The 56851-nt window shown below is 42.5% G+C and carries 57 protein-coding genes and 11 pseudogenes; 22 read left to right on the top strand and 46 right to left on the bottom strand.

Going from position 1 to position 56851, the window contains the following annotated elements:
• Positions 1–551: 551 nt before the first annotated feature.
• From V7K36_RS00110 to V7K36_RS00130, 5 genes are all read right to left on the bottom strand, one after another.
• On the bottom strand, positions 552–1430 hold the full coding sequence (locus V7K36_RS00110; protein WP_335112159.1) for an FHA domain-containing protein: 879 nt from the start codon (positions 1428–1430) through the stop codon (positions 552–554).
• A 154-nt stretch (positions 1431–1584) separates the two neighbouring features.
• Complete coding sequence (locus V7K36_RS00115) at positions 1585–1716, bottom strand: hypothetical protein (RefSeq protein WP_335112161.1); 132 nt, start codon at positions 1714–1716, stop codon at positions 1585–1587.
• Positions 1713–2435 (bottom strand): 6-phosphogluconolactonase, encoded by a 723-nt coding sequence (pgl, locus tag V7K36_RS00120; RefSeq protein WP_335112163.1) that lies wholly within the window; start codon positions 2433–2435, stop codon positions 1713–1715. The genes V7K36_RS00115 and pgl overlap by 4 nt, the downstream gene beginning before the upstream one ends.
• A gap of 270 nt (positions 2436–2705) precedes the next feature.
• Positions 2706–3449, bottom strand: coding sequence for a ribonuclease PH (gene rph, locus V7K36_RS00125; RefSeq protein WP_335112165.1), 744 nt, complete (start codon positions 3447–3449; stop codon positions 2706–2708).
• A gap of 158 nt (positions 3450–3607) precedes the next feature.
• Positions 3608–4231 (bottom strand): adenylate kinase family protein, encoded by a 624-nt coding sequence (locus V7K36_RS00130; protein ID WP_335112167.1) that lies wholly within the window; start codon positions 4229–4231, stop codon positions 3608–3610.
• 331 nt (positions 4232–4562) lie between these two features.
• Between V7K36_RS00130 and V7K36_RS00135 the strand changes: the two genes are divergently transcribed.
• The gene (locus V7K36_RS00135; protein WP_335112169.1) at positions 4563–5099 is read left to right on the top strand and encodes a P-loop NTPase family protein; all 537 of its coding nucleotides are present in this window, start codon (positions 4563–4565) and stop codon (positions 5097–5099) included.
• Positions 5100–5191: 92 nt separating this feature from the next.
• Entirely contained in the window at positions 5192–5761 is a 570-nt protein-coding gene (gene dcd / locus V7K36_RS00140) for a dCTP deaminase (RefSeq protein WP_335112262.1), read from the top strand.
• Positions 5762–5784: 23 nt separating this feature from the next.
• Here dcd and V7K36_RS00145 read toward each other — a convergent pair whose 3' ends face one another.
• The 8 genes and pseudogenes from V7K36_RS00145 to V7K36_RS00180 all read right to left on the bottom strand — a co-directional run.
• Complete coding sequence (locus V7K36_RS00145) at positions 5785–6279, bottom strand: hypothetical protein (RefSeq protein WP_335112171.1); 495 nt, start codon at positions 6277–6279, stop codon at positions 5785–5787.
• Between the two features lie 62 nt (positions 6280–6341).
• A complete protein-coding gene (locus tag V7K36_RS00150; protein ID WP_335112173.1) occupies positions 6342–6677 on the bottom strand; it encodes a XisI protein in 336 nt (111 codons plus the stop codon).
• Positions 6665–7081, bottom strand: coding sequence for a XisH family protein (locus V7K36_RS00155; protein WP_335112175.1), 417 nt, complete (start codon positions 7079–7081; stop codon positions 6665–6667). The genes V7K36_RS00150 and V7K36_RS00155 overlap by 13 nt, the downstream gene beginning before the upstream one ends.
• Before the next feature lie 289 nt (positions 7082–7370).
• Positions 7371–7703, bottom strand: a complete 333-nt coding sequence (locus V7K36_RS00160) for a XisI protein (RefSeq protein ID WP_334824976.1) — start codon at positions 7701–7703, stop codon at positions 7371–7373.
• Positions 7694–8101, bottom strand: a complete 408-nt coding sequence (locus V7K36_RS00165; protein WP_334945566.1) for a XisH family protein — start codon at positions 8099–8101, stop codon at positions 7694–7696. Before V7K36_RS00165 ends, V7K36_RS00160 begins: the two co-directional genes overlap by 10 nt.
• A 55-nt stretch (positions 8102–8156) precedes the next feature.
• Positions 8157–8591: pseudogene (gene thyX / locus V7K36_RS00170) on the bottom strand (FAD-dependent thymidylate synthase); the annotation flags it as partial.
• 3 nt (positions 8592–8594) lie between these two features.
• Positions 8595–9386, bottom strand: a pseudogene (locus tag V7K36_RS00175) (FAD-dependent thymidylate synthase); the annotation flags it as partial.
• A pseudogene (locus tag V7K36_RS00180) lies at positions 9363–9650 on the bottom strand (FAD-dependent thymidylate synthase); the annotation flags it as partial. The pseudogenes V7K36_RS00175 and V7K36_RS00180, both read right to left, overlap by 24 nt.
• 194 nt (positions 9651–9844) lie before the next feature.
• Between V7K36_RS00180 and V7K36_RS00185 the strand changes: the two are divergent.
• From V7K36_RS00185 to V7K36_RS00195, 3 genes are all read left to right on the top strand, one after another.
• A complete protein-coding gene (locus V7K36_RS00185; RefSeq protein ID WP_335112177.1) occupies positions 9845–10060 on the top strand; it encodes a high light inducible protein in 216 nt (71 codons plus the stop codon).
• Positions 10061–10204: 144 nt separating this feature from the next.
• Complete coding sequence (locus V7K36_RS00190; RefSeq protein ID WP_335112179.1) at positions 10205–10786, top strand: thioredoxin family protein; 582 nt, start codon at positions 10205–10207, stop codon at positions 10784–10786.
• Positions 10779–11009 (top strand): hypothetical protein, encoded by a 231-nt coding sequence (locus V7K36_RS00195; protein WP_335112181.1) that lies wholly within the window; start codon positions 10779–10781, stop codon positions 11007–11009. Before V7K36_RS00190 ends, V7K36_RS00195 begins: the two co-directional genes overlap by 8 nt.
• On the opposite strand, the gene V7K36_RS00200 is transcribed toward V7K36_RS00195, so the two are convergent.
• Positions 10999–11511, bottom strand: coding sequence for a hypothetical protein (locus tag V7K36_RS00200; RefSeq protein WP_334824965.1), 513 nt, complete (start codon positions 11509–11511; stop codon positions 10999–11001). The genes V7K36_RS00195 and V7K36_RS00200 overlap by 11 nt on opposite strands.
• A 415-nt stretch (positions 11512–11926) precedes the next feature.
• Between V7K36_RS00200 and V7K36_RS33890 the strand changes: the two are divergent.
• Positions 11927–12193 (top strand): annotated as a pseudogene (locus V7K36_RS33890) (3-phosphoshikimate 1-carboxyvinyltransferase); the annotation flags it as partial.
• A gap of 499 nt (positions 12194–12692) precedes the next feature.
• On the opposite strand, the gene gatC reads toward V7K36_RS33890, so the two are convergent.
• The 3 genes from gatC to V7K36_RS00215 all read right to left on the bottom strand — a co-directional run bounded on the left by gatC (position 12693) and on the right by V7K36_RS00215 (position 14455).
• Complete coding sequence (gene gatC, locus V7K36_RS00205) at positions 12693–12983, bottom strand: Asp-tRNA(Asn)/Glu-tRNA(Gln) amidotransferase subunit GatC (RefSeq protein WP_334824961.1); 291 nt, start codon at positions 12981–12983, stop codon at positions 12693–12695.
• A gap of 76 nt (positions 12984–13059) precedes the next feature.
• On the bottom strand, positions 13060–13581 hold the full coding sequence (locus V7K36_RS00210) for a photosystem I assembly protein Ycf3 (RefSeq protein WP_335112183.1): 522 nt from the start codon (positions 13579–13581) through the stop codon (positions 13060–13062).
• Between the two features lie 148 nt (positions 13582–13729).
• The gene (locus V7K36_RS00215) at positions 13730–14455 is read right to left on the bottom strand and encodes an SOS response-associated peptidase (protein ID WP_335112185.1); all 726 of its coding nucleotides are present in this window, start codon (positions 14453–14455) and stop codon (positions 13730–13732) included.
• A 201-nt stretch (positions 14456–14656) separates the two neighbouring features.
• On the opposite strand from V7K36_RS00215, the gene V7K36_RS00220 reads away from it, so the two are divergent.
• Positions 14657–15268 (top strand): glutathione S-transferase family protein, encoded by a 612-nt coding sequence (locus tag V7K36_RS00220; protein WP_335112187.1) that lies wholly within the window; start codon positions 14657–14659, stop codon positions 15266–15268.
• Positions 15269–15356: 88 nt separating this feature from the next.
• Here V7K36_RS00220 and V7K36_RS00225 read toward each other — a convergent pair whose 3' ends face one another.
• The 5 genes from V7K36_RS00225 to V7K36_RS00245 all read right to left on the bottom strand — a co-directional run bounded on the left by V7K36_RS00225 (position 15357) and on the right by V7K36_RS00245 (position 18362).
• Entirely contained in the window at positions 15357–15584 is a 228-nt protein-coding gene (locus V7K36_RS00225) for a DUF167 domain-containing protein (protein ID WP_335112189.1), read from the bottom strand.
• Entirely contained in the window at positions 15562–15978 is a 417-nt protein-coding gene (locus V7K36_RS00230) for a ribosomal maturation YjgA family protein (RefSeq protein ID WP_335112191.1), read from the bottom strand. Before V7K36_RS00230 ends, V7K36_RS00225 begins: the two co-directional genes overlap by 23 nt.
• 101 nt (positions 15979–16079) lie before the next feature.
• Entirely contained in the window at positions 16080–16631 is a 552-nt protein-coding gene (locus V7K36_RS00235) for a DUF2231 domain-containing protein (protein ID WP_335112193.1), read from the bottom strand.
• 33 nt (positions 16632–16664) lie between these two features.
• Complete coding sequence (locus tag V7K36_RS00240) at positions 16665–17405, bottom strand: LmeA family phospholipid-binding protein (protein WP_335112195.1); 741 nt, start codon at positions 17403–17405, stop codon at positions 16665–16667.
• Positions 17406–17930: 525 nt separating this feature from the next.
• Entirely contained in the window at positions 17931–18362 is a 432-nt protein-coding gene (locus tag V7K36_RS00245; protein WP_335112197.1) for a Uma2 family endonuclease, read from the bottom strand.
• 144 nt (positions 18363–18506) lie between these two features.
• Here V7K36_RS00245 and V7K36_RS00250 point away from each other — a divergent pair, with 144 nt between their 5' ends.
• The 4 genes from V7K36_RS00250 (at position 18507) to V7K36_RS00265 (ending at position 22203) form a co-directional block, all read left to right on the top strand.
• Positions 18507–19097 carry an HD domain-containing protein gene (locus V7K36_RS00250; RefSeq protein WP_335112199.1) on the top strand — a complete coding sequence of 197 codons (591 nt, stop codon included), beginning with the start codon at positions 18507–18509 and terminating at the stop codon, positions 19095–19097.
• A 161-nt stretch (positions 19098–19258) separates the two neighbouring features.
• Entirely contained in the window at positions 19259–19804 is a 546-nt protein-coding gene (locus V7K36_RS00255; protein ID WP_335112201.1) for a hypothetical protein, read from the top strand.
• Positions 19805–20351: 547 nt separating this feature from the next.
• Complete coding sequence (locus tag V7K36_RS00260) at positions 20352–21188, top strand: CheR family methyltransferase (protein ID WP_335112203.1); 837 nt, start codon at positions 20352–20354, stop codon at positions 21186–21188.
• 235 nt (positions 21189–21423) lie between these two features.
• Positions 21424–22203 carry a hypothetical protein gene (locus V7K36_RS00265; protein ID WP_335112205.1) on the top strand — a complete coding sequence of 260 codons (780 nt, stop codon included), beginning with the start codon at positions 21424–21426 and terminating at the stop codon, positions 22201–22203.
• Between the two features lie 157 nt (positions 22204–22360).
• Here the strand turns inward: V7K36_RS00265 and V7K36_RS00270 are convergent, their stop codons facing one another.
• The 6 genes from V7K36_RS00270 to V7K36_RS00295 form a co-directional block, all read right to left on the bottom strand.
• Positions 22361–23248, bottom strand: coding sequence for an NAD(P)-dependent oxidoreductase (locus V7K36_RS00270; RefSeq protein WP_335112207.1), 888 nt, complete (start codon positions 23246–23248; stop codon positions 22361–22363).
• An 810-nt stretch (positions 23249–24058) separates the two neighbouring features.
• Positions 24059–24661, bottom strand: a complete 603-nt coding sequence (locus tag V7K36_RS00275) for a cytochrome c oxidase subunit 3 (protein ID WP_335112209.1) — start codon at positions 24659–24661, stop codon at positions 24059–24061.
• 140 nt (positions 24662–24801) lie between these two features.
• Positions 24802–26460 (bottom strand): cytochrome c oxidase subunit I, encoded by a 1659-nt coding sequence (ctaD, locus tag V7K36_RS00280; protein WP_335112211.1) that lies wholly within the window; start codon positions 26458–26460, stop codon positions 24802–24804.
• A 14-nt stretch (positions 26461–26474) separates the two neighbouring features.
• Positions 26475–27389 carry a cytochrome c oxidase subunit II gene (locus V7K36_RS00285; protein WP_335112264.1) on the bottom strand — a complete coding sequence of 305 codons (915 nt, stop codon included), beginning with the start codon at positions 27387–27389 and terminating at the stop codon, positions 26475–26477.
• 67 nt (positions 27390–27456) lie between these two features.
• Positions 27457–28074 carry a DUF2231 domain-containing protein gene (locus tag V7K36_RS00290; RefSeq protein ID WP_335112213.1) on the bottom strand — a complete coding sequence of 206 codons (618 nt, stop codon included), beginning with the start codon at positions 28072–28074 and terminating at the stop codon, positions 27457–27459.
• A complete protein-coding gene (locus V7K36_RS00295; RefSeq protein WP_335112215.1) occupies positions 28071–28571 on the bottom strand; it encodes a DUF2231 domain-containing protein in 501 nt (166 codons plus the stop codon). Before V7K36_RS00295 ends, V7K36_RS00290 begins: the two co-directional genes overlap by 4 nt.
• A gap of 945 nt (positions 28572–29516) precedes the next feature.
• On the opposite strand from V7K36_RS00295, the pseudogene V7K36_RS00300 reads away from it, so the two are divergent.
• The 3 genes and pseudogenes from V7K36_RS00300 to V7K36_RS00310 all read left to right on the top strand — a co-directional run bounded on the left by V7K36_RS00300 (position 29517) and on the right by V7K36_RS00310 (position 33811).
• Positions 29517–30840, top strand: a pseudogene (locus V7K36_RS00300) (RNA-guided endonuclease InsQ/TnpB family protein).
• A gap of 357 nt (positions 30841–31197) precedes the next feature.
• Positions 31198–31770 carry a chemotaxis protein CheB gene (locus V7K36_RS00305; protein ID WP_335112217.1) on the top strand — a complete coding sequence of 191 codons (573 nt, stop codon included), beginning with the start codon at positions 31198–31200 and terminating at the stop codon, positions 31768–31770.
• Between the two features lie 4 nt (positions 31771–31774).
• Entirely contained in the window at positions 31775–33811 is a 2037-nt protein-coding gene (locus V7K36_RS00310) for a hybrid sensor histidine kinase/response regulator (protein ID WP_335112219.1), read from the top strand.
• A gap of 104 nt (positions 33812–33915) precedes the next feature.
• Here the strand turns inward: V7K36_RS00310 and V7K36_RS00315 are convergent, their stop codons facing one another.
• Positions 33916–34287 (bottom strand): DUF2237 family protein, encoded by a 372-nt coding sequence (locus tag V7K36_RS00315; RefSeq protein ID WP_335112221.1) that lies wholly within the window; start codon positions 34285–34287, stop codon positions 33916–33918.
• 92 nt (positions 34288–34379) lie between these two features.
• Complete coding sequence (locus tag V7K36_RS00320; RefSeq protein ID WP_335112223.1) at positions 34380–34526, bottom strand: hypothetical protein; 147 nt, start codon at positions 34524–34526, stop codon at positions 34380–34382.
• Positions 34527–34676: 150 nt separating this feature from the next.
• Here V7K36_RS00320 and V7K36_RS00325 point away from each other — a divergent pair, with 150 nt between their 5' ends.
• Complete coding sequence (locus V7K36_RS00325) at positions 34677–36269, top strand: FAD-dependent oxidoreductase (RefSeq protein ID WP_335112225.1); 1593 nt, start codon at positions 34677–34679, stop codon at positions 36267–36269.
• Between the two features lie 86 nt (positions 36270–36355).
• Positions 36356–37399, top strand: coding sequence for an agmatinase SpeB (gene speB / locus V7K36_RS00330; protein WP_335112227.1), 1044 nt, complete (start codon positions 36356–36358; stop codon positions 37397–37399).
• Between the two features lie 70 nt (positions 37400–37469).
• On the opposite strand, the gene rsmG is transcribed toward speB, so the two are convergent.
• Both rsmG and V7K36_RS00340 read right to left on the bottom strand, forming a co-directional pair.
• Positions 37470–38207, bottom strand: a complete 738-nt coding sequence (gene rsmG, locus V7K36_RS00335) for a 16S rRNA (guanine(527)-N(7))-methyltransferase RsmG (protein ID WP_335112229.1) — start codon at positions 38205–38207, stop codon at positions 37470–37472.
• Between the two features lie 81 nt (positions 38208–38288).
• The gene (locus tag V7K36_RS00340; RefSeq protein WP_334824898.1) at positions 38289–38963 is read right to left on the bottom strand and encodes an ABC transporter ATP-binding protein; all 675 of its coding nucleotides are present in this window, start codon (positions 38961–38963) and stop codon (positions 38289–38291) included.
• Positions 38964–39279: 316 nt separating this feature from the next.
• Here V7K36_RS00340 and V7K36_RS00345 point away from each other — a divergent pair, with 316 nt between their 5' ends.
• Positions 39280–40209: a Sll0314/Alr1548 family TPR repeat-containing protein gene (locus V7K36_RS00345; protein ID WP_335112231.1), complete on the top strand. Its 930-nt coding sequence runs from the start codon at positions 39280–39282 to the stop codon at positions 40207–40209.
• 33 nt (positions 40210–40242) lie between these two features.
• Here the strand turns inward: V7K36_RS00345 and V7K36_RS00350 are convergent, their stop codons facing one another.
• The 3 genes and pseudogenes from V7K36_RS00350 to V7K36_RS00360 all read right to left on the bottom strand — a co-directional run bounded on the left by V7K36_RS00350 (position 40243) and on the right by V7K36_RS00360 (position 44699).
• Positions 40243–42501 carry a DUF4394 domain-containing protein gene (locus V7K36_RS00350; RefSeq protein ID WP_335112233.1) on the bottom strand — a complete coding sequence of 753 codons (2259 nt, stop codon included), beginning with the start codon at positions 42499–42501 and terminating at the stop codon, positions 40243–40245.
• Between the two features lie 24 nt (positions 42502–42525).
• Positions 42526–43146: pseudogene (locus tag V7K36_RS33895) on the bottom strand (DUF4394 domain-containing protein); the annotation flags it as partial.
• A 725-nt stretch (positions 43147–43871) separates the two neighbouring features.
• Complete coding sequence (locus tag V7K36_RS00360) at positions 43872–44699, bottom strand: group II intron maturase-specific domain-containing protein (protein ID WP_335112237.1); 828 nt, start codon at positions 44697–44699, stop codon at positions 43872–43874.
• Here V7K36_RS00360 and V7K36_RS00365 point away from each other — a divergent pair.
• The 3 genes and pseudogenes from V7K36_RS00365 to V7K36_RS00375 all read left to right on the top strand — a co-directional run.
• A pseudogene (locus tag V7K36_RS00365) lies at positions 44700–44989 on the top strand (ISAs1 family transposase); the annotation flags it as partial.
• A 79-nt stretch (positions 44990–45068) separates the two neighbouring features.
• Complete coding sequence (locus tag V7K36_RS00370; RefSeq protein ID WP_334824894.1) at positions 45069–45521, top strand: DUF3531 family protein; 453 nt, start codon at positions 45069–45071, stop codon at positions 45519–45521.
• A gap of 8 nt (positions 45522–45529) precedes the next feature.
• A complete protein-coding gene (locus tag V7K36_RS00375) occupies positions 45530–45961 on the top strand; it encodes an NUDIX hydrolase (protein WP_335112238.1) in 432 nt (143 codons plus the stop codon).
• Between the two features lie 37 nt (positions 45962–45998).
• Here V7K36_RS00375 and V7K36_RS00380 read toward each other — a convergent pair whose 3' ends face one another.
• The 9 genes and pseudogenes from V7K36_RS00380 to V7K36_RS00420 form a co-directional block, all read right to left on the bottom strand.
• Positions 45999–46379 carry a type II toxin-antitoxin system HicB family antitoxin gene (locus V7K36_RS00380; protein ID WP_335112240.1) on the bottom strand — a complete coding sequence of 127 codons (381 nt, stop codon included), beginning with the start codon at positions 46377–46379 and terminating at the stop codon, positions 45999–46001.
• A 30-nt stretch (positions 46380–46409) separates the two neighbouring features.
• The gene (locus V7K36_RS00385; RefSeq protein WP_335112242.1) at positions 46410–46619 is read right to left on the bottom strand and encodes a type II toxin-antitoxin system HicA family toxin; all 210 of its coding nucleotides are present in this window, start codon (positions 46617–46619) and stop codon (positions 46410–46412) included.
• 191 nt (positions 46620–46810) lie between these two features.
• Entirely contained in the window at positions 46811–47080 is a 270-nt protein-coding gene (locus V7K36_RS00390; RefSeq protein WP_335112244.1) for a ParE family toxin-like protein, read from the bottom strand.
• A pseudogene (locus tag V7K36_RS00395) lies at positions 47077–47316 on the bottom strand (hypothetical protein). The gene V7K36_RS00390 and the pseudogene V7K36_RS00395 overlap by 4 nt, the downstream one beginning before the upstream one ends.
• 232 nt (positions 47317–47548) lie before the next feature.
• Positions 47549–47758, bottom strand: a complete 210-nt coding sequence (locus V7K36_RS00400) for a DUF6887 family protein (RefSeq protein WP_335112246.1) — start codon at positions 47756–47758, stop codon at positions 47549–47551.
• Positions 47755–47937, bottom strand: a complete 183-nt coding sequence (locus tag V7K36_RS00405; RefSeq protein WP_334708372.1) for a DUF6888 family protein — start codon at positions 47935–47937, stop codon at positions 47755–47757. Before V7K36_RS00405 ends, V7K36_RS00400 begins: the two co-directional genes overlap by 4 nt.
• 281 nt (positions 47938–48218) lie before the next feature.
• Positions 48219–48532 (bottom strand): annotated as a pseudogene (locus V7K36_RS33900) (hypothetical protein); the annotation flags it as partial.
• A 158-nt stretch (positions 48533–48690) separates the two neighbouring features.
• Positions 48691–48873 carry a hypothetical protein gene (locus V7K36_RS00415; RefSeq protein ID WP_335112250.1) on the bottom strand — a complete coding sequence of 61 codons (183 nt, stop codon included), beginning with the start codon at positions 48871–48873 and terminating at the stop codon, positions 48691–48693.
• Positions 48873–49454: a hypothetical protein gene (locus V7K36_RS00420; protein ID WP_335112252.1), complete on the bottom strand. Its 582-nt coding sequence runs from the start codon at positions 49452–49454 to the stop codon at positions 48873–48875. Before V7K36_RS00420 ends, V7K36_RS00415 begins: the two co-directional genes overlap by 1 nt.
• A gap of 331 nt (positions 49455–49785) precedes the next feature.
• Here V7K36_RS00420 and V7K36_RS33905 point away from each other — a divergent pair.
• A pseudogene (locus V7K36_RS33905) lies at positions 49786–50990 on the top strand (ISAs1 family transposase).
• 144 nt (positions 50991–51134) lie between these two features.
• Here the strand turns inward: V7K36_RS33905 and V7K36_RS00435 are convergent.
• Positions 51135–51389 (bottom strand): annotated as a pseudogene (locus V7K36_RS00435) (hypothetical protein); the annotation flags it as partial.
• An 89-nt stretch (positions 51390–51478) separates the two neighbouring features.
• The gene (gene mfd, locus V7K36_RS00440; protein ID WP_335112258.1) at positions 51479–55066 is read right to left on the bottom strand and encodes a transcription-repair coupling factor; all 3588 of its coding nucleotides are present in this window, start codon (positions 55064–55066) and stop codon (positions 51479–51481) included.
• Positions 55067–55306: 240 nt separating this feature from the next.
• Here mfd and V7K36_RS00445 point away from each other — a divergent pair, with 240 nt between their 5' ends.
• Positions 55307–56635, top strand: a complete 1329-nt coding sequence (locus V7K36_RS00445) for a hemolysin family protein (protein WP_335112260.1) — start codon at positions 55307–55309, stop codon at positions 56633–56635.
• Positions 56636–56851: the final 216 nt, after the last annotated feature.

Below are 56851 nucleotides of genomic sequence, written 5' to 3' on the forward strand. Positions count from 1 at the left end.
CTTTAATAAAACAATGGCTAAACCTTTTAAGTGGACTTACAAGGGTAAAGTCCTGGCTATCTAATAGTCTGTTTATTTCCGCCAAGCTGTACTAGACCGATACTTGTATCCGCATTGCCCGCGCTAACTCTGCCGCCTTCTCTGGACGGGAAAATTCTAGTGGAGGTAAGCTGTTCGACATTTAAATTGTATCTGCTGGGCGCTAGCAGTAGCTAGAGAACAGGGTTATCACAAAAATGAAGAGAAAATTATTGAGATTATTAATCAAATTAATAGTTGTTTATCTGCTTGATTGACTGAACCTTAGTTAGAGGTAAACAGCGATCGCTATTCCAGTACTATGGTTTTTGAGACTGTAAATATTGCAACAATAGTAAAGTTAATAATACTCCCCATAAAGGGGAGTTACTACATAGCATTTAACTACATAAAGTGAACAACATAGTTATCCGTCGCTTGTGTGATGCGGTTCATTTGTTTCTCCTCCAAAATGGATGTCGGAGGATGGGCAGAAAATGCTAAGACTGATGTCACAAATGATCGAGAATCAGTTAAGCAAGTTGAAACAGGAATGTCATTAAGTCTCCTTTACCCAAGCTGATGCGATCGCCTGGACGCAAGCGGTGACGATTCCCCGGTAAGAGTGGCAAATTATTAATATAAGTGCCATTAGAACTTCCCACATCTTCTACATAGTGAGCGTCTCCCTCGACGCGAATATCTGCATGAATCCGCGAGACAATTTCTGAATTGGGAAATCCTGAAACATCTATATCTGGGGGAATCCGATCATTGGGCTTGCCGATATGAATCACAGAGAGATTTTGCGGCAATTCAATTAAGAGATCGGTTTGAACGTGGATTAACCGCGCTGTAATCTGCTGTAATTGCGTTTTGGAAGCAGTTGCAGTTGCTGCTGGTGTTGCTGACGGGGGTACTTCCACTTCCGAGGCTGGCGCTGGTTCCAAAGGTGGTGGAGTAGGAATACTTGTTCCAGAGACTACGGGTTGAGCTGCGACGCTTGGCTCTGGTTCTGAGGGGCTGCTTTCTGTAACAGATACCTGTGGCGGAGCTTCTGGGGCAACTGCCACCTGTGTTGGTGGTAAAGATGAGCCGGAGGGATGGGAGTTAGTAGATTCGCTCATTCCTAAGGCATCTGGTTGTAAAAGTTCTAACAGTGGATCTGGTGAAACTAACGGCGGTACTTCCACAGGAATATCGGGAGTAACTGTTGCAGCTACCCCAGTATGAGCGTGTGGAATTCCTGCGGAATGAAGGTTATAGCCACACTGACCGCAGAATGCAGCATCTGCCTGCACAGTTGCCCCACAACTGGGACAGTTAGTAGTCGCAGGTAACGGTGTATAGCAAGCTTCACACTGGACAGCGCCATCAGGGTTGGGATGATTGCAATTAGGGCAGACGATCATCGATATTTAGCCTTTGTTCAAGATCATCATAGATGTTAGGTAGGACTGGCAAGCAGAGGGCGGCCCTAACTTTAGATTCTAGCAATTACTGCTCATGGAACAATGAATTGGACGCTCTGACGTGGGGAAAGGGAGTAGGGGAGTAGGGGAAGAACTATTGATCCATGCCCAATACTTCTCTACGAGAGGCTGCACCAACGGCAACGCTACTTCGACGTTGCTCACTACAAGTCAGTACAAGTGCCCAATGCCCAATGCCCCATGTCCAATGCCCAAGTTCAATCAATGTTGGAGTTCTAAACCTGCTGCTACATCCAGTAGCCACCAAAGTTCTCCTTGGGGCTGAATCAAGCGGGATGGGTAAGTGAAGTCATCGGCTACAGGTGCAAAGACTTGCGCCAAAGCTGGTCGTTTATTAGCACCAGCAACCAGAAAAATCACGCAACGAGCAGAGTTGATGAAGGGGTATGTGAAAGTTATCCTGGGATTTCCGTCTTTGTTACCCACGGTAACTAGGCGATCGCGTACTTTCAGAGCCTCTGTGTGGGGAAACAAAGATGCGGTATGTGCATCATCACCCATTCCTAGCAATACTACATCCAATGAGGGAAACTCGACCCCAGAAGAATTGAAAAATTCTTTGATCTGTTGTTCATACTTAGCAGCAGCCAGTTCTGGATTAGCTGACAAGGTTGGTACGGGGTGAATGTTAGCTGCTGGGATGTCAACACGATCTAGCCACGCCCGACGCGTCATCAGTTCATTGCTATCGGGATGATCTGATGGTACATAACGCTCATCCCCCCAGAATAGATGAATTTTATCCCAAGGCAGTTTTTGAGTAGCGATAGCTTCGTATAACGGTTTAGGTGTACTACCGCCAGATAAGGCGATGGTAAACTGCCCACGCTGCTCAATGGCAGTTTCTAACTTGGACAGAATTAATTCTAGCGCTCGTGCAACCAGCGCTGGCTGATCTGATAGAACTTCAACGGTTTTGTTCATGGCTTCATCATATTGCTCGCTTCCAGGAATACAATACCGAATTTATTACAATCCCCCTTTTTAACTTTTGAAACATTTAACATCCTGGATTAGGTAGGTTTTAAAAACGTAAACGCTCCTTATCACCTTCAACGCTAAGTTGTCAGTAGTCAGTCGCACTAACTACTAACTACTTTCATGATTATTTTTATTTACACCCAGTTACTTGATACTTTGTTGATTAACGCCACAGAGGATACATTTCTTAATTCTTATTAAAAATTAATAAAACTAATTAATCACAAACAACCCTTCCCAGTCAGCGATCGCTTCACGTTGGGCGATTAACAATTCCTGAATTCCCTTTTCGGCGACATCTAGCAGTTGATTCAACTGAGTACGGCTAAAGCTGCCTTCTTCGGCTGTTCCCTGGACTTCAATGATTCCCAGGTGTTGATTCATTACCACATTAAAATCTACTGTTGCAGCCACATCTTCGATATAATTCAGATCCAAAAATGGCTCTCCCTCCAGTAATCCTACGGAAACTGCTGCTACCTGTCCACACAATGGCGATCGCTCCAACAGGCCCTCCTGCAACAATTTAGAAATCGCATGAGCCAAAGCCACAAACGAGCCTGTAATCGCTGTTGTCCGAGTTCCAGCGTCTGCTTGCAACACATCGGCATCCACAGTTAGCGTGCGTTCTCCCAGTGCCTCAAAATCCACTGCTGCCCGTAAGCTGCGGCCAATTAAGCGTTGAATTTCTTGCGTCCGTCCAGATAATTTCAATAATTCCCTTTCTTGCCGTTTTTGGGTAGCAGATGGTAGCATTCGGTACTCAGCAGTTAACCAGCCTTTACCAGTTCCTTCGAGAAACTTCGGGACTCCTTTATTAACGCTAACAGTACAAAGTACCTGAGTATCACCGCATCTTGCGAGAACAGAACCTGGGGCAAAGCGGGTGAAACTGGGGTAAAAGCTGATCGGACGTAGTTCGTAGGGAATCCGACCATCTGGACGCTGCCAAGCCATTGGAGTTGCCTCAAGTTTTAGAATACTGCCTTCAGATTACCTTAGTGTTGCAAATCATCTAATTGAGGGGCATTGGGGATTGGGCATTGGGCATTAGTTATTTCCTTGTAACTCCTAACTCCTAACTCCTAACTCCTAACTCCAAAGTCAACATTCATCTAAGGAACTGAAAGCAGAGTCAAAATATTTTGCTGCACCATATCTGGTGACTGGTCGCCGTTGATGGTCAATAGGCGGCGACGACGATCGTAATATTCTAGGATAGGAATGGTGCGATCGTAGAATAATTCTACACGGCGTTGCACGATTTCCGGTTGGTCATCTGGTAGCGATCGCCCCAAGGATCGGCTAACCATGACAGCTTCTGGGACTTGGAGATAAATTGCCCAATCTAGCTTTTGCCCTAAATCATCCAAGAAAAAATCTAATTCTTCAGATTGGAAGGCAGTACGGGGATAGCCTTCTAACACCCAATCGCAGCTAATATCTGGTTGTCCGAGGCGTATTCGGATCAATTCAATGATCATTTCGTCTGGAACTAACTCCCCTTTTTGCATGTAGGAGCGTGCGTGGTAGCCTAGTTCACTCAGGCTAGCGTAAACCGAAAGACAAATCCGGGGATCGGCTTCCGACCATCGAAATTCCGAGAGGGGCTTCTCGCCAGATATTGCCTCCCGTAAAATCTCACCTGTAGAAATCAGAGGAATATCAAAGTATCTGCAAAGCCTTTGTGCTTGAGTGCTTTTACCCGATCCTGAACCTCCCAGAATCACCAATCTCACAACAATTCACTCCTCATCCTGTCAAATTCACTACTTGCTAAGTCTGTTTTGCCCAAACAACCGGTAAATCGAGCATTTAGCGGTTTTCAGACGTTATGCCCAGCTTTTTTAGATAATTGGAACTGTAACTCTTATGTTTTCATTTTTACAACTGCTTTCAGAGAAAAAACGAAAATAACTCTTGACTTCACCACAAACCTAGTGTTGACTAAGAATGCAATTTGCTAAATCCACCAAATCTGTGAAAAACAGATTAATTATACAGGCAGATTTGTAATAAGTAGCGCCAGCAGAAACCTTTAATTTATTGTAACTTTTTGAACTTAACCCTATGGTTGCCCAGCTAGAAACTCAAAGTATCAATTCAACCCTTACCTTACCATATCCAGTTGAAGGACTAGTGCAAGTTTTCACTAGCTCCAATCGCAACTTTTTTACAAGCGTTATGGCTCAATCACTGAGAATAGCTGGACAAGGAACGCCAGTATTAATAGTGCAGTTCCTCAAAGGAGGTATCCGTCAAGGACAGGATCGACCCATACAATTAGGACAAAATTTAGATTGGATTCGCTGTGATTTGCCTCGTTGTATCGATACGCCATATTTAAACGATACGGAAAACCAAAGTTTACAAAGACTGTGGCAATATACACAACAGGTAGTGTGTGAGAGTAAGTATTCTCTCGTTATCTTAGATGAGTTAAGTTTAGCGATTAACTTTGGTTTAATTCCTGAAACCGAAGTTTTAGCATTTCTGGCAAACCGCCCTCCCCAGGTCGATATCATTCTCACAGGGCCAGAGATGCCCAAATCTCTGTTGGATGTAGCAGATCAAATTACAGAGATTCGTCGGAGTTATCGACCTTAAACAAAATACTCAGTTCGTGCTAATATATCGAGTCTGTTTGAATTAACGTTATTAGCGAACTTGTGATTAAGAACGATATCTGGATTACTGAAATGGCTCAACAGGGTTTGATTTCGCCCTTTGAGCCAAGTTTAATCCGAAAAGTGCAAAAAGATGAGTCTGTAGCAGTTCAACCTGTAATTAGCTACGGTTTGTCTTCTTATGGGTACGATATACGCCTTTCCTCGGCTGAGTTCCGCATTTTTCGCCACATTCCCGGAACTGTAGTTGATCCCAAAAACTTTAATCCCCAGAATCTTGAGCCGACAGCAATGCATACAGATGCCAATGGCAGTTACTTTATTTTACCTGCTCATTCCTATGGACTTGGGGTTGCTCTAGAAAAGCTGGAGGTTCCTGAGAATATTACAGTAATTTGTATTGGAAAATCTACGTATGCACGTTGTGGCATAATAGCAAACCTAACGCCTGCTGAGGCTGCATGGCGGGGTCATCTAACTTTAGAATTTTCTAATTCTTCCAGCGCCGACTGTCGCATCTACGCTAATGAAGGTGTGGTGCAATTACTATTTTTAGAAGGCGAACCTTGTGCTATCAGTTATGAATCCCGTCAAGGTAAATATCAAGATCAGCTAGAGATTGTAACGTTGGCTCGTGTTTAGACTGAATGATATCTAAAAGAACTTTACACCAAAATAGAACTTAAATCTATTTTGGCAAGTCCGAGTTGGTTTGCAATTTGGACGTACTCATAAACTAAATAGTTGATATCAATAGTGGGAAGTTCGTTTGATACATAGTTTATTTTAGGAAGAGTAAAGCTTTTCTTAATCAAAGTTTTGGGAGGTAAACCAGGAAGTGAGAAAAAAATATTTAGGTTGTAAAAATACCCGTCTAAAGATTCAGAAACAGAACCTAAAAAAGAGTAAATGCTCCTACCTCCAGTACCGCCCTCAAACTGATAATTATTAATTCCTAGCTGATTACACCTCTTTAACAGATCAATAACTTCACTTTGCTTTGAAAGTAAAAACTTCTGCTCTACACTGATATTCATAAAATTTTGCAATTTTATCAAATTTTGTCTTGATTGTAGCTTAAAAAATTCTAAATTTTTAAACTTTAATGACTCAATTTGCTTAAAATGCCAATCTTGCCTTCCCCCAACACTGCTTTTCATACCATTGTGCGTAGGCGTAGCCCGTCGTAGACATCGCTCTAAATCTAGCCCTATAGATCGCTTTATCCCACTGCAAATTCTGTCAGCTTTCGCATATAAGGAGGCTGATATGCCAGCACTATATCCTGCTTAGGAATACCATACTCCACTAATTCATTAGCCACGCCAACCTCAGTACCATCATACTGAATCCAAATTTTCTGATCTCGAATATCTAGGTGAATTAAACAGCCATAAACCCGACGACGATTTTCCCAACCTGTATTTACAACTTGATAATGATTCTGTTGTAAATCAAAAATAGTTTGTCGTTCGATTTCACCATAGGCAGGTTTAATCTGAACGTGACTTGTCAAAACTCGCTGGATGATTTGCCGATACTCAGCTAGTTTATCCATTGTACAATTACCTCATTCTCAGGATCAAATACTAGTAGTTTCAATTGATATTCGTGAATACTCAGTTGTGGCAATTGCCGTGAGAAAAAATCCTCATAAGATGCTAGCGGAACTGCTAAATAGAGAACTCGCTCTGGTTCTTTCAGTTTTAGTGCTACTCGATAATTTAAACATTGTCCCAAAGCTGTATGAAACTCAGAAATAGCAGAAGGAGCAACAAAACTCTTGATTTCTACAGCAATTAGCTCCTCTTGCTTTTGGGCAGCAATTAACCGTTCTGTACCCAGATCAATTTGCAATTGTCCATCTGCTAAGTCAATAGACAGTGGATCGTGTGTAATTGTCCAGACATCTTTTTGCAAAGCCAATCTAACTAAATTATGGAAAATATCTCTTGCAGACATTCCTTAAAGTTTCAGTTGTTTTTTCTTCCCATACTGAGTTACTTTAATTTTAAATGAGATGAGAAAGGAATTACCCTATCTCATCTACCAAAATTCATCGATTACTTATCAATCCTAAATTGAGGGCATCGCCCATTTCGTCGCTTTACCCTACAGCAAATTCTGTCAACTTTCCTCTAAATATCCTGCTTAGGGATTTAGGGTGCTAACCTTGCCTTACCTAGACGCTGCTTTTCATATCATTGTGTGTAGGCGTAGCCCGTCCTAAACATCGCTCAATCTCCAAAGCTCAATTGATGGCAAACTCTGTAAATTGGCGCATATAGGGAGAGTGAAACGCCAAAACGATATCTTCTTTTGGTATACCCAGTTCGAGGAGTTGTGTCGCAATGCCGACTTCGGTTCCATCATGCTGTATCCAGATTTTACCATCTTTGATATCGAGATGCAGGCTGCATCCATGTGTTCGACGATTCCCGCGCCAGCCTGTATGTAGCAAGAGGTAGTGGTCGCGTTCCTGATCTAGAATGGCTTGTGTTTCCATTTCCTCTGGTGATAAGCCTCTTTTTGCTCGTTCTAAAATTAACTGTTGAATAATTTGACGGTACTGCTCTACAGCCATTGGACAATAACCTCCTGTTTTTCATCGTAAACCAGTAGGCGAATTTGAGTTCGTGAAATCACTGACCGGATAAAACGACGCTGAAAAAATGAGTTATGAATTGATTCAGGCACTGCAAGATAAAGTTTGCGTTCCGGTTCCAATTCTTCGAGAGCAAATTGATAATTGATAAATTGTCCAAGGGCTGTGTGGAATTCTGATACACTTGATCGCCCAATAAAACTCTTAATTTCAACTGCAATTTTTTCGCCTGCTCGTTCGGCAGCTAACATTTCTGCTGCCAAATCTATTTCAAAATCTACATCTCCAACGCTGATCTCGTAGGGATCGGCAGTAATTGACCATCCTTCTTTCTCCAAAGCCATTCTAACTGCATCGTGAAAGCGGTCTTTAGCCATTTAGCTTTTTGTGAGAATTGATCGGCACACTTGACTGGTATCTCAATTTTATCCATTAAGGTGCTAGTCTTGCCTTACCCAGACGCTGCTTTTCATACCATTGTGCGATCGCAGGTGCCCAATCTTCAAAATGAGGCCACATCATTTCACACAACTTTTGAATTTCAAATTGAGCGTCTTTCTTATTTCTCAGGTCACAAAAATGCAAGAAAGACCTTAAATTGAAACTAACTACAAAATGCTGGCGATAATCAAAAGGCACTTTACCTCTTGCGTGTTCTTCAGACATTCCAGCCTCAAAATCAGCTTTATATCGTTTAGCTGCTTCTAGACACCACTGCAAATCTGCTGCTCGTTGCTCTGGTGAATAGTGGTACTTTTTGCCTTGTCTATCAGTGTAATAACCAACGGGACGTAGGTAGAAAACGTCTTCTATGTCTTTTTTACCTTCTAATACATCAATAAATTGGTTGCCTGTGTAGCGGAAGGAATTGTGAACTACAATTCCGTTAGCGACAAAATTATGCCATGAACCATCAACTTCTAGATCATAAGTCATTTGTTGTCCAAGGTATTCTACACTCTTAACCTTGACTGGATGCGCCTGAAGCTTTTTACCCATAGGCTTCGGCTTGGAACGCCAAATTGCGGTTTCTAGGATTGGTTTGTAGGATTTAGCGAATTCAGCCTCTTGATTGTTTTGATGAATATATTCTTTAGATATGTGTGCAATTTCTAATGTAGAGAGTCCTTCTGCAATTTGAGATTTAAGCCATTCCCTGTTTTTGTAAAGCCCGTTGTCTACTACTACCAGACCATTACACATCAAGTTGCACAGCTTAGTCATTTTGACTACACTACCATCGTGATTAGTAACTAAACCAACAGCATCACCCATCCTTTCCCAGCCAACTGAAGTAAATAGGCGATGGTTAACAGTACAATCTAAAGTCTTTCTATCTTCTAAAGTTACCCGGTAAACGGGCTGAAGACCACTGCATATTACATCCTTAATATGCCCAATTTCAAATAAGCCAGTTTCTTCGTTTAGAACTCGCAAACGCATTTTGCGAATACGTTGTTTACAGTCACGTCGATACTGATCGGGTGGTTCTCCATTTCTACCGCGAATCGACCTTTGACAGATTGCTTTTTCCGCGTTAGTCCAAAGTTCGTATAGCTCCCCAATAGTTTTTTTCAAGTTTTGGTTACTTTCGCCTTTACAGTTAACAAAAGTGATTTCAGTATTAGTAGCCAAACATTGTACATCAAATGATACGCCCACACGATGAGTACGCGCCTGCTGCATGACACTGTGGGGAAAGTAGCCACAATTGAAAACAATCTGGGGATGCTCTAGAGGCCCATAGTGTCCCCTCTCACCGGCTAAAAGTCGCTTAACAATAACTTCGCCGCTTTGTGACTCCGAGGGCCAGGAGTCGCGTTCATCAAACACAAATCTATCAGTATAGTCCTGGTGCATCGCGGCATAAATCACCTGCTGCGGGTTTGGTGTTTTGGCAATAACCTCTACTCGAAATCGATGCATTAGTTTTTGGAAATGGATTTGTGACTGAAAGTGCTTATGCAGAAGCAGCGGAGCCTGTTCTTTAAACATGGCTTTGAACTCGATCCATTATCATATCTCTAGCTGGAACTTCTACTTGAGCAGATGAAGATACTTTACAAATATTAATATTTTTGTTACAGTTATTTACATAAAGATGAGACAGGGAAAAAACCATGCGTACAAACACTGGTATAATTGACGACCAAGGCAAACTGAACAACTTTGCGATCGAGCCAAGGGTTTATATAGATGAGCAAGGCGATCGCACAGGCTTCACTCCTTTTGCAGAACTGCTCAACGGTCGTTTGGCAATGATTGGTTTTGTCTCTCTGATAGCATTAGAAGTATTGACAGGACATGGCATCGTTGGTATTTTGACAAGCCTGTAAAAACTGATTCCTGTAACATAACTCTCAACAAATGTAAGAGACGGTAAATTTACCGTCTCTTAATTTATGGAAAACTTAGTGCTAGAGTAAAATATACTGATAGCAAAAGCTGTTAGTTATCAGCGTAAAGTTATCAAGTAAATTATGGCTTTAACTGCTTCAACGATGTTGCCGCTAGGCACAAAAGCACCAGATTTTGATCTACCGGAAGTAGTATCTGGAAAGGCAACTTCACTTTCTACCTTTGCAGATAAAAAAGCGCTGTTGGTAATGTTTATTTGTCGGCATTGCCCATTTGTAAAGCACGTCCAAAAAGAATTAGCGCAGTTAGGAAAAGATTATTTTACAGGTGATTTAGCGATCGTTGCCATTAGTGCTAACGATGCAAACAATTATCCAGATGATGCGCCAGACTCGTTACAAGCATTTGCCACAGAACAAGGGTTTAATTTTACCTTATGCTACGACGAGAGCCAGGAAACGGCAAAAGCTTACACCGCAGCTTGCACACCAGATTTTTTTCTATTTGATGACCAACGGCAACTTGTTTATCGGGGACAATTAGATGATAGCCGCCCCAGTAATGCTAAACCTGTAACTGGCGCAGATTTACGCGCAGCCATTGAAGCAGTGCTAGCGGGTAAACCTGTTACGAGTGAGCAAAAGCCGAGTGTTGGTTGCAATATTAAATGGAAACCTGGAAACCAACCCAGTTATTTTGGTTGAAAGGGATTGGGCTTTGGGCATGGGGCATGGGGCATGGGGCATGGGGCATGGGGCATGGGGCATTGGGCATTGGACATTGGGCATTGGACATTGGGCATTGGGCATTGGACATTACGTTAGTTATTCTTTCTTCCCCTGCTTCCCCTGCTTCCTCATTCTCCCCACTCCCTACTCCCTACTCCCTACTCCCTACTCCCTACTCCCCACAACTATCAGTGTTTAATTTCCAAATTAAGTATGTAGCATCCTAGTTGGACTTTTTCTGCCCACAATTCATATTCCAGACGCAAATGTTCTGGCAAGGGATGTCCGTTGAGAGTTAGGCTACTAGTAAAATTTCGTAAACGAATAGGATTGTTAGGTTGCAACGACTCAGTTGGCAACCAATAGCGACTAATGCCATAAACGCCCTGTTCCCAAAAGTGACGGTAACTCACTTGGGCGTTACCTTGCATAGTCATAATTACTCGGTAAGGGGAAATCTCCAGCCACAAAATTCTGGGACTGCTAGGAGCGTAAGCTTTGCTCTTACTTTGGGGAAGTGTGTCCTCTGGACTTAGGACACTCTCTACTTCGCAGCTAATTAGGGGCGGTGCAGTTAACAGCAAATGGAACCGGTCAGTGTCTTTTTGATACAATGTCCCGGCAGTTTCGACAACAGACCAAATTGGTAGGTCAGTGGAAATAAGTGATAAGCACACGGGCTTGCGGTGATGGGTCAGCATGGGAGCGATAAAGGCTAATAGCTATTGAACAAAGTGAAATGAACACTCTAGCTGTCTAATAGGTCAGGGTAAGAAACTAAATAGTAAAACAGGCTTAATATTAATGAATCCGCTAATTTGTTAAGCTACACAAATGCGGATATAAACAGGTAGAATCTCAGCTTAGACAGCAAAAACGATACTTTTTCTAGAAAAAGCTAATTCCTAAGTAAAGCTTGTAAATATTCTAAGGCTATAGCCTCAAAACAGTGGAAGTCGTTGTAGATGCTAAGAAACCTTCTTGAGGGAGACTTCCTGTAGATTGGAGTAAGTTTCATACAGCAAAAAGGGATAGGATACTAGGCAGGAAGTCACCAGCAGCAACTTTGTTTATTGCTGCTGAACTTCCGGTGTATTCAAAAGCCAGTGTATCCTAATGTCGGCTTCTGTTATAACCGTAGAAACTCACGAAGACCTTTCTTACAAGTTAATTATTCAGTAGCCCCATTTTGGCTCTCTTTACGGGGTCGCATCCGGGTATCTGTGGATAAATAAATCTATCTCTCACCGTGCCTTAATGTTGGGCGCTCTAGCCGAAGGTGAAACCGAAATTCAGTAACTTCTCTTAGGAGAAGAACTCCGCAGCACTGGTAGTTGTTTTCAAGCTATAGATGCCCAAATTTCGGAAATGAGACTCAAATTTGAATTATCAAGGGTAATTATTTAGCGTCCTTAGCAATTCCAATTTTGCATTTACAGCATTTTCAGGTTTATAGACCATAGTTAGGACAGGCTACTTAAACGCTACTGGCATATTGTAAATTTGAGTAGTTGTACTTGATTACGGATGTTTTAGCAAAATCAACGTTTTTACAGCAGATTGCAACAAGCGTGAGGTACAGATTATTGTAGGGGCACAATAATCTGTACCTCATTTACCTGAAAAACGCTGTAAATTTTTTGCCGACAGCCGACATAGAATTAACTTATACTCCTTTTTGTATATCATACTTGTGTATGTGTGACTTATAATATTTATAATTAAAATTATCTGGATTTTTATCTACAGTAAAGTTTCAATATGGGACTTCCAATTAAAAAATATTCAACCTAATAGAGTACGTTAAGTAGAACACTTTAACGCAGCATTTATTATACAAATAGATCGGCATAAATATTTGCCGTTAGTCAATAGCTTTCGACTATTCAGCATTGAGAATTTTTGGTACTTTGAAAAATTCGCCTTCCTGTTCAGGTGCACTGTTGAGAATACTTTCCCGGTCAGGATAGGGTTGTAATTCATCCTCTCGTGTGATGTTGCTGACATCAATTGCCCGTGTTGTTGGGGCCACATTACTGACATCAAGTTCATTCAACTGTTCAATATAATCCAGAATACTTCCCAACTGAGTAGTGAATTGTTCCTCTTCTTCTGGAGTCAATTCTAAACGGGCAAGATTAGCTACTTTGTGAACTTGTTCTTGGTCAATCATAATTTGTCATTGGTCATTGGTCATTGGTCATTGGTCATTAGTCCTTAGCAAATGACAAAGAACTAATGACTAATGACTAAAAGAATACGTCAATTTGCGATCGCTTAGTGGTTTTCAGCCAGTTTTGGGCTTCGATATAGTTATTGGGAGCCATGCGAATAGCTCGAATCCAATAGTCTGCTGCTTGGTCAAACAGTGCTTCACCAGCCTCGTTATCTCCAGCTTCTTTCTCTTTTTCGCCTTGGTAGTGATAAATCACGGCGATGTTGTTCAAGGCTTGGGGCATGCGTGGGTTTAACTCAACTGCCTGGTGATATAGTTCTAAAGCTTTGTTGTGGTCGCCATTGCTGGCATAGATTAGCCCCATATTGTAGAGAATATAGCCGCGATCGTTGGTGTCTTCCTCTAGTGTTAGAGCTTCTTCATAGTATTCCAATGCTTCAGCATATTCCCCTTCTGCTTGGGCTGACATCCCATCTCGATAATAAACAAACGCTTCTTTAGCTTTTTTGTTGGTTGGCAGAATCTTCAAGATGATATCCGCCATCACTGTAAAGGATTTGTCAATAAAATTATCGTTTTTTTGCGTTCTTGGCATATTTGTTTCTGGGTATTGGGGATTGGGTATTGGGGATTGGGTATTGGGGATTGGGCATGGGGCATTGGGAAAACACTTTCTTTATCCCCTTGTCTCTCTTGTCTTCCCCATCTCCCTCATCTCCCCAATCACCTAGCACACTCAATAGCTAATTTAACTGATTTGCGGGTGCATTTTTCTCACTGAGGGGTATGATGCATTGCGGACTGTTATGCCGAGAGTTGTTTACCAAGGTGCTAACTGGATAGGCAGTCATTGCTGGGGCTGGATAGGGATGCAATAGCTGCTGTAGGGTTTGGGGTGTTTGCACTTGGGAATCTAGCCATAAATCGTAATCTTCTGGCTCTAAAATCACTGGCATCCGCTCGTGGATGGGTTGGAGTAATTCGTTAGCTGCCGTTGTCAAAATTGTACAAGAGATTATTTCCTCGTTAACAGGCGTTCCCGCTTCGGGTTGCCGTAGGCATCGCCATTTCTCCCACAAACCTGCAAAGGCGAAGGGTTGCCCATCTTGAAGGCGAAAATAAAATGGCTGCTTCTTACCTTGTTGCCGTTGCCACTCATAAAAGCCATCAGCTAGCACTAAACAGCGTCTGTGCTTAAAAGCCGAACGAAAAGCGGGTTTTTCGGCAACAGTTTCTGCCCTAGCGTTAATCAGCTTTGCCCCCATTCCTGCATCTTTCGCCCATGAAGGAATTAAACCCCAATGCAATTGCTTAAATTCACGCTTTTGGCTTTCGGGATTTTGTAACACTGTTGCCACCATTTGCGTAGGTGCAATGTTATATTCTGCTGCTAAATCTGGCACTGACTCAACACGGAAAAATTGAGTTAAACTTGCTGCCGACTGGTTTAGAGTAAATCTTCCACACATACTTTTATTTTCAACCACCTACTTAAGTTAAACATCTCAATTTAGAAATAAATAATACTTTTTTTATTTTCTTGAATGATTTTATCTAGAACTCAGAAGCCAAATATCAAAATAATTATCCGGTTTTGGGAAAATCTTTTGGTAAGATATTGTATTTTGATCCTTCAATTATCGACATATTCTTCTTAACTGTATTTTAGCATGGAACTACTGCGTTTGTACGATTTTTTACCTTCTGGTAATGGTTATAAGATACGTCTTTTATTGACACAACTAGGTATACCTTTTGAGAGGGTAGAGCTTAACATCTTGAAAGGCGAGACTCGAACACCAGAATTTTTAAGTAAAAATCCTAATGGTAAGATACCCGTTCTGGAAATTAAGCCAGGGAAATACTTGGCAGAATCAAATGCCATATTAGTGTATCTGAGTGAATGCACAGAATTTTTACCCTATGACCGATTTTTACGAGCGCAGGTGCTGCAATGGTTATGTTTTGAACAGTATAGCCATGAACCTTTTATTGCTACATTAAGATTTTGGATTTCTATTTTAGGTAAAACTGAAGAATATAGTGAAGCTATCAAGCAAAAACGTGAATCAGGTTATGCAGCACTTAACTTGATGGAAAAACATTTAAGTTCTCACACTTTTTTTGTGGGTGAGCGTTACACAATTGCGGATATCGCCTTGTTTGCTTACACTCATGTATCTGATGAAGGTGGGTTCAATTTAACACAATTTCCTGCTATCCAAGCTTGGATAGAAAAAGTCAAAGCTCAACCCAGGTATATCAGTATTACACAAGCTTAAACAATTCCTAACTTAAAATTCAAAATGAATATAGCGTAAGCGTTTGATTGATTTGTTGAAATGGGTGGTTTATTTCCGCCACATTCTACTAGATATCTCTATCAATTTCGATCAGCTTTTGCCGGGCAGACAAGCCTGACTTAATTCTGATCTGAGATTTATTTACATCAAATTTATTTGCTAGTAGTTTAATTAACTCTTCATTCGCTTTGCCATCAACTGGGGGCGATTTTAAATACACAGTCAGACTGCCATCAGGTTGTTCTTCAATCTTTTGCTGTTTTGAATTAGGTTTAACCTTGACTTTTTTTTGCATAACCTATTCCCTGTAATTGTCGCAGCCACAACCAACCTAAAATAGAACCCAATACATAATGAGGAAAATCCCACCAAACAAAGGTAGTACCAAGTAACAATTTACCTATCAAGGTAGCGCGAATCTCCTCTAATAGGGGCGGATGCCAAAGTTGCAAGAATTCTAGTATACAAGTAATGACAAAAACCCATAGAGGAATTTGGATTACTGCTGCCGGACTTCTGAAAAACCAAAATGCGAATAGACACCAAAATATTTCGTAAAATATAGCGGCTCCGTAGTCATTAAACCAATGATGGGCAGGCCCAGTGTAGTACTTAAACAAAAAGCCCATCGGTACAACGATGAGCAGAGAAAGAATAATAAATATTGTTTGGTTAAGGTTTCGGCGCATTTTCTGAAAGTTTAGAGACTAAGCAAAATTTTAGCCTCTGCATAGTCGTTTCTCAATAATTCGTAATATTGAATGTTAATTACGAATTACGAATTATTTGGTTATGGATATCTTCTGCTACCAGCACCCACTACACCGATTTTGTGGCGATACGAGAGTTCAGCACCGAACCAGCCGGAAATGCTAACTAGTGTACCGACAATGAGCGAGAGTAAGAGTCCCCAAGGTACTATTCGGGATTCAGCGTCGCCCAAACGCAGGAGAAAGTTGACGAGTGATAAAACTAGTAAAGAAACGTTAAGTATCAAATGTGCCCAACCGGCGGTGCGCTTGCGAACTCGTTCAATTTTAAAAAAGTCGCTGAGGCCGATTGCTGCTGCAAGGATGCCTCCAGCTAATCCGAGTCCGATTAACCATAGGGAAGCCCTAGCCCAAAAGAAATCACCAGTTAACCAGTAGCCAATGTCACTTCCCAAGGCGGCGGCTAAAAAGGCGATGGGAAAGATTACACTCAGAGGGTGTAGGGGATGTCCTGCGATCGCAACTGTACTGGGTACGCCGCTATCAAGATACTCACTGTCGTTACTTTCAATAACTGGTGGAATATTTGGAAAAGGTGTTGAACTTGTTTGCGTTGTTTCTGTAGTTTCCATTATTAGTATCCTGAATTTATTAGCGTCCTATTATTAACCAGAAGGAATTTGTTCAACATAAGCTTCAGCTTGCAGAGTTAGTTTACCAACTTCTATTTTTAGTTGGTTAACTTGTAAACTCATTCCTTCTAAATCAAAGTTACTCAAATTCAAAATTTCGCTAGTTTGATCTACCAAAGCTTTTGTTAATTCTGGCGATATTTCCTCACTTTCGCCATATTCGACATTTTCCAGAGAAACAGTTTTTCCATTAGCGCTAATCTGGGGGACTGCGGAAAAAGCAACTTGCTGATTTTCACCTGTTTCTACTAATTTGATAGTGGCATTTAGTGCTACTTTCCCATCACCCGGTAATCGAAAGTCTATATGTTGAGGCTGAATAGTCGTCAGTTGCCCGTTAACATGGATTTTTTGACTTTGCAGTTGCGATCGCACATATTCTGAGTTGAAGGCGCGATTAATATCAGCCTCGGTTAACACAACCCTTGCATTAGCTTCAGTAGGTTTAGTGAGTTCAATTTTGCCAAAAGCCACACTCAGAGGATTAATGGCAACACTAGTCATTTGCATTTCAAATTCCGCCATGCGGAGGTCTTTCTGCATAACCAAACCTTCACCTTCAATCCTGACTGCATCCACCTCTCCCTGAACCATTTTCAGCGGGTCTGTTTGGATGCTTACATCTAAATTTTCTACTTCATCTAATTGGCTAGATAATCCTATTTCTGCCGCTTTATTCAGCGCCTGCTCTCCTAATCCAGGATTGTCTGCCATTATTAAATTAACTCCTGCTTTAAATAGTATTTCCTGGATTTACTTTAAATAATTAGCATCAAGATTTTATCTATCTGGCGATGGAATATAGATTTAAATACTGTCTATCTAAAAGGATAATTATATTATTTATAATCAAAAGTTTTGCTTTTATAACCAGAATCTTTAAAGCGTAGATGCAGAACGTCTTATGATCTGATATCACTCAAAACAAAGATTAAATATATATAACTTAGTAGTTATATTGTTTCCTTCTGAACTTTTGCTTAAATTTTTTTAATAAGAAAAGTTCGCAACATATAGAATCAAATTTTTGTTTGGCGCGGCACATCGTCATATCAAATGGGTATAAAGTGTGTAGGCGTAGCCAGCCGTAGGTATCTACAATAATTTTTTCAAAGCCAACATAAACCCAGGCACAACATCTTTACCGTTTAATATTGCCGTAGCCGGATATTGAGTAATTGAACCATCCCGACGATAAACTAAAGCTTGTTGATTTTTACTATCAATTAACCATCCTAATTAAACACCATTAGCAATATATTCTTCCATCTTGGCTTTGAGTTTTGCCAAGCTATCATTTTTAGAACGAATTTCAATTACAAAGTCGGGTGCTAAGTTGATAAATTTGTCCTCTTGCTGATCCCAACCTTCTGGTAAACGTCCTTTAGCTACAAAAGCAGCATCAGGCGCTCTGACAGCAGTATTTGCTAATCTAAAACCAGTACTCGGCCCAAAAACTTCACCTAGATTCTGACTTTCTACCCAATTAAATAGATAGGCTCCTGCTTTTATTTCTCGATTGCCAGAAATTCCACCAGTTGGGGGCATAGTTTCTAAAGTTCCATTAGCATTGCGTTCAAACCGCAGTTCTGGGTTTTGCAAACTCATCAAGATTAATTCTTTATCAGTAACAGTATATAAAGACTGCACCGTTATTTTTTCGCTGTTCATGATCATGCCATACCAAGCTTGATAGATATTTCAATTTTAGCTCTGTGCCCCTCTCATCCTTTGCAACCTCGAAGCCTGGAACGGTTTGTTATAAAATTGACATAAACCCTTTATTAGATTGAGTTCTCCAACTCATTTTATACAATGCTTTCAGAACGTTTTACCGCAGCCCTCACCTACGCTACCCAACTGCACGCCAAGCAAGTTCGTAAAGGTTCAGGTGTTCCCTACGTTGCCCATTTATTAGGTGTCGCCAGTATTGCTTTAGAATACGGCGCAAATGAAGATGAAGCGATCGCAGCCCTCTTACACGATGCGATCGAAGATCAAGGTGGCGCGACAACACGAGAAGAAATTCGTCGCCGCTTTGGTGACAATGTAACAGCAATTGTAGATGGTTGTACTGACACTGATACAACTCCCAAACCCCCTTGGCAAGAGCGTAAGGAAGCATATATTGCTCATATTCCTACTGCCTCCCCATCAGTACTGCTCGTATCATTAGCAGATAAACTTTACAACGCCCAATCTATTCTCAAAGATTATCGCGTTTTAGGCGAATCAGTTTGGGAACGTTTTCAAGGGCGTAAAGATGGTACTCTTTGGTATTATCGGGCGCTTGTGGATGCTTTCAAAAAGACTGGAAGCCCTGTAATCATTGAGGAATTAGAACGGGTTGTTGCACAAATTGAGGTATTAGCATCTCAAGAAAAAATTTTATTTACGCAGAAGTAGATAAAAGGTTCATGGGAACTAGACAAATAGCTTTTTTCTAGAGACGATATAGTGATGTGCCTCACAAGCAAATGTTGGCTTTTAGGTTCTCTCTCTAGATAAAAAATCTTTCTCTCGGTAGATAGGTATACTTACATTATTATGGATGCTATGTTACCAATATGACGATAGTAAGACAAAACACCCTAAATACAACCGCAAGTCCTTCAGTAAATCCTCCAGAAAACTTGGCAGAAAAGTATATGGAAGCAGAGCGGATGCATGATGTTCTGCTTTTACTGCAAAACTTGATTAACAGTGAAGAAGCCACTGTGAAACTAATTCTGGATTGTCTTTATGATGTTGGTTCAGTCAATCTAATCAATCAAAAGCTTCGCTTGAAACCCTTAAATAGGGTGATGAAATTAATTGCTAGAATTTCCAAACCAGTTTTTAGAACCTTGGCTTTAAATTGGTTTAAAAAGAACTGTCCCCAACTGATTACTAATTGGATATACACGCAGGTTTCTTTTAAAAATCCCCAAAATACACCCCAACAAGTAGCTATCGAAGTTGTACAACTGGAACCATATTCCATACCACAGAGAGAAAATATGAGCCAAGAGATTAAAAATCTCCGCTCACAGGTTAGATGGCTAGCTGGGATTTCAATAACAGCGATCGCTATTTTAGTAGTAACAGCCACTTGGTTAAACTCAAACCTATAAGTAGCACCGTGATTAAATTTAATTGATTCAGCAAGCTATTTTAGGCGTAAAATATGTTTAGATTTTACAGCAATCCTAAATTGTTTGTAAACGTCTTCTCTATTTGTTTTCTTCTGGTGCATTTGCTGCGCGTAGTTTACTTAAGCGTAGAAATACGCCTGTTATTATCATTATTTTTTCTTGATCACCTATCTAGGATTCTTGTATGAGCAAATACAGCGTTTTTCAGGTAAATGAGGTACACAGGTAGGGTAACAAAAATGTTGTGTTCTTACAATAATCTGTACAGAGGCGCTTGTTGCAATCTGCTGTAATTATAATTTCTAATTCTTAATTGATGTTAAAGAGCAACTAAATTGATTGATAGAAATTACCCAAAGTCCAGCATCATTATTCCAAAAAGCTCATTCATACCTAGGGTAATAATTATAAATTACGTTAGCTACACGAGAAAGCGAGTCCGCGTACCCCTCCGGGGAAGTAAGCTAGCAAGAGCCTCTCGTAGAGAGCGTCATTACGAATTACGAATTACGAATTACGAATTATTATGAACTTGGCCAAACCGACCTTGGAGGACATCGAAATACATCTGCTTTTGGAAGGACTGTATCAGTACTACGGTTATGATTTTCGTGATTATGCTCTTTCCTCACTCAAGCGCCGCATTCAGAGCTTCATCAACTTAGAGGGGTTAGCAAATGTTTCTGCACTGCAAGAGCGGTTACTCCACAACCGTGCCTATTTGGAACGATTTTTGCTTGCTCTGACGGTGAATGTAACATCAATGTTTCGTGATCCCAGCTTTTATAATACCTTCAGAAATCAAGTTATCCCCTTCTTGCAAACCTATCCGTTTATTCGCATTTGGCACGCTGGATGCTCTACCGGTGAAGAAGTTTACTCAATGGCAATTTTACTGCAAGAAGAAGGACTTTACCACCGTTGCCGCATATATGCCACTGATACGAACGAGAAGGTATTACAAAATGCCAAAAGTGGTATTTTCTCCCTGAAACTGATGCAGGAATATACTCACCTTTATCTGAAAGCAGGCGGCAAGAAGTCTTTCTCAGAATATTATACAGCAGCTTATGATAACGCGATTTTTCGAGCATCTCTCAGAGAAAATGTTGTTTTCGCGCAGCATAATTTAGCAACTGACAGTTCTTTTAATGAGTTTAATGTCATCCTTTGTCGTAACGTCCTTATATATTTCAATCAGGTACTTCAAAAGCGGGTTCATGAACTGTTTTATAATAGCCTTTGCACCTTTGGAATCTTGGGTTTAGGAAAACAAGAATCCATCAGGTTTACATCTTATGAGCAGTACTATGAGGAGATAGTCAAGGGTGAGAAAATATATAAGAAAATAGCTAGTGCTTAGAGAAGGTTTTAAAAGTCTAATTTATTACTAGCCCTGGCGAATATAGCTTTTCCCAATAAGAGTGAAGTACATCTCAAAACCTCACCCCCAACCCCTCTCCTTACTCAGGAGACGGGAGATAAAGTTGCGATTTTGTCAAAAGACAGTCCGTCAAACATTTTTAATTGTGTTCAGAAGATAGATACAGCGATCGCTTAAGGTAAATTACAGATTAAAGTCTTAAAGGAGATTGTCGATGCAACTTCTCGAATGTCCTCCTGTTGCAGTCATTGCTGGAGAAAATGCGGTTCACGTTTCTCAACTACCTTCTACATGGCAAGACATTGCTAGAGGAACCAGGAGTGTCGGACTTTCCCATCCCCAAAGCTATGTTGAGATGGCACAGTTGTTCCTATACAAATTAGAGCATGGTGATGTTGACTTGTTTAGCGATCGCCCCCAACTAGCTCACTTGATACCATCATTCTCCCAGCTATTTACACAACTGGCATGGGAAACTCTTGATTTTTTTGGGCAAGACTTTCTCAAACACAGCTATCCGAATTTTGCAGAAATTCTCCATGATGTGGAGTCAAAAGGGACAGAGTATGCTGACGAAGTAAAAGTGGCTCGCATTGGTATAGATTTGTTTAATGAGTTTGGTTATGAACTACCTGCCAGCTTCTATCATGTGCATTTAGCACCAATTTACCGCGATCATGTTTTTGAAGAACGCGCCTTACGATTTGATCAGCGCGATATTGAACACAAACGCGCTTGGGATGCCATACTCCATGCAGGTAAGGTGTTTGCTATCCAGATGAAGGTGCAAAGTATTGCTTCGAAATACGGTTTTACTTATCAACACGGCTGCGGCTGCAACTCTCATCTATCTTCCATTGATGTATCTCGTGGGGCGTTTGAATATGAATTGAGTCCCGAAAAGCGTCAGCGATGGATTCGCAGTTTCATCTGGACTGCTTGGTATGAGTATGCCTTCTTTGCGATCGTACCCAACACGAGTTATTTAGTTTGATAAAAAAGTAGACTGCATCGTGAAAATGGATAAAGCGAGTTTAAAACGATTGTGACAGATGAAGTATCAAAAGAGTTTACCAGGAACTCTTTATCTAGGAGAGGCAAGGCGTCGTAGCCTCTCCTAGAGAAGAGAAGACAGTCAGTTTCCTTTGGAGTTATGATTCAACAGTTACTCCAGCTTCTAACTCCAAAGCTTTGATTAGAGCCGACGCATTTTCTTCCCCCCATCCTTGATTAACTGCCACCTTAAGTGTTTCTCGCACCATTGCAGCAGCAGGCGTTGGAGAATTCAAATCTTGGGCAAATCGAGCGATTAAATTCGCATCTTTAAGCATATGTTTTAAGGCAAAACTCGGCGTAAAATCGCGATTCACCAGCATCTTACCTATGCCATCAAAAAGCGGAGAGCGAAAATCTACTACGTGCAATACATCAAGAACGTCTTTCGGATTCAGTCCGGCTTTAGTTGCCAGAATCATTGCTTCCCCTAACGCTTCGATTTGGGTTGCCACAATTGAGTTACCGACGAGTTTCATCGCAGCTCCTTTGCCAGTGTTACCCAGGTAATGTATGGTTTCGCTTAACGGTGACAAAATCGGTTTGACTCGCTCAAATACGTCTCGTTTACCACCGACTACAAACCACAATCCTCCAGATGCAGATTCGTTTTTACTGCCGAAAACGGGAGCATCCAGAAATTCGACATGCTTTTCGGCATAAGCTGCGGCTTCTTTTCGGGATGTGTCGGGATGAACTGTACTCGTATCGATCGCAATTTGTCCCGCTCGCACTTTCGATAAGATACCATCTTGTCCAAAAACAACATCTTCAACCGCCTGATCATCCGCTAACGAGTAGATAATCACTTCAGCATTTTCCACAGATTGTGCTGGTGTTTGTGCTTGTGTTGCACCTTGTTCAATCAGAGGTTTATAGGATTCTGGGTTACGGTTCCAAACTGTGACATCGTAGCCCGCTTTGAGCAAGTTGGTTGCCATGCCACTGCCCATGATACCTAGTCCTAAATACGCAATGCGTTCCATGATGGTGTCTTTTAAAGGAAGTTTATAACGATGTCTTGGGCATACACGAAGCGTACTCGAAGTCAGCCTGTTTGTACCCTCCACTTACATTACTGAGGCTTTGAGTATAAATTCATCCTCCAATCGATAGACTCAGCAACTATGCCTGCGGCTGGCTACGCCTACGAAACAGGGATATCACAGGACTTACATATTTCACAAAATTATGAAGCCGCCCTTTCACCAGAGCGGCCTAAATTAACTCAATACCAATAATGAGAATTACTGCCTTATTCGATTGAAGTCAGATTTTTGAGAAAACTAATGCTAGGAGCAAAGAAGTATTCGCCACCCTTCAAGTGTACCCAACTTGGAAAGTTAAATCGATCAATCGTTTCTGGTTCTCGCCATTTTTGGTTTCTCTCAGCATCAGGTGGAGTTTGACTAATAACTGGATATTTTTACTTTGCAGTTATTTGATTGATCAAGCAAATAGACTTAAGTAATATTACGGGTTTAGAAAAAATTAAAAGACAAATATCACAAAATATAAATAAAAGATAATTTATTTATGGAAATGCTTAACAAAAATGCACAAATTATAGTATTATTTACAGATTTGCCTAAGTTCGTAGCGAATGGACTCAAACAAACTTTGCGTTTCTCTGCGCTATACTTTGCGCCCCTCTGCGTTTAAACTTAAACCCTCAATCGTCCACGAATTTATAATCATGAAACCACAGATAAACACAGATGCACACCGATGAATGATCTGTGTGCATCTGCGATTCTAAATATGATTAGACTGTATTCTCATAAGAAGTCTAATCTTTACTGCCAAACGTAGATGAGGATAAACAAAATAATCCAGATAACATCGACGAAGTGCCAGAACAACGAAGTTGCATTGACACCGAAGTGACCTGTATCGTAGTTCCCAGGTATGAAAGAACGTACCAAAATTATTAACTGCAATAGAATACCTGTGAAAACGTGCAAACCGTGAAAACCTGTTAGTAGATAGAATGTACTACCAAATACCCCTGAGGTGAAGCCAAAGGCGAGGCCGTTCCATTCAATCGCCTGTCCAACCAAAAAGTAAGTTCCCATCGCCATTGTTCCCAAGACAAACAGGCGAAATTTCACTAAGTCATGGCGTTGCAGGGCGCGTTCGGCTAAGTAAATCACAAAGCTACTAGCGACAAGAATGACTGTGTTGATTGCCGGATCTTTTACTTCTAGTCCAGAAACACCAGCTGGTAGCCAGTTAGGAGTTGTTGTTTTGTAGATGGCATATCCGGCGAAAAAACTTAAAAAGATAACGCTTTCGGACAGTAGGAAGACAATGAAGCCAAACATTTTGTTGCCTTCTTCGTCGTGGCTATGTTCTGCGCTTGGCTGGTGCAATTCATGTGAGTTGATATAACTGTCCATTTTGCTTTTAGCTTGAGGGGAATTTGAAACGCAAAGGAGAGGCAGCGCGTTGCGGGGGTTCCCCCCGTTGTAGCGACTGCCGTCGCGGAGGGAAGCGCAGAGGTACGCGGAGGCTTTGTGCGTCTTCCCGATGTTTTGCGTTATTCTGAGAAGTTGGCTGTCAAGGGTTCTGATTTGCCGTAGCCGTAGGGTTCGGAGATGATGATGGGAATTTCTTCAAAGTTTTCTACTGGGGGCGGTGAAGAAACTAACCACTCTAGTCCAATTGCCCGCCAAGGATTAGCAGGTGCTTTCTCACCTTGCATCCAAGAAATCACCATGTTGAATATGAAGGGCAAGGTGGACATTCCTAAAAGAAATCCGCCGAGGCTAGCGATGATATTCCAGAATTGATACTCTGGAGCGTAGGAAGCAACTCGACGTAACATTCCTTGCAATCCTAAGGGGTGCATGGGCAAAAAGTTGAGGTTGGTGCCGATGAAAGCTAACCAGAAGTGGATTTTACCCCAGCTTTCGGAGTACATCCGCCCAGTCATCTTGGGGAACCAGTGGTAGATGGCAGCAAATAAGCCCATCGTTACAGTGCCGTAGAGGACGTAGTGGAAGTGTCCCACCACAAAGTAGGTATTGTTAACGTGGACATCAACCGGGACGGAGGAAAGCATGATGCCTGTGATGCCAGCGAAGACAAACATGATTAATCCACCCAAGGCGAATAGCATGGGGGTATTTAGCCGCAGTTTACCGCCCCAAATAGTTGCTACCCAAGCAAATACTTTAATTCCCGTGGGGACAGATACAAACATCGTCGTCAGCATGAAAATCAACCGCATCCAGCCCGGAGTACCACTGACGTACATGTGGTGTACCCAAACCATGCCACTGACGATCGCAATTAAAATGGATGAAACGGCAACTACTTTGTAACCAAATAGAGGTTTACGTGAATAAACTGGGAAGATTTCTGAGAAAATGCCGAAGATAGGCAAAATAATCACGTAAACGGCGGGGTGGGAGTAGAACCAGAAGTAATGCTGGAACATAACTGGATTCCCGCCCTTGCTAGGGTCAAAAAAGGCGGTGCCAACTGTGAGGTCGAGTAACAGCATCACTGCACCTGCTGTCAATGCAGGTAGTCCGAATAGTTGGATGATTTGGGCGCTAAATACTGCCCAGACAAACAAGGGCATCCGAAAGAAGCCCATTCCTGGGGCCCGCATCTTCACGATTGTGGTGACAAAGTTCACTGCCCCCATAATTGAGGATACGCCGGATATTGCCACCGCTAAGAGCCAGATAACTTGACCATTTATTAAGTTACCTGTGGGATTTTGGAGACTAACTGGCGGGTAAGACCACCAACCGGCTTGGGCTGGGCCACCAGGCACAAAGAAGCTACCCATCATCAGAATTCCGACTACTGGCACCATCCAAAAGGCAACGGCATTCAGGCGGGGAAATGCCATATCTCGCGCCCCAATCATTAATGGCACTAGATAATTAGCAAAACCAACCAGTGAGGGAAATGTCCACAAAAACAGCATCACGGTGCCGTGCATGGTGAACATCCCGTTGTAGACGGTGCGATCGACTAAATCTGATTCGGGTGTTAGCAGTTCTCCCCGCATCACCATCGCAAAGATACCGCCGACAAGAAAGAAGAAGAATGAGGTAACGAGATACTGAATACCAATAACCTTATGGTCAGTACTAAAGCTGAAGTATTCTTTCCAGTTACCTGGAGATTCGTGGTTAGGCTTCTCACTGGGGAAAATGCCTTCAATAGGAATATTAGTCATCGGTTACTTTCCTTTCAACCAGGAGAATTGACTAGAGGAGGTGCAGCAGGTGGAACTGTTACCCAACCAGTTTGGATTGATTGATTCGATGTTTGGGCATACTCAGAAGCTGCCTGATTATTTGCTAGGGATGGCTTTTGGGTTGCAGCTTGGGCTAGCCACTGCTGATAATCTTCAGGAGATTCGACGACTACATTTGCCTGCATCGTCGCGAAGTATGTGCCGCTATATTGGGAATCGGTCAATCGGTATTGTCCGGGGCGGATAGGAGTAAATTCAAAGTCGATCGCATGGTTGGGAATTATATCCTGCTTGAGGCGAAATGCAGGTATATAAAAGCCGTGCAAAACGTCCTGTGATTTTAGTGCTAAACGCACCCGGCGATCGCTCGGTAAATGCAATTCGGTACTAGTGACATCTCTCTCTGGGTAATGAAAAACCCACGCCCATTGTTTAGCTAGGACGTCGATTTTTTCAACGGGTTCTGCTAAAGCTTTTTCTGGTGCTGCATAAGCCGATTGCATTGCCAATGGATTATGCAAGTGAACTAATTCCGATGGGCCTTGAATCCCCATTTGTTCGTAAACTTGGTAGCTGTAGCCCGCAATCCAAAACACTAACAGAATTGGGATTGCTGTCCAGACAACTTCTAAGGTGATATTCCCTTCAATTGGGGGTCCGTCGGTGAAGTCATCTTTGACTGCCCGATGGAAGATCACAGAATACATCAGAGTACTTGTTACTCCCAAGAAGATGAAGGCACCCAGGGTTACTAAGAAGCTAATCAAATCATCAATTAGTAGGGATTCGGCTGCTGCTTGGGGAGGAAGCCAGGAGTAAACCTGCTTGCCGATCCAGAGACTGCTAATAGTCACTGCGATCGCGCCTGTAAGCAGCGTCAAAATATTTAAAATCTTCTGGATTTTCATGGTCATTTGTCATTTGTCATTTGTCATTGGTCATTGGTCATTGGTCATTAGTCAAAGGACAATTGACTTATTTGAGTGTTGTGTTGAGGTTTTGGCCCGATCGCAGCAAATTATCTGCTGTATTGTGTATGCCAAATTCGGTTGCCATTTGCGCCCCTAGTGTGCCGTGGACGTACATAATGAACATGATTGCTATGCCTGCAAATAGATAGATCCATTGCACTTCTCTATCTGTCTGTTTATATTCTTGTTTGCCCCAAACAAAGCGTTGCCATGCTCTCCAGATGGTCATGCTAACAATCAGCGCTAATAAGAACACACCACCTACACCATGCCAAAGCATAGTTTCCATTGCCTGCAATCCCCAGGCACTTTTCATATCAGCTGGTGGTGTTGCTAACAGCATTTCGTAAAAGCCTGCTGCCACCGTGAAAAATGTGATGATGCTGGCAGCTAGCATGTTGTACCAGCCAACATCAAATAAGTTGTCACGTTCCACGGTAATTGCCAAATATTTAAAGACCCATTTTTCAAAGGGGAACAGAACACCAACGATATCAAAGGTCATCCCAATGATGAACAAACCTATTGTCAGATGGACTAAGTTGGGATGAACGGGAATGGTGTAAGGTAATCCGTTTGCGCCTAGAGAGCCGGTCAATTGGTCAATCAATTCTGAGTTCATCGCAACAGACCATCCTTTACTGCTTCCACAACTGGCACGGTATGCAATCCATATACCCAAACAAGTTCATCTCCGAGATATACCTGCAAGCCAAGTATCAGGGTTAAAACTAGTCCGGCTCCCAAATAATAAATTGGTACTTTTTGCGGGTTGCGGGCACGAATTACATAGCGCCAAGCTGTAATCGCCGTGATGATTCCCGAAAGTGACCAACCAATCAGCGTATGCAAATTTAGCACCGATTTAGCGAGGCTGTAAGGTTGTGCTAAACCCGCTTCAAGCTGACCAAAAATGATTGCGACGAAAATAGCGATCGTGGCAACTAACATATTCCACCAACTCACCTCAAAAAGACTGGCTTTACCAGTAAAATAGCCAACTACATCGCAGAAAAACGAAAACAATACCATCGCAATTACGAAGTGGACAACGATGGGGTGAATCGTATCTGGATAAGGTAAATTGTGGTCGTTCAAAGATGTCAAATACTCAAGCATTGTCTTCTCCTGGACATATCTACCGCACTTTGGTCAATCAATTTTGGATTGCCAATTTTGGATTTTAGATTTATTCCGTCTCTGACGAGATATAAACCAGAAGACCCTAATCCAAAATCGAAAATCTAGAATCGCTAGTTAAACTTCAATGATTGATGGATACTCACTAATATCACCACAAGTATCCATCTATAATTGACCGAAATATGTTCAATATGTGCGCGGTGCAATACGCTTAATCATGTCTTAGCTTTTTGCAGCTAAATCAAGTGAGCTTGCCTACAGTGAATAATTTTGATTGAGATTAATTTCCTCATGCCAATAGTCTGCAACAGCAATTCTTGATGGAGCTAAAAAAATTGCTGTCGTTTGTTGATTTCCCTAACCTATCTTTTAGTTTAAGTAAATTTTTATGAATTGTCAAAACAATAATGATTAAAATTTTAAAAGTTAATTATTTAGCAAAAAAATATTTTCACAATGTATCGATTCTGGCATTAATTAAAATTTTAAAAAGCCTAAATATAATATTTATTTGTAAAGCAGCTCACAATGATAAAATATTTATTTGTAATCCAAGGGACAAAATTATATAATCTTCATTCAGTGGTTGGTATAGAAGCGAATCAAGATACAGCAGATTGCAACAAGCGCCTCTGTACAGATTATTGTAAGGGCACAACATTCTTGTGCCCCTACCTGTGTACCTCATTTACCTGAAAAACGCTGTAAGTTAGTAGCTGTGGGGAAACTGGAGAATGCTGAAAGGATTTTATCGAATCGCTGTAATACCCCTGCCTCAACGTCTCGTAGTTCGTGGATGTAAAGCGGTTAAAAACTTAGCACTATATAGACTCATATTGAGCGTCAGCGAAATGAAGTCTGTATAGTAGCTAAGTTTTTAACAATCATGGTATACTATTTATGTAAAAAAAACTGACATAAATGATAGTATTTGAGGCAAAACTTGACAGGCAAAGTGAGCAGTATCGGTTGCTTGACGAAGCGATTAGAACTGCTCGTTTTGTGCGTAACAGTTGCCTGAGATACTGGATGGATAACAAGGATATTGGACGCTATGACCTGAATAAATTTTGTGCTGTACTTGCCAAGAGTGCTGAATTTCCTTGGGTATCGAAGCTCAACTCGATGGCAAGACAAGCCAGTGCTGAAAGAGCGTGGTCTGCCATTGCTCGATTTTTTGATAACTGTAAGAAATCTTTGCCAGGGAAAAAAGCGGAAAACGCGGTCTTGGGGTTTCCCCAAGTTGAGCGATTTTCCAAGACAGGGTTTCCAAAGTTCAAGCGTAGTCAAACACATGGTTCTGTTGAGTACAAAACTTGTGGGTGGCGACTTTCTGACGACCGTAGGTATATCACTTTCACCGATGGATTCAAGGCAGGAACCTTCAAACTCTGGGGAACCCGTGACTTGCATTTCTATCAACTTAAACAGTTTAAAAGAGTGCGGATTGTGCGTCGCGCTGATGGGTATTATGCCCAGTTCTGCATTGATCAAGAACGACTAGAAAAGCGAGAACCGACTGGTAAGACTATTGGTATTGATGTTGGGTTGAACCAGTTCTATACCGATAGTAACGGGGAGACGGTGGCAAATCCAAGACATCTTCGTAAGAGTGAGAAGTCTTTGAAGCGGTTACAAGGTCGTTTGTCCAAAACCAAAAAAGGTTCTCAGAACAGAATTAAGTTTAGAAATAAACTTGCACGCAAGCACCTCAAAGTAAGTCGCCAGCATAAAGACTTTGCTATTAAGACAGCAAGGTGCGTGGTGAGGTCTAACGACCTCGTGGCATACGAGGATTTGATGGTGCGTAACATGGTCAAGAATCATCGCTTGGCTAAATCAATCAGTGACGTGTCTTGGTCATTGTTTCGTGAATGGGTTGAGTATTTTGGTAAGGTGTTTGGCGTGGTTACGGTTGCTGTGCCACCTGATTACACAAGTCAAAACTGCTCTAATTGTGGTCAAGTCGTTAAGAAAACTCTTAGTACTAGAACTCATATTTGTCCGAAATGCGCCACGGGGAGTATCCCCGTGGACACTTTCGTTGATTGTGGACATACCCAAAATCGGGACTGGAACGCGGCGCGTAACATATTAGAAAAAGGATTGAGTACGGCGGGTCACGTCGGAACTAACGCCTCTGGAGAGACTGATCAATGGTGGGGAAACTCCTTCAAGCAAATCAACTCGTGGAAAGAGGAAACCTAAAGAGCGATCTTTAGAATCCCCACCTTCTACGAAGTAAGGTGCGGAGAATGTCAAGAGCCATCAAGTTACACCAAGAAGATGTTTGGAAACTCTCTAGCCTAGCGATTATAAATCGCACACCAGTTGCTCATGGGGAGCCACTGCGGTGGACGGGTTCCCCGGCATAAAGCAAGTGGCGTGGAAACCCCTAAGACCGCACTGGCTTGGCTATATAGGCAAAACCCACCGGCGTGGGTTAAAAACTCTTGATTTTCTCTTAGTCCACGGAGGAAGACGAAAGTTCGTGTAGTAGCGTTCGCGTCAGCGTGCCGGAGGCTCTATTATATTCGCCCAATACTTTTAAAACATCCTCGAAAATTGAAACCCACATTCTACAGGTGTGAGGGCTAAACAAGTGTCGTTTAAAATTGTGGTAATTGGTACTTCTTTGGGCGGATTATCAGCATTAAAAATTATCCTGGGGAACTTACCAGCAGATTTCCTCGTACCGATCGCGATCGTGCAACACCGTCACAAGGAGTCAAATAACACACTCCAGGAGTTATTACAAGAATCCGCTTTGTTGAAAATTCGAGAAGTAGAAGACAAAGACGAAATATTAGCAGGACATATATATATAGCTCCAGCAGATTATCACTTGCTGGTTGAACTAGATCACTTTGCTCTTTCGACTGATCAGCCTGTTTCCTATGCCAGACCATCTATTGATGTACTATTTGAATCAGCGGCCGATGTCTATGGTGAGCAAGTTATTGGTGTAATATTGACAGGAGCAAATCAAGATGGTATGCAAGGTCTTAAGAAAATAAAAGCACGGGGAGGACTGACTATTGTACAGGAACCTGCCACAGCTGAGAGCGACGTTATGCCAGAGGCAGCAATCTCTGCTGTTGCAGTAGACTGGATTTTGACACTCTCAAACATTGCTTCCCAAATGGTCAAGCTTTGTCACTCATCACGGAAATAAACCCATGCAGATGGAACCCAAAGTAAACATCCTCCTAGTAGATGATAAGCTAGAAAATTTGCTGGCACTAGAGGCAATCCTAGAAAAACTAGGGGAGAATCTCGTGAGAGCTACTTCTGGGGAAGAAGCTTTGAGATGTCTGCTGCATCAAGACTTCGCGGTAATTTTGCTGGATGTGCAAATGCCTGGGATGGATGGCTTTGAAACTGCTACCTTGATTCGCAATCGGGGGCGATCGCGTCATACTCCAATTATCTTTCTCACCGCCTTTAGCACCAGCGACCAAATGCTGTTTAAAGGGTATGCCTTAGGTGCAGTTGATTATCTGCTCAAACCATTAAACCCGAATATCTTGACTTCTAAAGTCACAGTATTCGTAGAACTATTTAAGAAAACAGAAGCCGTCAAGCAACAAGCAGCGCAGCTGGTAGCTGTGAATGCCGAACTCAGGCAAAGTGAAGAACGATTGCGATCGCTAAGTACCTGTTCACCCGTTGGCATTTTTGAAATTGATACTGAAGGAGGCTGTAGATATACTAATCCCCGCTATCAGGCCATTTGTGATTTGAAAGCGGCAGAAAGTTTAGAAAAAAGATGGCTAGAATCTGTTCATTCAGAAGATAGAGAACGAGCAGTTATCAGTTGGTCTGACTACATTCGTGAAGGTAGCGACTACTCTGAAGAATTTCGCTTTAAAACTACTCACGGTAGCATCCGTTGGGTTCAGGTTCGCTCATCACCAATGCTTTCCGGTCAAGGAGAATTGCTGGGGTATGTAGGCACTCTTGAAGATATTACTGAACGCAAACAAGCAGAAGAAGTTCGCGCTCAAGTAATTCGAGAACAGACGGCAAGACAGGAAGCAGAAGCAGCAAATCGGATGAAAGATGAGTTTCTCGCCGTTCTCTCCCATGAACTCCGCACACCCCTAACCTCGATGTTGGGCTGGTCAAAAATCCTCCGCTCTAAGAAACTTGATGAAAAAGCCACTTCCCGCGCCTTGGAGGCGATCGAACGCAACGCTACATCCCAAATGCAACTAATTGAGGATATCTTAGATGTATCCCGGATTATCCGTGGTCAGCTGCGGTTAAATGTATCTGCGGTGAATCTGATCTCGGTGATGGAGGCAGCCTTAGAAGCAGTGCGTCCCCTAGCAGAGCCAAAAGATATTAAGTTAAATACTGTCCTGGATACTTCGGTAGGGTCAGTTTATGGCGATCCAGCCCGGTTACAGCAAGTTGTTTGGAACCTACTAACTAATGCCATTAAGTTTACCCCTAAGGGTGGCAGGGTAGAAGTGAATCTGTCAGTAGTCTGTGGTGAAGGACAACAAACAACTCACAAATACGCCCAAATTCAAGTTATCGATACGGGCATTGGTATTAGTTCCGAGTTTTTACCCAAAGTATTTGAGCGTTTCCGGCAAGCAGACAGCACCACAACGCGATCGCACAATGGACTAGGACTAGGACTAGCGATCGTCCGTCATCTAGTGGAACTGCACAAGGGTACAATTTTTGCCGAAAGTTTAGGCACTGGAGAAGGAGCAACCTTTACTGTGAGACTACCACTGCTACAAGACAATAGGGTTAGCAGGGAGAATAGAGAAGAAACTTCCTCCCTTGTGGCATCGATGCCTCTAACTGGATTAAGAGTTTTAGTTGTAGATGATGAAGCAGATACCCGTAACTTTCTCAGTTTTATGTTTGAGGAATATGGAGCGATCGCCACTGCGGTAGCATCAGTTGATGAAGCGCTAGCAGTAGTTGAACAAGCAAAACCAGATATCCTGATTAGCGACATCGGCATGTCAGAGCAAGATGGTTATACACTGATTCGGAAACTGCGCTCTTTAGAACCAGAAAAAGGCGGAGGTATCCCAGCGATCGCTTTAACAGCATACACGCGAGAGGAAGACCGCTTAGAAACCCTAAGAGCAGGGTTTCAGCAGCATTTATCTAAGCCAATTGACCCCACTAAATTGATTGCTATGGTTGCCAATGTATTAAAACTGCCTCTGGAAGTTCCAGTAAGTTGATTTGGAATTGGGAAGAGACGCGATTAATCGCGTCTGTACAGGAGTTCGGATTGCGAGGGAATATACTAATGCCCAATGCCCAATGCCCAATGCCCAATGCCCAATTAAGACGAAGTTAGGGCATATTTTTTCAGTTCGTCTAAGGAAACCACTTCCAAAGCTCTAGCATGGGTTGCAGAGAGAATGACGGGACAAGCAACGCCAGCATCGAGAGCTTCTTGCCAGCGAGAAGCACACAAACACCAGCGATCGCCAGGATTGAGTCCAGGAAAGTTAAAATCAGGAACAGGTGTGCTGAGGTCGTTCCCCCGCGATTTGGTGAACTCCAGGAATTCTGATGTCACTTGGGCACATACAACGTGCGACCCGAAATCCTGACCACCTGTGCGACAAAAACCGTCGCGGTAAAACCCAGTCATGGGAGAAGTACAGCAAACCTCTAGGTTTCCATCGATTACGTTTTTAGCGTCTGTCATCGTTAATTCGTTGCAGTTAATTTTTCCACTTCAGGGTAATTGAAAGTTTATCAGATTTGAAAACCCCTCATTTGCATGAAGGGTTTGTAGCATCAGGCTACGGGAATTATTTTACACAATTCCTGGAACAGCAGGTTTACAACCTTACTCATCAGCTTGCCTTGGATGTGTTTACCATTTAGTAGCTTTTCGCCTTGTTTGGTGACGTTGGCTTTAAGTGAGTCGCGGTAGTTAATCAATTCTTTGGTCAGTTCGTTTTCTGGTGCGTAAGTCCTAAAAATATCTAACTTTTTGTATTTGATTTTAATATCATTGTGTGTTCCTATATAACTTGATGGCCATAGCTTTCCACATTGCCCAGCTTTTATCTAAGATTCCTGTGTATAAATATGCCAGAAACTAAATCAAGTCCTCATACACATACAAACGCATCAACTAAAGCTGATACCTTAGCTGCATCTGTTATCTCCTCTTCTACTTCTCAGGAAATCTACGATGTTGTAGTGGTTGGCGGTGGGCCTATTGGGTTAGCAACTGCCATTGGCTTACGTAAACGTGGCATTGAAAATGTGCTTGTCGTCGATCAAACTCGCGCCTTTCGTCAAATTGGACAAATAGTGGATCTTCTCCCCAATGGATTACAAGCTCTCAAACATTTAGATCCTAACGCTTACGAAGAAGTCAAAAAAACTGGACTTGCTTTATTGAATCCCAAGCAGTCTAATGGGCAGAAAACTATTGAACTTACTCAAGAGCAACAAGCTCCAAAGACTTCACCCCAATGGGTTTTTAAAGATTTACAGGGGCAGACAATTCGATCAATGTCGCTTAGTTTCGATGACTGGTTTAAAGATTATGGCGAGGGTCGAGTGTCAATTTCTTGGTACAATTTGCAGACAACCCTTAGACAACTACTTCCCCAAGACCGAGTTAAAGCTAATCACCGTTGTATTAATGTTGTAAATGAGCCGGAAAAAGGTTGTGTCCGCATAGATTGTGTAGCTGACACACGAATAGAAGCCAACGCCTATGCCTATTGGACAGATGGGCAGAAAGATAATGAAACGCAGCCCCTAAACTCAGATGTTGCCTCCCAAGAATTAGCAACAAAATCGATTAGAGCTAAACTAATTGTTGCAGCAGACGGGATTAATTCTACAGTTCGGAGGCTGCTTTACACAGATACTCAATACCATGATTTTGCCCGACCTGAATACTCTGGGTTTGCAGCTATATTTTGTATAGAAATAACTGAGATAGCAAAGGAACTGTTGACGAAATTAGAAGAAGATTTTTTTCAAGACTCAACAATTGTAACAATCACTAATGATGAAATATCGGGAGATTCTGTTTGTCTAAATAACATTAGGATAATTTTATTTCACAGACCAACTGGTGAACTAGGATACATAATACATCTTGCTTTGCCTTTAGATTCGTTGCAAGGAAAGTCTGAAAGTTCTTTAATTGATTTAGCTTTACAGGAGTTTGAGAAAGCCGGCTTTCCTGATGCGCTCAAGCAATTAGTACGTATATCTCCTCCTGCCAAGATGCAGCAGCGTCCATACTATATTCACCACGCTACCATTTCTGATTCTCTACAAGTTTCTAACTCAACTGGCCTCAATACTGAAGCTGAACCTGCCAAAATTCCACCAGCCTGGAGTGTAGGGCGAATCGTATTAGTTGGCGATGCCGCACATGGAATGCCTCCCTTCATGGGTCAAGGAGCTAATCAAGGATTTGAAGATGCACTAGTAGTTACAACACTCATCGCTAAAATTGCTGAGGAGAATAACTGGGATGATCCGCAAGCTATAGCCAAAGCCTTTGAGAAATATGAGTGTCTTCGTCGCCCATTGATGGCATATGTCCAACAGGCAACATTAAAACGATCGCCCTACTCGTCAGACAAAGAGTTGCAAAAATACACCCAACAGTTGTATCGCCGCAATTTCGACCAAATAATAGAGGCGCTGTAGTTTACCGCCTGTGAAAAATTTTGATTAGAATGCAGATGTCCACTAGGCGGCGTGCTGTCTATCCACGTAAATCCAGAAGATAATCGATGAGTAATCAACTACAAGACTACAATCCTAGCGGCGTAGGTGAAATAAATGGCAATCTCTTAGGTTTGCCCTGCGATTATGATTCTGCAAACCTGATTGTCTTTGGTGTGCCGTGGGAAGTAACTGTTTCCTATGGTGCTGGCACTGCTAAGGGGCCACAGCGAATTCTCGATGCTTCGACTCAACTGGATTTGTTCGATTTTGATAACCCCAATGGTTGGAAGCAGGGAATTTTCATGGTGGAAATTCCCCAAGAGATTGTAGAGAAGAATACATACTATCGCGCCTTGGCAGCAAAAATTATTCAGCGATTAGCCCAAGGTAAACAACTCTCAGATACACCAGATTTAACACCTGTGCTGACAGAAATTAATCAGGCTGGTGAACAGGTGAATCAATGGCTGTTTGAAAATTGTCAACAAGCAATTAACAATGGTAAGCGAGTTGCAGTCATTGGTGGAGATCACAGTTCGCCTTTAGGTTATTTCCAAGCATTAGCGGCTAACTACCCAAACTATGGCATTTTGCACATTGATGCCCACGCAGATTTACGGGATGCCTATGAGGGATTTGAATTTTCCCATGCGTCTATTATGTTTAATGCGATGAAAATACCGCAAATTTCTAAGTTAGTGCAAGTGGGTTTGCGTGATATTAGTCATGATGAAGTGCAAATCATTGACCAATCTAGCGATCGCATTATTGCTTATTACGACCCGGCTATTAAGCAAAAGCTTTACTCTGGAACAACTTGGATTGATTTATGCCGAGAAATTATCAGTCATTTACCTGAGTATGTTTACATTAGCTTTGATGCAGATGGTCTAGATCCAAAACTCTGTCCGAATACAGGTACTCCTGTTCCCGGTGGGTTAGAATTAGAGCAAACATTTTGTCTGTTGCGAGAATTGGTCAATAGTGGGAGAAAAATTATTGGCTTTGATATCTGCGAAGTTGGTGATGGGGAGTGGGATGGTAATGTCGGGGCGCGGGTAGTTTATAAGCTAGCGAATTTAATGGATTTATCTCAACAGAAAACATAAAGAATAAAATTTTGGCAGAGTGGCAATTCATTCTTTCACTCAGCAACGCCCTTTTTCTCGCACTCCCTCCTCAAAGCGGTTTTTGAGAAGGTAAACCTGTAGCACGGGGAAAATTAGCTGGTGTGTTTGCTACCTTACGCACATAAAGGCAATGACGGATGCTATCACTTAGAGGAGTGGTAAATTTTTCAATTAATTCAATTACGCCACCTAGCTGGTTAACAGTATTTTGCAAAACTGTGGTTTCTTCCTCTGTCCAATTACCACGATAAATTATGGCTAAACCACTTTGTTTGAGTAATGGTAGGGCATATTCTGCACAAACAGAAGCTGTGCCAACAGCGCGGATCAAGGCAATATCGTAAGCTTGTCGGTGCTGGGGGTGCTGACCGATTTCTTCAGCCCTACCAACAAGAGTTTTGGCATTGGTCAGGGCAAGTTCAGTTAATATATTGTCGATAAAAGTAATTTTTTTCCGGGTTGAATCCATCAGAGTAATTTTGCAATTAGGTGCAGTAATTGTCACTGGAACACCCGGAAAGCCTGCACCCGTGCCAATATCAATCATAGATGCAGCTTTTTGAAGAGATGGGATAAATTGCCCCTGTGGCGCAATTCCTCGCAGAGAATCCCAGAGATGTTTTTCCCAAAACTCTTGGGGGTCAGTGATCCGAGTTAAATTTAGTTGGCGATTACCTTCTAGAATTAACTCATAAAGTCTCTGGAATTGTGCCTGCTGTTGGGCGGTTGGTTGCCAATTGAGAGTTTGCTGCCAGATTTCTGCCATCTCAGGCAATAAGTTAGTCATTAGTTATTCTTTCTTCCCCCACTCCCCACTCCCCATTACCCCTTATCCCCAGAGGGGGCCCCACCTTCCCCACTCCCCCTTTCATACTGCTGGTAGAGGTTCTTTAACTTTGGCTTCTAGTGTCTTTGGGTCTACTGATTCTAGTTCACCGTGGTTGAGTGTCCAGCAACGGTCTGCGATCGCTAACAGATCCCCAGCATCGTGTGTCACTACTAACAGCGTCCAATCTTGTTTCAGTTTCGCTAATAAATTTACCAGTTGCCGACGCATTGACCAATCTAACCCAGCTGTGGGTTCATCCAATAACAGTAAATTTGGCTGGCGAATCAATTGCACCGCCAAAGCTAAACGTCGTTGCTGACCACCACTCAAAGCATGGGGAGCAGCGGAAAGCGATAAATGCTCTAATCCCACCTCAGTCAGCGCCTGTCTGACTCGCTCTGACCCTAACTCAGGATGTCCTAAACGCAATTCTTCTAAAATCGAACCACCACAAAAGTGTCGCTCTGGAAACTGAAATACTAACCCAGCCAATTGTTGTAGCTGTTCGGCTATCAGTTCTTGTTCCCGCCAGAAGAGTGCGCCGGTAGTGGGTTCGGCTAGTCCCGACAAAATTTCTAGTAAGGTACTTTTTCCTGAACCACTGGGGCCAATAATCAGACCTAGCTGCTGGGGTGCTAATTCCAAGTTGATCGATTTGAGAATCGCTGTTGGGCAGGCTGTGGGGTGATAAATTACATTTCGGAGATAGAGCATTTGTTAAGATTACCAAAAAGTCAGCAAATTACTGATTAGCTACACTGAGAGCATCTGGAAAATTCTGGAAAAATTCATAGCGCATTACCTGGATTAACACCTTAATTTAGCAGCAAGAATCATCCAATTTTTCTCCATTGTGGCAGACTTACCCTTAAACAATGGCTTTAACTTGCCTGGGAACATGGAAAAATTACCAAAGTCAACTTTTATATAAGAAAATTTTGGTTGAAGCAGAGGCAAGTTAAAATTAACTATTTTTGCATTCTAAGTAACACATACAACTATTTCAACCGCAATTATTCTGAGGGTTAAAATGACTAAAAGGTTTTCTTCGCCTCGATTAGTAGTGTCTGCTAGACTTACTACCCTTGCTCAGACTGCTTTTGGCGCTGCGATCGCACTTAATTTGTGGGTAAATCCCTCCCTGGCTGGTGATCCGTTTCGCAATCGCGAACCTCATCAAATTGGCGACCAAACAGAAGCTGCTTTTAAAGCGATTTTCCAACAGGGCAACTATCCAGCAGGAGAGCGTTATCTGCAACAAGCACTATCCAAAGAGCCAAATGAACCTCTAGCTTATGCCATGATGGCATCTTTAGCATACGGAAATAAGGATTGGGCTAAACTAGACACCTACAGTCAGAAAACTCTAGAAACTGGGCAAAAACTGATTCCTAGCGATCCACTGCGTGGTAATTTATACACAGCTGTTGGTCATTTTTTAGAGGGTGCAGTAGTTATCACCCGTGAGGGTACAGTCAACGGTGTGCCGCAAGCCTTTAGTCGGTTGCGGCAAGTTTATGAATATTTAGACAAAGCCGAAGCAATTTCTGCCAACGATCCAGAACTGAATTTAATCAAGGGTTATATGGATTTATTATTGGCGGTTAATTTGCCTTTTGCTAGCCCAGATCAGGCAATTGCAGGGTTAGAACAAAATGCTGCTCCTGGGTATCTAGTGGATCGGGGTATTGCTCTTGCTTACCGCGATTTAAAAAGGTATTCACAGGCACTAGAGTATGTCAACCGGGCGCTCAAAACCACATCCGATAATCCAGAAATTTATTATCTCAAAGCCCAAATCCTGAAAGAACTGGGGCAAAAACAAAAAAGCCAGCAGTTGTTCCAAGAAGCGATCGCTAATTTTGACAAAGCATTGACTAAAAAATCCCAACTCCCAGGCGATTTAGTCAAGCAAATTGAGCGTGAACGCAAAAATGCTGTTAGCCTGAAGAATCCTTAGCCCCCCCATTCCCTACTTCAGGGCCTGATCGGCTTAGATAGTGACACGCACAATGACATCGTTGAAGTCTTTATCTCCGCCACCCCGTAAATCCTCAAAGCCGAATGTATTGTTACCTAAGAGGCGAATATGATCGGCTTGATCTGAATTTGCTCCAAGGTAAGCAAAATATACCTCATCCAACTTTTGACCACTGAGAACCTCGTTCACTGAAGCATTTGCAATTAAGAAAGGAGCAAAAATAGAGCCACCTGCAAACTGTCCTGACAGGGTTGCTGTTTGTTGGTTTTTTACACTTAAGTCAATTCCTGTTATGCGACTATTTACCGCGGCTTGAGCGTAACCTGTCCTGCCCGGCAGAATGTCTACCGTACCATCGCCATTGGTATCAATTCCACCATTCTGGTCTACCACGCGGTAGAACCCAACAAAATTGCCGAAGGCTGCTTCACGGTTGACGGTAAATGAAGTACTGACTTGTCGTGTCAGAGAGCGCAAATCTAGCACCTCACTCTGCCCTTGCAAAGCTGATCCTGCTGAGGCACTCTGGCTAACCGTCTTAACCCCTAGCACTATATCATTAAAGTCATTGTTACCACTGTTAGGACTATCTTCAAAGCCAAAGGTGAAATTACTGGCAGTAGCATTAGAAACACGTACCGAAGTCTGGCTACTCAAAAAGACGCTTTGATCAGAAATCTTTCCGGTTCGCAATTCATCAAGGCTACCGTTTTGAATTAATAAAGTGGAGAAGCGTGCATTTGACCCAAAATCTAAAATACTTGATAGTCCACCGCCAAAGCCATTGGGATTGTTACTGAGTGTGGAGAAGATGGTACGGGAACGAGCGATCGCAGCTTCCAAATAGCCTGTTGCATTAGGGGCAACGCCATTGATAGTACCTAAATCGTCATCAACCGTGAAAGCAACGATCTCGTTGACAACGGTATTCTTTCGGCTGGATAACGAGAACTGCACAAGGCTTTGAAAGTTGCTAGCAATAGAGATAATGGCGCTACCGTTAGCAGCAAAGTTAGCCGCGATCGTGCCAACAAGATCATTGTCAGTAATGTTAAAGATAGCAGTGTCTTGTGCTGCTAAAACAGCGCCATTTGTCGGATTTTTTAAGGACAGTGTAACTGTCTCATTGCCTTCAACCAGGCTGTCATCAGTAATATTGAAGGTGGCAGTGGCAGTAGTCTGACTATCAGCAAAAGTTACAGTCACAGGTGTGCCATTATAATCAGAACCAGCGGTTGCTGTTCCACCTGTAGCAGCCACATCTACAGTGAAAGCACCACTCGAACCACCTGTACGAACTAAATCGAGCGCGATCGTTGTGCCATTTTCAGCAACGGTATAGGTAGGTTTGCCAAACGCCACTGTGCCAGTAGGAGATTCCGCGACTGTCAAACCAGCTAAACTTGTACCTAAACCAATAGGACCGAGCAGAGTAGCAGCCCCTGTACTTAGTTCAATTGTATATAGATTAGTCAGACCTCCAACACTCAATGCTGCTATCCCCCGTCCTGAAGCTGCTGCATTTGATGCAGGAACTCGTACATTTGACGGAATATCAAAACCGCTAGCTTCAGTAAAATCTAGTGGAGTACCATTAAGGGTAACTGACAATTGAACTGTTTGGGTGCCATTGTTAGGCGGGTTTTGAATAAACAGGCTGTTGCTAGTTGGGTCTAGCGTGTATTGAGTTGTAAAAGTGGTTCCAGTGAGTCCATTGAAGCTGTTGGTATAGGCAGTAGCAGAAACTCCTGTAGAACCGATGGGAAGTCCATTAATTGCACCATCTGTGTTTAGACCTACTGCGACACCTGTGGTAGGATTGATGCGGAAATTCAACCCAGTATTTGTGACAACACGGATACGATCAACCGTTGGATTAAAGTCAAAGCCAAAACCATTGTTAGCAGGGGGTAGATCCACAGGGTTGCCTTGAGTGTCAACAAAGGCAATTTGCCCTGCTGATCCACCGACAATTGTTGCTGTTGCATTTGTTCCAGTTTGAGGGTCAATCAGGTACAAAGTGGCTGTGTTATTTGTATCGTTAATTCCCAGTCCATATAACTGCCCAGTAGCTGGACGTAGGTCAATGCCTACTAATATCTCACCTGCCGTTACACCAGTAATCGCGGCGGTTGTTACTGTTCCAGAACTGGCACTATTGAACCGAAGGAGTTGAGTACCATCGGCAGTCAATCCAATCAGAGGTACGCCACCAGGAGCTATTTCGTTTTGGAGTGCAAACCCTTGAACTGGATCTGTGCCTGCACCCACCGTTCCGATCAGTGTGGCAGCACCTGTAGAAAGTTCGATCGCATAAAGTCCGGTTGTACTACCGACCGTGAGAACCGCAAATGCCTGTCCAGTTGCTGGAGTATTTGATGTTGAAACATTGATACCAGATGGAATATCAAAGCCATTGACACTAGTAAAGTCTAGAGGAGTGCCATTAAGGGTGACTACCAGTGGCGATGTCTGGGTGCCATTATTGGGTAGATTCTAAATGAATAGTGTATTATTGACTGAATCCAGCGTGTATTGCGTGGTCGTTGTAACGTTGGGAGTGCTGTTTGTATAGGCAGTGGCATCGACTGTAGTGGTACCACCATTGATCGAACTATCAGGATTCAGTCCCATGATGGATGAGTTACCATCGATCGCCGCCCCAGTATTGGGGTTAACGCGAAAGTTTAGTCCATTGGAGGTAACAATGCGGAGGCGATCGACTGTTGGATTGAAATCTATTCCAAAGTCGGAACCTGTAATTGCAAGAGGGTTGCCGATACTATCAACAAATTGCCCTAATGTCCCGATAGCAACAGCTAACCCAGTTTGGATACTAATGGCATAAAGCTGGGCGTTGCTTATACCATCGCTAGCGATTCCGTAGAGTTTGCCGTTTTGGGGACGGAAGTCAATACCTAGTAAATTCTGCCTGCCGCCAGTCCAGTAATAGGGATACTAGCGTTAACGTTATCGGGGTTACAAGTATCAAACGAGATTAGAGTGTTATTACTGAGAACATATGCTGTTGTCATGTTTTAATTTCTCTACTTAATAATTTTTTGAATAAACTTTGACTCTAGCCGTCTGGGCTGAGGATTTGATAAAAATCCATCTCGATTGCCGTTGGCATTCCTTGAATAGAAATCCAATTTTCTTAGACTTACGTATGTGTTACCCAGAGCTAAACAACTGGTGAACTATTTCTATAAATGCCTACTTAAGAGTAAGGATTGTAAGTGCCAATGTACACAGTAAAACTACGATAATAAACGAAAATCCAAATTATTATACTAGTAAAATTACTGATATAAATTAGCATAAGTGCTTTTTTTTGGTCATTGGGGTGCTTAAAGAGAGTAGTTAATCGCAGCGTAATTCTTACACTTGGCGCGATCGCACTTTCATCTGCAACTGTCCGCGATCGCCCCAGGGCAAACGCATCTAAACCTTAAAAAAAACCAAGGTAATCTTCTATGATGAAGTTGAAAAACTATTTATGTCAGGGATAAGCACAGATTTTCAAGAGGTTCAACATAGCACATACAAAACAGAAGAAATAGGGCATGGTCTTGACACTAGTAAACTCAACGAGTCCCTCACGAAACTCGCTGGTCTTCAAAACCGTGCATGAAGTTAAACTAAGCGATTCCTTCGCAGAAATCACTCGTCTTCAGAACCGGACGTGACACTTTCGCGTCATCCGGCTCCTCTGTATTTTGACCCTTGATATGGGTACTTCCAACAAAGGAGGATTTGATATCCATTGCTGTTTTGTTGTCATGACAGTGCCTGTGGAGTAATTGAAGGTTGCTGTAGATGTCTTTTCCGCCTTTTGAGCGAGGGATAATGTGGTCAACCTCAATCAAATCCTCAGAACGAATATATAAATTACAGTGCGGACACATCCCCTTTTGTTTCTTCATGAGTCTGGCGACTCTTGTCGGTGTTTCAGGGTGAGTTCCTCTACGGGCGCTCCAATATGCCCAATCTCCATTGAGGGGGCTATAATTGCCTTTCACTTTTATGTGTCTAACAATTGGTGTTTTCTTATGTTCGGCTAGGAGGAGAATTTCTTCGCCATTACTTGCACCAAATGCCCAGTTTCTTTCTCCCACAGTCTGCCAATATTTATCAGCAATCCATGTGGAATTTTTGTTTGGGTGACGACGTTCTGCCCATGACTTCAATTGACTGTACAGGTGGCTATCGCAAGTGTTAAACGTTTCCTTGCTAACTACTGTTGAGTAGTAATTGCTCCATCCCACAATTACAGGATTAAGGTGGGCAATTAGTGCCTCTTGTTTCGCTGTTTTGTGGCTGGCTATGATTTCCCCGATTGACTGTACATGGAGTTGAATTTTCTTTTTGCTGGGTTTGATGAGTGTTTTGAACCCTAAATACAGGTAGAAAATCGCCAACTTATCCCCATGTCGCTTCTTGGGGCTTACGTCTCGTTTTCCGGCCATGAAATCCGCCACTACGTGATGTTATCTAGAATTACGCCTCGGCTTGACCCAGATTCAGTTTGGTTAAATTTTAATAGTGTTGGGATGGTAGAGTGGAGCCGGAGACGCTCCGCCTCCGGTCTGTCCGCTCATTGGATGGGAAAACAACAGTTGAGACTCGTTATTTTATCAGTAGTCTTGAAGAAAATGCTCAACAATTTGCTCATTCGGTTCGTAGTCATTGGGAAATTGAGAATTCATTGGATTGGATATTGGATGTCGCTTTAAGAGAAGATGATTGTCGGATTAGGTAGGAAATAAAATGCGTTTGCCCTGCTCCCTACTTTGATATGCTTATTTTCAGAAGAGTAATTGAAATATTAGACCAAAATGGAGATTCAGTTCCGCGAAATTAATCCTTTTGATATGTGGATTTGGCTGAAATTCAGCACAAATCCTTCTGCGCGTGAAAAGCAGTTTGTAGAAGAAGTTTTCAATTCCTGGTTTTATCTGGGTAAATTGGGTGCATTTAATGCAGAGAATCTTCAGGTGCAGGACACTGGACTCGATATCAGCTACATGAATTATGATGGACAAGGGTATGACAAAAGCCTGCTAGCACTGATGCACAACATCGGTGAGTTTGAATATGAGGGACAGTGGGGGCGTTGTTGGTTTGACTTAGGAACCAGTGATGCGATCGCCCTGGATATTTTAATCAACGCCCTCACACAGCTAAGTGAGGAATATGTCACTATTGAAGAATTGTACATCGGTGGCGAAAATGCAGATTGGCCTGTTGAGGATAGCGAAAGTCGTCCTCAGTCTATTTACGATAATTAGTTATAAAAATGAATAAAGCAGGCGAAATTCGGGTAATAGCCTTGGGGCTAATTCGGCATGGCGATCGCATATTTCTTTCTGAAGGCTACGATCCCGTAAAGCAAGAAACATTTTATCGTGCTTTGGGTGGTGGTATTGAATTTGGCGAAACCAGCCGCGTCGCCTTAGAACGGGAGTTTCAAGAGGAAATTCAGGCAGACTTAATGAATATTCGCTATTTGGGTTGTATAGAGAACCTGTTTACATTTAATGGTAGGCAAGGTCATGAAATTATTCAGCTTTATCAATGTGACTTTGCTGATTACAAATTTTATCAACTGGAAACTTTAATTTTTTCCGAATCACAAACTCATAAACATAGAGCGTTATGGATAGATATCTCTCGCTTAAAATCTAGGGAATTAAGATTAGTACCTGAAGTATTTTTTGACTATTTATAAAATATCTGGAAATTTACTACGATTGCTTTGCTGTTAATTATGCCACCGCACTCAGCAAAGACACAATATACTGGTTGAAACTAACGCCTTCTCGTTCAGAAGTCTCAGCTAGATATCGATGTAAAGATTTTGGCATCCGTAGTAATAGTTTACCGCTATAGCTATCATTACTACTTGGTAAAGGAATATCATCGCCGGCTTCATAAGCTGTCTCAATCCACAATTCCCGCGCCTCATTGAGATTTGCCACTGTCTCTTCAAGGGTTTCGCCTTGGGTAAGACATCCAGGTAAATCTTTAATTTGAGCTACATATCCCCCCTCTGGGTCGGGGTAAAGTATTACAGGGTACTGAAGATTTAAATAATATTCTAAGGACGGCTTCTCAATCTGCTGGTTCTTCTGGTTCAGTGTCTTCATCAATCCACTCTTCTAAATTTAATAGTTCAACTATTTGCTGTACATAGATTCCTTTAACTTTTGTCCTCCTGTTTTGGGTACAGTGATAGTTTTACCTTGGGAGTCTCGGAAGCTATGATGGCTACCCTGAGATTTTTTTTCTTCAAAGCCAAAAGCTTCTAATAGATAGTAAACTTCCTGAAACCGCACTTCTGGACGTCGTTTCAAAAAGCGATCTACTAATTTTCTTAATTTGCTCATTGAGAGATGATACTATATATAGTATCAAGGTTTTGAAATATAAAAAAGCGATCGCTTGTTGTATTTAGAAAAAGGACGATCGCTCTAATCAACGCCAATCTGCGTTAATTCTGTTTTAGATTTCGCCGCCGTGACGGCACGGTAAGCACTCATCTTTTGATCCAAATCGGGAATGCGATCGCACTGTGTCGCTACAACTGAGAGAGCAACTTGTTATACTCTGCGTGCGAACCAAGCCAAAACCAAATAACCGTATCTCCATCTAACTGTCCAACTGGTCGATAACTTTTGCTAATCCGTGCTGAATAAATTGGTAGTTCTGGATGTACTTTTTTGAAGCGCAAGCTTGGATGGCTCGGATCTTGTTTGAAGAGGCGATATGCCTCACGGGTTTGCTCTTGAACTTGCTCAGGTAGTGAAGCAAACCCTTGACGAAACTGAGCGGTTATACGTGACTTCACAATGTATCTGGATCTAACTCTTGGGTTTTTCCTGCACGGTATTCAGCCATTGCCTCGGTTGCCAGGAAAGCGAGTCCGTCAGGGGAACGGGCGAAAGCTTCATCCCAAGAGCGTTCATCTTCTAGTTCTTCCAAAATCATCGCCGCGATGCCTGCGGCGGGCTACGCCTACGCATCTTGTTCATTGGCAGGCAAGTTTTTTAGTTTGGCGATCGCTTGTTCAAGTAGCTCAGCCATAGCTGTCAATTGTTACGAAAGTCATACTTTGACATCCTCCCTGACGTAAACGTACAGGGATTCCTAATACTCACGAATTAGGTTTCTGTTTCAATCCCAAAACGGGTTTTTCGCAACTGCCCTTTAACCCTGCTTGTACTCTGTTGGGATTGTTAGGGTGCGATCGCCACTTACAGTGGGCGTTTATGCCTGGACTTAACCTAAGAGAATACCGGACTATTAACAGTTCTTATTACTCAGTCTGGTTCAACTTTTTTCTAAAAATTGCTTCGACTTCAGTTTTGGGATCGGCAAGGTCGAAAGGATATGGTTGATGATTGGCTGGATTACGGCGACTCATCAAGACCTCCAATGCCGCCTGGAAAGCTTGCTGATCATTTCTGTGTTCAGAAAGGTACTGTTTTAACTCAGTATTTGTCATCTCAGACAGATTCGATGTCATAGAACAAACTCCCAACTTCCATCTTCATCGATCACAAGTGCAATCTCATCACTGACCCCAGCTTGAATGTAAATGGTCTTGAATTTCTGGTCGTAACGAAAAACTTGAATTGGCTGGTACAAACTAGAAAGGAGTTGACAGACAAATATGGCAGTATCTGACTGTTCTCGTGTGGGCAAGCTGGAACCTCCTCGTATGTGCTAATAATAGCGTATCAGGAGTGAGTGCGACTTACTCATCCGAGCTTGCCTTACAGCTAGCTAAACTAAAACATATCTAAATTACATGACCGATTGTATTGGTTGTGCTTTGTCATTGATCAAGAGCCATTTGTATTTACAAAGGACTAATGACTAATGACAGTCTTCTCCTAACGGAGACGCTACGCGAACACAAGTGATTATGCAACTTGGATGCACATTAGTCGTGACTTCTGGTTTAATCCAAAATCGATGCTTTCTCAAACAATAGCCGCCTCTGGAATCGTCCCCTGCATTCTCCCAAAAGCATCAATCAAATTCTGCAATTAGTTGATCTGCTTTAAAAACTCTTAACCCGCGCACCGTCACTTTCCCAGGAGAATACACAAACCGCGTCTTGATATTGTCTGGTAAATTCGCCGCTAACAAATTCCAAGCAGGTTCTTCCATTGGTGTTTCTAAAACGACGTGCTGCTTGTTTTCTGGTAAATCCGACTTTTTTCGCTAGGTGTTAGAGTTGCATGACTCGCAAAAGTTTATTTGCAGACACTGGTAAAGTACCATAGCGATCGCTCTTAAAAGCAGAATTACTGGAGTTTGAGACAGTTCTACCCCACATTCCGCACTTCAAGATGTAATACATCGATATTCAAGAATATTTCCTAATAATGCTCAATTATTAAGTATTAATACTGAAATTATTGGGGATTTGTGATTGCTATTTAACCACCATTAGCCAGATGTTGGAAATCCTCGTGTATTACACGATGAAGTGCGGAATGTGGGATAATAACTTGAGCAATAAGAGTAGGTAAACAAACTTAAATTCAGTTGTGATCGCACTGCCGAAAACCAGCGATTTGTTGGATCGAGGATAGCGTGGGGCAAGTTGGGGAAGTTTTTATGCAGTGCCATTATTTTTTCCCTCCGATCAAACGATTGAATTGAAGATAATGTGGAAAACTGATTTTTAGCATCCGCTCTGGACTGTCATGATCATCAGTTATTTTCTCCCGTGTTGGTTTCTTATGAATGTTGATATTTCTGATGGTGACGAAACGGTAGACATAAGTATCAAGGAAATTTTTTTGTCCCCAAAACTCTTTACCAATTTTTTTGCAATAGGCGACAAAACACTGAGCGCCCTTAAGTTGCTGAATGATTTCCCATTCTGTGCTTGTGCTAGCCTTTGCTTTCATCTCAATGCAGAGGATGACCTTTTTCTTGCCAGTATCAGTAACGATGACAAAATCCGCACGTTTGCATTCACCACGGTTTCCTTTAAAAACTGTATCCGGTGACTTAAATTTATCTGCATTGATGATGATGACCTCATCATCATCGGGCATCCCATAAATAGTTACATCGTAGTTGGCGGGTGGCGGCTCTCTGAGTATGACCTTATTTTTGCCGTAGTCATCATTTTCCAATGAAACTGTAGCAGTTTCATTGATCATCTCTTTGAGAATAGCAATATCAGTTAATCCATCAGACATTACTCCTCACTCCAGACGATCGCTTCCTGAATCCGGTTCATCGTTTCGATGGTTGTATCAAAGCTGCGGGCTTCAATACCCAGTTCTGGGCTGATGTGGGCTGGTGTCAGGGTCTGGTATTTAGTTTTTTTTGTTTTGCCGTCTAGTATTATCGATGCTTTTTCTGCGATATAGACTTTGATTTTTTCAGAAGAGATCAGTTCCTCTTGTCGATAACCTTCAACTTGGGCAATTCGCTTCAGATGCAGGGTGGATTAATTGTCAAGAGAGAAAATATAACATGGAAGGATGATTCCTTGAGAAAAACACCAAAAAGAGAGGAAAGTTGGGAATGAATTTAATCGAAGCAATCCAAGGGGTTCCCGATTATCGACATGCCAGAGGGATTAGACATAGACTTGGGATAATACTAACTATAGTTTTGTTAGGTAGTTGTACGGAATATTGGGGGTATAAACCTTTAGCTGAATTTACTAAAAATCATCGATTATCCCTAATCAAATTATTAAATTTATCTCCAGATATTCAATTTCCATCGGCATCAACATTCAGAAATATCATGATGTCTATTGATTTTCAGATATTAGCTGAACTGTTTAACATCTGGGCAGAGAAGAGTTTGCCAATTAATTTCAAAGAATTATTTGCTATCGATGGCAAATGTATTAAAAGTACTGTGACAGGGGGAAATAAATCTTATCAAAACTTTGTGAGTATCGTTTCAGTTTATAGTCATCAACAAGGATGGGTAGTTAGACATCAAGCTATGGAAAATCACCACAAGAGTGAGATTAGTGTGGTAGAAGAGCTAATTAAAACACTTTCTGGGCATCATATTGTGATTACAGCAGATGCACTACATTGCCAAAAAAAACTGTTGAGTTAATTATTGAAGGAGAAAATGACTATATTATTACTATTAAAGGAAACCAGCCAAATCTGCTGAAAGTAGCTACTGAGCTAGCTGAATCCTCAATCGCTATCGATACTAATTACCATTATGAAAATTTACATGGACGAAAGACGACTCGCCAAGTCAAAGTCTATCCAATTCCATTTGAGTCACTACCTGATTGGGTTGGTGCTAAAAGTTTAATTGAGGTTAACAGATATGGAACTCGACCTCAAGGAAAGAAAAGTCGTCGCCAGATTGTTGATTATCATGAACGACACTTTTATTTAAGTAGCTTAAATTACTCAGCCTCAGAATTCGCTGAGGTTATTCGTGGTCATTGGTCAATCGAAAATCAACTTCATTGGGGAGGCAGCGCTGTGGGCGGCTTTGCCGACTTGAGGCGACTGCCGTTCAAGGATGTAACTTTAAATGAAGATAACTGTATTCATACTGGCGGTTTTTCACCAGCTAATTGGGCGATGGTCAGACAGTTTTTAGTTTCCCTCGCTCGTCAGTTAGATTGTCGAACTCTTCCTGAAGCGTTAAGGCTGATGGCTAACCAACTTCAAATGATTTTTGATGCGCTATTTGACCACCCCGACTCCTCTTGTGGAATGCCTGCGAGTCCAACGGTCGAGTGAGAAAACTTTTTCTCTCTCGACAATTAATCCACCCTGCCTTCCCTACAAGGGAAGGGGAGCAAGATTCCAAGCCTCTCTCCTTTTAGGAGAGAGGCTTGGAGATAGGTCAGACTGTATTGCATCCAAAGGAGAACCGCTATATTCTCGCTCACGGGTTTGGGCTTCATCACGCAACTTACGAGCGTATATTTGACTATCTGTAATATCAGGTCGTGAGTTAATCACGCCTTCGCTCTGCCAATAAGCAACAAGCTCGGCTCCTGTCTTGGGAGGATTTGCTAAAACCTGTCTCACAGAAAGAATCCGAAGAATGTATTCAGAAAGAGGAAGATTTAACCGAGAAGCTTCAGTAAAAAGCTGGTTTTCTAACTCTGGTGGCAAATCAAGATTAATACTCACTCTGCTTATCCTCTGTAGGTTTGGTTCTTAATTGATAAAAACTTGAGCAAAACTTATCAAGCAATTGATGACTAATCTTTTTCTAGCATTTAAACAACAGCGGCCTCTGGAATCGCACCTTGCATTCTCCCGAAAGCATCAATTAGACTTTGCAATTGTTGATCTGCTTTAAAAACTCCTAACCCGCGCACCGTAACTTTCCCAGGAGAATACACAAAGCGCGTCTTGAGATTTTCTGGTAAATTCGCCGCCAATAAATTCCAAGCTGGTTCCTCCATCGGCGTTTCTAAAACGACATGCTGCTTATTTTCTGGTTTAATCCGGCTAAATCCGATTTTTTTGGCTAGCTGTTTGAGTTCCATGACTCGCAAAAGTTGATTTGCAGGCACCGGTAAACTACCATAGCGATCGCTCCACTCGGCTGCAATCTGCTTTAATTCTGATTTAGATTTCGCTGTCGCCACCGCCCGGTATGCACTCATCTTTTGATCCAAATCGGTAATGTAATCTGCTGGGATAAATGCCGTGAGGTTAAGGTCAATCTGCGTATCCTCCACTTGCGGAATTTCTTGTCCTCGAATTTCCCGAATTGCTTCTTCCAGCATTTCCATGTATAAATCAAAACCGATGGCATCCATTTGACCGGATTGTTCTGCACCTAGCAAGTTACCCACGCCTCTGATTTCCATATCGCGCATCGCTAGCTGATACCCAGAACCGAGCTGAGTAAATTCCTGAATTGCTCGTAATCGTTGCCGTGCCGCATCAGATAACGTCCGTTGCTTCGGATAAAATAACCAAGCATGAGCTTGGATACCTGCACGTCCCACACGACCGCGTAATTGATACAGTTGTGCCAATCCAAAGCGATGAGCATCTTCAATCAAAATGGTGTTGACTCGCGGAATATCTAAGCCAGATTCAATAATTGTCGTACAAACGAGGATATCTGCGTCGCCATTACTGAAGGTGAGCATCGTTGATTCTAACTCGCTTTCATCCATTTGACCGTGAGCGATCGCAAACCTAGCCCCCGGAATCACTTCTCGTAAATTTGCTGTTGTCTCTTCAATGCCGTCCACTCGTGGGACTACATAAAACACCTGTCCACCTCTGTCTAATTCTTGACGAATCGCACTGCGGATACTTTCAGAATTTATCGGTGACAGATGGGTTTTAATTGGGCGTCTGGTTGGGGGTGGCGTGGTAATCAAACTCATTTCCCGAATTCCCGACAAGGACATATACAAAGTCCGGGGAATGGGAGTGGCGGAGAGGGTAAGCACGTCCACCTGAGTTTTCAGGCTTTTTATTTTCTCTTTTTGGTTCACCCCAAACCGCTGTTCTTCATCTACTACCAACAGTCCTAAATCCCGGAATGTCACGCCTTTACCTAAAAGTTGGTGCGTACCAATTACTACATCTAATTCACCCGTTGCTAATCGCTTTTGAATATCGCGGCGTTCTTCAGCCGAACGAAAGCGGTTGAGTAAGCCGACATTCACGGGGTAAGGTGCAAAACGTTCTTTGAGTGTATGGTAATGCTGCTGTGTTAAAATAGTCGTTGGCGCAAGGAGTGCCACTTGTTTACCGGCGATGACTGCTTTGAAAATAGCACGAATCGCCACTTCCGTTTTCCCGAAACCGACATCGCCACAAACTAAGCGATCCATTGGGCGATCGCTTTCCATGTCTCGTTTCACATCTTGGACAGCTTTGAGCTGATCCGTTGTGGGTTGATAGGGAAAAGAATCTTCTAATTCCTCCTGCCAAGGCATATCACCTGGAAAGCTAAAACCTTGTTGTTGCGATCGCGCTGCATACAGTTTCAACAAGTCCACCGCCAATTTTTTGATCGCTTTGCGGACTTTATTCTTGGTATTTTCCCAAGCTTTACCGGTCATCCGGTTGAGTTCGGGTGCTTTATCACCTGCGGCGCGGAACCGGGATAAAGCACCTACTTGATCGGCTGCGACTCTGAGTAACCCATCAGCATACTGCACCGCTAAATAATCACGGGTTTCGTGATTAATCGTCAAACTTTCCAGCTTGACAAATTTGCCAACACCATGATTTCTGTGAACTACATAATCGCCTGGGCGCAGCTTATTGGGATCAACTTGTTTAGAAGTAGCTTTGTGGCGCTTGCGGATATAGCCGGGAGTCGCCAAGGAATGTTGCCCAAAAAATTCTCGATCTGTAACAATTACCAAACGGTACGTAGGCAGGATAAAACCTTCTAGTTCCGCAAGACCAGAATATTTTAGGGCTATGGGAATATGGTTGATTTGGAGCTTATCGATCGCTAGGTAGTCGCGGGGATTGGGGATAAATTGAGCCGGACAGTCATGTTCTTGTAAAAGCGAGACGGAACGCGAAGGTTGAGCAGAAAGCAGCCAGATCGAGAAATTGCGATCGCGTTCTTGGCGGATGGTCTCAGCTAGTTTAGCAAACTGGTGCGGCATGACTGGAACAGGTCGGCTAGCCAGATTGATCCCACTATTTTCCTCTGACAGTTCCGATAAGTATAATGTTTTAAATTTGGCAACATCAGCCAAACACTCATCAAACGACCGATGAATCTTAGGTAATGTTAGGGGAGTAGATTCTTCCCCATGCCCCATTCCCCACTGTTCCTCAGCATTTTCTACCCAGCGATCACTATGAGCATGACACTGTTCTGGCTCATCAATGGCAATCAGGGTATTTTCTGCTAAGTAGTTTAGCAGAGATGCTGGTTGCTCAAACGCTAACCCCAAAAAGCGACGACTACCCTCCAAGAGTGATGAGTTTTGAGTTTTGAGTTCTAAGTCAGAATTTAACTCATAACTCCTAACTCCTAACTCAGAACTATTCTTCAGTGCTGCCATCACGACGGGAGTAAAGCTCGTGGGGGTAAGAATTAACTGGTCAACTTTGTCGAGGGCGGAACGTTGGGTTGCTGGGTCAAATTCCCGCATTTGCTCGATTTCATCGCCAAACCATTCCAAGCGGACTGGAAACTCAGATGAAACTGGGAACACATCAACAATATCGCCCCGTCGGCTCCACTGTCCTTCCGTTTCCACCAGAGGCACCCGTTCGTATCCCAGAATAGTTATTTTCTCACTGAAAGCATTCAAGTCTAATTCCATCCCCCGCTTCAAGGTAAGACAGAATTCCTGAAAAGCTGCTGGTGGCGGCAAGTGAGGTTGCAGCGCCCCTTGAGTAGCCACAATCGCCATCTTGAGTAATTGGGAATTTGGATTTGGGATCTGGTTTTCTTCCCCATGCCCCATGACGCCAGTTGCTTTAACGGAGGGAACCTCCGCAACGCACTGGCTCCCCCATGCCCCATGCCCCATACCCAAATCTGCCAATACCTGCATTTGCCCCCAACTCATCTCAGTTTCCGGGTCAAAAGGTTCGTAGGGAGAAGCTTCGGAGGTGGGGTAAAAATGTACTGTTTGCCATCCCATTGCCTCCAGTTGTGCGTAAACGCGTCCAGCTTCTTCCAGAGTGGCGCAAATCACGAACAAATCCTTGCCAGTAGCCCGCGCTAAAGCCGAAGCCACCAGAGCCTTGGGCAGCCGGGGAATGCCATTTAACCGCAATTCTTGTTGTCGGTTTAGCTTAGAAATAAATTCAGTGGTGAGCGGCGATCGCGCCAAGGCACGCACAATAGAAGAAAATGACATAAGTACTACTAGCGATGGGAGTCTTTGTGGGTCAGAAAATCTTGAGGCAGTTTATGTCAACTATTTTAAAAGTGTTAACAGTCTTCTTATTCCTCCGATGGAAAAATAATGCACAGCGACTAATAGGCCTAAGAACTATAACTACTACTTTGTGTACAGTCAAAGCATTTATCGAAGCACCTTTAATACTAGATACTAGGGATTGAGCTACGTTCGCTCTGATAAGCGGCAATTTTAAACATGTCCTCCATCACTTTTGAAATTTTAATCATTTTGGTGCTAATTATTGCCAACGGCGTGTTTTCTATGTCTGAGATGGCGATTGTCTCAGCCCGGAAAGTTAGGCTACAACAGCTTGCCAATCAAGGAGATGCCAAGGCAAAAGTAGCACTAAAACTAGCTGAGTCTCCAAATCATTTCCTGTCAACCGTTCAAGTGGGTATTTCCCTGATCGGTATCCTGACTGGTGCTTTTGGCGGAGCAACAATTGCCAGTCGGTTGGCAATCTATGTAAAACGCGTCCCCTTCTTAGCACCTTATAGTGACCCGCTCTCCTTCGGAATAGTGGTTTTGCTGATTACCTATTTTTCACTCATTGTTGGCGAATTGGTACCGAAGCGTCTGGCATTAAACAACCCAGAAAGGATTGCATCGATTGTAGCTATTCCGATGCAAGCCTTGGCGGCGATCGGTTCTCCAGTAATCTTTCTCTTAAGCGCTTCTACAGATTTGATCCTGCGAGTGCTGGGAATTACAGCTTCTACTGAGCCACAAGTCACCGAAGAAGAAATTAAAATCTTAATTGAGCAAGGTACTGAGGCGGGAACCTTTGAGGAAGCTGAACAGGATATGGTAGAGCGAGTGTTTCGTTTAGGCGATCGCCCTGTCAGCTACTTAATGACACCCCGCCCGGATATCGTCTGGCTAGACTTAGACGACTCTGCCGAAGAAAATCGCCAAAAAATGGTTGATAGTGCCTATTCTCGGTATCCAATTTGTCAGGGGGGACTTGACAATGTGCTGGGTGTTATCCCTGTCACCGACTTATTAGCCAGGAGTTTCCGAGGAGAACCGCTAGACTTGACCATAGGATTGCGACAGCCCGTATTTGTGCCAGAAAGCACCCGTGGCTTGAAAGTTTTGGAATTGTTCAAGCAAACCATCACTCACATGGCGCTGGTAGTCGATGAATACGGCGTGATTCAAGGATTAGTCACTCTCAACGACATCATGAGCGAAATCGTGGGTGATGTTCCTTCCACAGATGGCCAAGATCAACCCCAAGCTGTGCAACGCGAAGATGGTTCCTGGCTTTTGGATGGAATGTTGCCCGTAGAGGAGTTTTTGGAACTTTTCGGTATGGAAGAGTGGCAATCTGAGGAACGCGGCAGTTATCAAACTTTAGGCGGTTTTGTGATCACCAATTTAGGTCGTATTCCTGCCGCCGCAGATTATTTTGAATGGCAAAGTATGCGAATTGAAGTAATGGATATGGATGGGAACCGCGTTGATAAGGTGCTAGTCATACCGAAGGTAAGTAAATCAGCAGATACGAAAAAATCTGACTAGCGATCGTTGCGGGCATTGGGCATTGGGCATTGATAATTATTGTTTAGTATTTCTCATGCAGCATGCTCAATTTAACTTGGTGCGTTAGGCTAAAGCCGTAACGCACCCTGCTAGCTAAATATATTCATATCGGATTTATTTGCAAATCATAATAAAATATTCAGAATATATGGGTTGAAAATGAATTTTGGGATTTTTGTTCTGGAACTGAAAATA

The organism is Nostoc sp. (assembly GCF_036919555.1).
In the GTDB taxonomy this organism is placed as follows: Bacteria; Cyanobacteriota; Cyanobacteriia; order Cyanobacteriales; family Nostocaceae; genus Nostoc.

Coding starts and splice junctions, on each gene's coding strand:
- V7K36_RS00380 (WP_335112240.1), bottom strand. CDS start 46,379: ATGAAGACACTGAACCAGAAGAACCAGCAGATTGAGAAGCCGTCCTTA.
- V7K36_RS00275 (WP_335112209.1), bottom strand. CDS start 24,661: ATGGACAGTTATATCAACTCACATGAATTGCACCAGCCAAGCGCAGAA.
- V7K36_RS00135 (WP_335112169.1), top strand. CDS start 4,563: ATGGTTGCCCAGCTAGAAACTCAAAGTATCAATTCAACCCTTACCTTA.
- rph (WP_335112165.1), bottom strand. CDS start 3,449: ATGGCTTGGCAGCGTCCAGATGGTCGGATTCCCTACGAACTACGTCCG.
- dcd (WP_335112262.1), top strand. CDS start 5,192: ATGGCTCAACAGGGTTTGATTTCGCCCTTTGAGCCAAGTTTAATCCGA.
- V7K36_RS00345 (WP_335112231.1), top strand. CDS start 39,280: ATGACTAAAAGGTTTTCTTCGCCTCGATTAGTAGTGTCTGCTAGACTT.
- V7K36_RS00240 (WP_335112195.1), bottom strand. CDS start 17,405: ATGGCAGACAATCCTGGATTAGGAGAGCAGGCGCTGAATAAAGCGGCA.
- V7K36_RS00340 (WP_334824898.1), bottom strand. CDS start 38,963: ATGCTCTATCTCCGAAATGTAATTTATCACCCCACAGCCTGCCCAACA.
- V7K36_RS00145 (WP_335112171.1), bottom strand. CDS start 6,279: ATGAAAAGCAGTGTTGGGGGAAGGCAAGATTGGCATTTTAAGCAAATT.
- V7K36_RS00215 (WP_335112185.1), bottom strand. CDS start 14,455: ATGTGTGGAAGATTTACTCTAAACCAGTCGGCAGCAAGTTTAACTCAA.
- V7K36_RS00150 (WP_335112173.1), bottom strand. CDS start 6,677: ATGGATAAACTAGCTGAGTATCGGCAAATCATCCAGCGAGTTTTGACA.
- rsmG (WP_335112229.1), bottom strand. CDS start 38,207: ATGACTAACTTATTGCCTGAGATGGCAGAAATCTGGCAGCAAACTCTC.
- V7K36_RS00270 (WP_335112207.1), bottom strand. CDS start 23,248: ATGGAACGCATTGCGTATTTAGGACTAGGTATCATGGGCAGTGGCATG.
- V7K36_RS00245 (WP_335112197.1), bottom strand. CDS start 18,362: ATGAACAGCGAAAAAATAACGGTGCAGTCTTTATATACTGTTACTGAT.
- V7K36_RS00290 (WP_335112213.1), bottom strand. CDS start 28,074: ATGAACTCAGAATTGATTGACCAATTGACCGGCTCTCTAGGCGCAAAC.
- V7K36_RS00420 (WP_335112252.1), bottom strand. CDS start 49,454: ATGTCTGATGGATTAACTGATATTGCTATTCTCAAAGAGATGATCAAT.
- V7K36_RS00260 (WP_335112203.1), top strand. CDS start 20,352: ATGAACTTGGCCAAACCGACCTTGGAGGACATCGAAATACATCTGCTT.
- V7K36_RS00110 (WP_335112159.1), bottom strand. CDS start 1,430: ATGATCGTCTGCCCTAATTGCAATCATCCCAACCCTGATGGCGCTGTC.
- V7K36_RS00385 (WP_335112242.1), bottom strand. CDS start 46,619: ATGAGCAAATTAAGAAAATTAGTAGATCGCTTTTTGAAACGACGTCCA.
- V7K36_RS00315 (WP_335112221.1), bottom strand. CDS start 34,287: ATGACAGACGCTAAAAACGTAATCGATGGAAACCTAGAGGTTTGCTGT.
- V7K36_RS00250 (WP_335112199.1), top strand. CDS start 18,507: ATGCTTTCAGAACGTTTTACCGCAGCCCTCACCTACGCTACCCAACTG.
- V7K36_RS00235 (WP_335112193.1), bottom strand. CDS start 16,631: ATGGAAACTACAGAAACAACGCAAACAAGTTCAACACCTTTTCCAAAT.
- V7K36_RS00370 (WP_334824894.1), top strand. CDS start 45,069: ATGGAGATTCAGTTCCGCGAAATTAATCCTTTTGATATGTGGATTTGG.
- V7K36_RS00165 (WP_334945566.1), bottom strand. CDS start 8,101: ATGGCTAAAGACCGCTTTCACGATGCAGTTAGAATGGCTTTGGAGAAA.
- V7K36_RS00190 (WP_335112179.1), top strand. CDS start 10,205: ATGGCTTTAACTGCTTCAACGATGTTGCCGCTAGGCACAAAAGCACCA.
- V7K36_RS00325 (WP_335112225.1), top strand. CDS start 34,677: ATGCCAGAAACTAAATCAAGTCCTCATACACATACAAACGCATCAACT.
- V7K36_RS00255 (WP_335112201.1), top strand. CDS start 19,259: ATGACGATAGTAAGACAAAACACCCTAAATACAACCGCAAGTCCTTCA.
- V7K36_RS00375 (WP_335112238.1), top strand. CDS start 45,530: ATGAATAAAGCAGGCGAAATTCGGGTAATAGCCTTGGGGCTAATTCGG.
- V7K36_RS00220 (WP_335112187.1), top strand. CDS start 14,657: ATGGAACTACTGCGTTTGTACGATTTTTTACCTTCTGGTAATGGTTAT.
- speB (WP_335112227.1), top strand. CDS start 36,356: ATGAGTAATCAACTACAAGACTACAATCCTAGCGGCGTAGGTGAAATA.
- V7K36_RS00200 (WP_334824965.1), bottom strand. CDS start 11,511: ATGCTGACCCATCACCGCAAGCCCGTGTGCTTATCACTTATTTCCACT.
- V7K36_RS00155 (WP_335112175.1), bottom strand. CDS start 7,081: ATGTCTGCAAGAGATATTTTCCATAATTTAGTTAGATTGGCTTTGCAA.
- V7K36_RS00400 (WP_335112246.1), bottom strand. CDS start 47,758: ATGACATCGAATCTGTCTGAGATGACAAATACTGAGTTAAAACAGTAC.
- ctaD (WP_335112211.1), bottom strand. CDS start 26,460: ATGACTAATATTCCTATTGAAGGCATTTTCCCCAGTGAGAAGCCTAAC.
- mfd (WP_335112258.1), bottom strand. CDS start 55,066: ATGTCATTTTCTTCTATTGTGCGTGCCTTGGCGCGATCGCCGCTCACC.
- V7K36_RS00415 (WP_335112250.1), bottom strand. CDS start 48,873: ATGGCACTGCATAAAAACTTCCCCAACTTGCCCCACGCTATCCTCGAT.
- gatC (WP_334824961.1), bottom strand. CDS start 12,983: ATGATTGACCAAGAACAAGTTCACAAAGTAGCTAATCTTGCCCGTTTA.
- V7K36_RS00225 (WP_335112189.1), bottom strand. CDS start 15,584: ATGCAAAAAAAAGTCAAGGTTAAACCTAATTCAAAACAGCAAAAGATT.
- V7K36_RS00360 (WP_335112237.1), bottom strand. CDS start 44,699: ATGGCCGGAAAACGAGACGTAAGCCCCAAGAAGCGACATGGGGATAAG.
- V7K36_RS00185 (WP_335112177.1), top strand. CDS start 9,845: ATGCGTACAAACACTGGTATAATTGACGACCAAGGCAAACTGAACAAC.
- V7K36_RS00160 (WP_334824976.1), bottom strand. CDS start 7,703: ATGGCTGTAGAGCAGTACCGTCAAATTATTCAACAGTTAATTTTAGAA.
- V7K36_RS00230 (WP_335112191.1), bottom strand. CDS start 15,978: ATGCGCCGAAACCTTAACCAAACAATATTTATTATTCTTTCTCTGCTC.
- V7K36_RS00295 (WP_335112215.1), bottom strand. CDS start 28,571: ATGCTTGAGTATTTGACATCTTTGAACGACCACAATTTACCTTATCCA.
- V7K36_RS00210 (WP_335112183.1), bottom strand. CDS start 13,581: ATGCCAAGAACGCAAAAAAACGATAATTTTATTGACAAATCCTTTACA.
- pgl (WP_335112163.1), bottom strand. CDS start 2,435: ATGAACAAAACCGTTGAAGTTCTATCAGATCAGCCAGCGCTGGTTGCA.
- V7K36_RS00265 (WP_335112205.1), top strand. CDS start 21,424: ATGCAACTTCTCGAATGTCCTCCTGTTGCAGTCATTGCTGGAGAAAAT.
- V7K36_RS00445 (WP_335112260.1), top strand. CDS start 55,307: ATGTCCTCCATCACTTTTGAAATTTTAATCATTTTGGTGCTAATTATT.
- V7K36_RS00285 (WP_335112264.1), bottom strand. CDS start 27,389: ATGAAAATCCAGAAGATTTTAAATATTTTGACGCTGCTTACAGGCGCG.
- V7K36_RS00310 (WP_335112219.1), top strand. CDS start 31,775: ATGCAGATGGAACCCAAAGTAAACATCCTCCTAGTAGATGATAAGCTA.